The sequence below is a fragment of the Enterobacter sp. K510 genome (genome assembly GCF_055804875.1).
Genome location: NZ_JBNRLQ010000001.1, coordinates 115,343 through 171,908 on the forward strand (window position 1 = coordinate 115,343; position 56,566 = coordinate 171,908).

Below are 56,566 nucleotides of genomic sequence, written 5' to 3' on the forward strand. Positions count from 1 at the left end.
AAAGCTGGACTGTTTTTGATCGGACCAGACACAGTGGCTGCTGTTTTTCCGCAGCCGACGATTAAGCACCATCACCGGCTGGGTGTGATTTTCAACAAGCGCATCCAGTTCATCGACGCTGAGAAAACGGGGATAAATAATGATCGCGTCACAGCGCATATCGAGTAAATACTGGATCGCCTGGCGCTCTTCTTCCGCGCTGTGTTTACCGTCGGCGAGGATCAGCTGGCGGCCATGATCTTCCGTCATCCGCGCGGCATGGAACAGCAACTCGCTGAAATAGACGCCGTAATAGAGGGTGTTGGTCACCACAAGACCCAGCATCTGCGTCTTTTTCGTCGCCAGATTGCGCGCCAGCAAATTAGGCCGGTAGCCGCTCTCCTCAATCGCCTGAAACACCCGGTCTTTGGTTTCCTGGCTCACATAGCCATTCCCTGACAGCACGCGGGATACCGTGGCTTTGGACACCCCTGCCCGCTTTGCGACCTCCAGCATCGTCGTCATGATCATTGTCCCTTTAATGTCGATAAGCGGCAGTGTACTTCACCCTCACGCAGTTTGCAGCTTTGGTGCCGGGCGGCGACGGCGTCTGGCCCGGCCTACAGCCAACCAAATATTTAGCGAACCTCATCACAAATTAAAATAAAAATAATTGTTTGATTTACCAGAACTCATCATTCTTTTGTGGAACCGGTTTCCTATCTGCTGTGTCATTGTCTGACAATGAAAGCGTATCTTACTGATAAAACAGGATTAATTACCGATGGCTAAGAATTATGCGGCGCTTGCCCACTCTGTGATTGCTGCGCTGGGCGGCGTTGACAATATCGCTGCCGTGACGCACTGCATGACGCGTCTGCGCTTTGTAGTAAAAGATGAATCGCTCATCGACGCTCCCGGCCTGAAAAGCATCAGCGGCGTAATGGGCGTGGTGCGTAACGATAACCAGTGCCAGGTGATCATCGGCAACACGGTCTCGCAGGCGTTCCGCGAAGTGGTGAGCCTGCTGCCGGGAGATATGCAGCCGGTGGAAACCGCATCAAAACAAAAGCTGACCCTAAAGCGCATCGGCGCGGGCATTCTCGATGCGCTGATCGGCACCATGTCGCCGCTGATCCCGGCGATCATCGGCGGATCGATGGTCAAGCTGCTGGCGATGATTCTGGAGATGACCGGCGTGCTGGAAAAAGGCGCGCCAACGCTGACCATCCTGACGGTGATCGGCGACGGGGCCTTCTTCTTCCTGCCGCTGATGGTGGCGGCTTCGGCGGCGATCAAATTTAAAACCAACATGTCGCTGGCGATAGCCATTGCCGGCGTGCTGGTGCACCCAAGCTTTATCGAGCTGATGGCGAAAGCGGCTCAGGGCGAGCACGTCGAATTCGCTTTTATCCCGGTAACGGCGGTGAAGTACACCTACACGGTGATCCCGGCGCTGGTGATGACCTGGTGCCTGTCTTATATCGAACGCTGGGTCGATAAGATCACCCCGGCGGTGACGAAAAACTTCCTCAAGCCGATGCTGATCGTGCTGATTGCCGCCCCGCTCGCCATCGTGCTCATCGGCCCAATCGGTATCTGGATCGGCAGCGCCATCTCTGCGCTGGTATACACAATTCACGATTATCTTGGCTGGCTGTCCGTCGCCATTATGGGCGCGCTGTGGCCGCTGCTGGTGATGACCGGGATGCACCGCGTATTTACGCCGACTATTATTCAGACCATCGCCGAAACTGGTAAAGAAGGCATGGTGATGCCGTCAGAAATTGGCGCTAACCTCTCCCTTGGCGGCTCGTCGCTGGCGGTGGCGTGGAAAACCAAAAACCCGGAACTGCGTCAGACGGCGCTGGCGGCCGCCGCCTCTGCCATTCTGGCGGGCATCTCGGAACCGGCGCTGTACGGCGTGGCGGTACGACTGAAACGACCGCTTATCGCCAGCCTCATCAGCGGCTTTATCTGCGGCGCGGTGGCGGGCATTGCCGGACTCGCCAGCCATTCAATGGCAGCACCCGGACTGTTTACCAGCGTGCAGTTCTTCGATCCGGCCAATCCGATGAGCATCGTCTGGGTATTCGGCGTGATGGCGCTGGCGGTGGTGCTGTCCTTTGTGCTCACGCTGATGCTGGGCTTTGAAGATATTCCGGTGGAAAAAGAAGCGGCGAAGGCGCGTGAGTTGCAGGCGGCGAAAGCGACCGTCAGTACCGAAGCCAGAGCCTGATTTAAGGAGAAGTAAGTATGTCAGTATTTCCGGAAGGATTTTTATGGGGCGGCGCTCTGGCCGCCAACCAGTCTGAAGGGGCATATCGCGAAGGCGGCAAGGGCCTGACCACCGTTGATATGATCCCTCATGGCGCAAACCGCCTGCCGGTGAAGCTGGGCCAGGAAAAGCGCGTGGCGCTGCGTGATGATGAGTTCTACCCCAGCCACGAGGCGATTGATTTTTATCATCGCTACAAGGAAGACATCGCCCTGATGGCGGAGATGGGCTTTACGGTGTTCCGCACTTCCATTGCCTGGGCGCGTCTGTATCCGAATGGCGACGAACTGACGCCCAACCCGGAAGGCATCGCCTTCTATAAAGCAGTGTTTGAGGAGTGCAGAAAGTACAACATTGAACCACTGGTAACGCTGTGCCATTTCGACGTGCCGATGCATCTGGTGGTGGAGTACGGTTCGTGGCGCAACCGCAAGATGGTGGAGTTCTTCACCCGCTATGCGCGCACCTGTTTTGAAGAATTTGACGGGCTGGTGAAGTACTGGCTGACGTTCAATGAAATCAACATCATGCTGCACAGCCCGTTCTCCGGCGCGGGACTGGCGTTTGAAGAAGGTGAAAATCAGGACCAGGTGAAATACCAGGCGGCGCACCATGAGCTGATTGCCAGCGCGCTGGCAACTAAAATCGCCCATGAAGTGAACCCGCAGAATCAGGTGGGCTGTATGCTGGCGGGCGGTAATTTTTACCCCTACTCCTGCAAGCCGGAAGATGTGTGGATGGCGCTGGAGAAAGATCGCGAAAACCTGTTCTTTATCGACGTGCAGGCGCGCGGGGCCTATCCGTCCTATTCCGCCCGCGTGTTCCGCGAGAAAGGCGTAAACATTGAGAAAGCGCCGGGGGACGATGAGATCCTGAAAAACACCGTCGATTTCGTGTCGTTCAGCTATTACGCCTCCCGCTGCGCATCGGCTGATATGAACGCCGGGAATACCAGCGCGGCGAATATCGTGAAGTCGCTGAAAAACCCGTACATTCAGGCCAGCGAATGGGGCTGGGGCATCGATCCGCTGGGCTTACGCATCACCATGAATATGATGTATGACCGGTACCAGAAGCCGCTGTTCCTGGTGGAAAACGGCCTCGGCGCGCGGGATGAAATCGAGGCTAACGGCGAGATCAACGACGATTACCGCATCAGCTATCTGCGCGAGCATATCCGCGCGATGGGCGATGCCATCGAAGACGGCGTGCCCCTGATGGGCTACACCTCCTGGGGCTGTATCGATCTGGTGGCCGCGTCCACCGGCGAGATGAGCAAGCGCTACGGTTTTGTGTATGTGGATCGCGACGATGCCGGCAACGGCACGCTGGCCCGCACGCGCAAGAAATCCTTCTGGTGGTATAAGAAAGTGATCGCCAGTAATGGCGCGGATTTGGAATAAATTGCATTGCCCGGTGGCGGCTTCGCCTGACCGGGCCTACAAAAATCCGCATTGTCGAAATTATGTAGGCCGGTGCAAGCGCAGCGCCGCCCGGCATTTCCCACCGGGCAGAGTTTCAATCACAGCGGTGAAAAACCGCCGTTCCCCTGCCATCCGGCAAGGCGCTGATACACCGTTTCCACCGCCGCCTTTACCGGCGGCGTCATCGGATAATAAAAGCCAACAATATCCGGCTGAATGCCGACAAAAATCACCTCGCCGACATCGTCTTTTAACTGATCGACCAGATAGTTGAGCGGCATATTGTGGGTGGTCATCATAAACATGTCGGCGATGTCATCGGGATCGATAATGCGGATCTCGCCGGGGTTCAGCCCCATGTCGGTGGCATCGACAATCATCAGCCTCGCGGGTTTAAGCTCGCGGATCGCCACGATGTCATTTTCCGGCGCGCTGCCGCCGTCAATCACCGTCCACCCTTCACAGCCCCGCTCCGCGCAGATTTCCGCCAGCAGTGGACCTGCGCCGTCGTCGCCCATCATGGTGTTGCCGACGCAGAGTAAAACATCAGTCACGTAATCTCCTCACCATCAGGTAGATGGCATTCTCCTGATAAATATCGTGCAGCATACCGAGCAGCGTCCGGCTCCAGGCCTGCTGCTCCGGCGTCTGCTGCGCCCGGGCGCGATCAAAGGCGTTGGCCAGCATGCTGATGTGCGAATGGTCGATAACGATCTCGCCATACTTCGGCACGCCTTCCATTTTGCGCCGCGCCTCGCTGCCCTCCTCCAGCGTGCCGATCCACGCCAGATATGCCTGCCACGGGCAGGTCAGCGCCGCTTCCAGGCAGTCGATCACCCCCAGGTGATGACCGATCGCCAGGCTGTAATAGACCACCTGCTGCGCGGCGGGCGGCGTGGCATCATTCTCGTCGACAAATTTGCGACTCAACTGACTGAAAACGACCTTCTCGCTCATCCGATACGCGCCTCGTTCACCACGCTGTTAAGCCGCTGCACGATTTCATTCAGCCGCGGATCGTTTTCTGCTTCCAGCCAGCGCGCCACCTGCTGTTCGCCCTTGCCCAGCAGCCGCAGATAATCATCGGCAATCTGGCGGCCATAACGATAACCGGCCAGCTGGCGGGCAGCGCGATCCACCCGCACGCGCAGCGGCTGCATCATGTCGTCATGCAGAAGTTCAGCAGGCTGATTGTCCTGCTCACCCGGCAGACGGGCGTGAATTTTTTGCTCCAGCAGGCCCAGCGCCATGGCGAAGCCATACAGGGTGGCGGCAGGCGTCGGCGGGCAGCCCGGAATATAAACGTCCACCGGCACAATTTTGTCGGTGCCGCCCCACACGCAGTAGAGATCGTGGAAGATGCCGCCGCTGTTGCCGCAGGCGCCGTAAGAGATGCAGATTTTCGGATCCGGCGCTGACTGCCAGGCGCGCAGCGCAGGGGAGCGCATAGCGCGGGTCACTGCACCGGTAAACAGCAGAATGTCGGCATGACGCGGTGACGGCACTACTTTGATGCCGAAACGTTCGGCGTCGAACAGCGGCGAAAGCGTGGCGAAAATCTCGATTTCGCAGCCATTGCAACCGCCACAGTCCACCCGGTAGACATAGGCGGAACGCTTGATGTTTTTCAGCAGCGAGGTTTTCATGCGCGCGATGGATTCATCCACCGTCATCGGCACCGGAATGCCGTTATCGTCACGCGGTCCAATTAGGTTTTGCATTAGCTGGCCTTCCTCATGTGGCGGGTCAGTTCGATCCGATCTGACGGCACCAGGCATTTCTGACGTTTGCAGTCCGGGCAGGTTTCGAAGCTCTCCCGGTGCTCGTGCGCACGGGTGTCGCCGTTGTGTTGCAGCAGAGCGATGGCGTAGTCGATCTCTTTTTGCACGGCGAACGGGCGGGCGCAGACGCGGCATTCGCACAGCGCAAAGCGCGACTGTTGCAGGAAATCCTCTTTCTTCCATACCGCCAGTTCATAGGCCTGGGACAGGGTAATGGCCGCCGTCGGACAGACCTCTTCGCAGCGACCGCAAAAAATGCAGCGCCCGAGGTTAAACTGCCAGGCCTGCTCGCCACGGGCCAGATCGGTTTCCACGCTCAGGGCGTTTGACGGACAGGCGTTCACGCAGGCGGCGCAGCCGATGCACTGCTGCGGATTGTGCTCCGGCTTGCCGCGAAAATTTTTATCGACGGCAATCGGCTCCAGCGGGTACGACGACGTCGGCGCGCCGGTTTTGATGACTTTTTTGATAAAGGTAAACATGGCGACTCCTTATTTCAGCGGCGAGTTTTTACGCTCGATGCTGTAGCGCTCAAGCTCTTTGTACGGCACCACTTTGCTTTTCTTCCTGCGCACATCCACCACCGTCATACGGTCGGTGCAGGAGTAGCACGGATCGAGGCTGCCGATGATCAGCGGCGCGTCGGATACCGTGTTGCCGCGCAGCATATAGCGCAGGGTCGGCCAGTTGGCGTAGGTCGCCGCCCGGCAGCGCCAGCGGTAGAGTTTCTGGTTGTCGCCGGTCATGCTCCAGTGAATATCATCGCCGCGCGGCGCTTCGGCAAAACCGAGCGCAAAGCGGTGCGGGATATAGGTAAAGCCTTCCACCAGCAGCGGGCCGCCGGGCAGGTTATCGAGACCAAAGTCGATCATATTGAGCGCGGTCAGCACTTCGTTGATGCGCACTTTCAGGCGGGAGATCACGTCGCAGCCCTGTTCGCTGTGCACGGTCATCGGCAGCAGCCCGTAGCCGACGAACGGGTGATCGGCGCGGGTATCGCGCGCATGGCCGCTGGCGCGCACCATCGGGCCGACGTTGCTGAAGTCGCGGGCAATTTGCGGATCCAGACGGCCAATGCCGACGGTACGCTGTTCAATATTCGGCGTGCTCATCAGCACGTCCACCAGTTCCATCACGTCGCGGCGCATCTGCTGCGCCAGTTGACGGGTCTGGATCATGTCGTCTTTCAGCATGTCGCGACGAATGCCGCCGATCAGGTTCATGCCGTAGGTTTTACGCGCGCCGGTGAGGATCTCCGCCATTTTCATGGAGGTTTCGCGCACGCGGAAAAACTGCATAAAACCGGAGTCAAAGCCGACAAAGTGACAGGCCAGGCCGAGGTTCAGCAGATGGCTGTGCAGCCGCTCCACTTCCAGCAGAATGGCGCGGATCATCTGCGCGCGCTCCGGCACCTTAATGCCCATCGCATTTTCCACCGAGGTGGTGTAGGCGGTGCTGTGGGCGAAGCCGCAGATGCCGCACACGCGATCCGACAGAAAAGTCACTTCGTTATAGCCCATGCGGGTTTCCGCCAGCTTTTCCATGCCACGATGGACATAGAACAGGCGGTAATCGGCGTCGATAATATTTTCACCATCGACAAACAGGCGGAAATGGCCCGGTTCGTCGGAGGTGACGTGCAGCGGGCCGATGGGCACGACGTTATTTTTCTTGCTGCCCAGTTCGTTAATAAACTCGTAGGTTTCGCTGTCGGTGGTCGGCGCCGGACGCTGGCGGTAATCCATGCTGTCTTTACGCAGCGGATAGAGTTCGTCCGGCCAGTCATCCGGCAGCACCAGACGACGCTCATCCGGCAGCCCGACCGGGCGCAGGCCGTACATGTCGCGCACTTCGCGCTCGCCCCAGACCGCCGCCGGTACGCGCGGCGTCACCGACGGAAACTCAAGGGTACTGGCGTCCACTTCCACCCGCACCGTGATCCAGCATTTGGTGCCCTGCTCCATCGACAGCACGTAGTAGACGGCGTAATGGCCGCACAGCTGGCGTTCGTCATTGCCGAACAGCACTGACAGCCAGCCGCCCTGCTGGTAATAGAGAAACTCCACCACTTCCGGCAGATAATTTACTTTCACCGTCAGGGTGAGCTGATCGCGGGTCTGCCAGGCTTCATCCAGCACTACGCCCGGAAAGGCCTGATGCAGGGCGGCGAGGTAGTGTTGACCGATTTTTTCTTCAGACATACATAAGTTCTCTTAAATCACGCCGCCAGCAAGGAGACGAAGGCTAAAAAGGCAAAGCCGAAACCGGCCCAGGTGACGCGCGAGGTGGCGCAAAAACGCAGCCGCGCCATGCTGTTTTCAAACAGGGCGATCGCCAGCACGCCGACAAGCAGTTTCACCACGGCAATCACCAGCGCCAGCAACAGGCCGGTGACGCTGAAGTGCATCATCTGCCCCCAGGGGAAAAAGACGCCGACGAAGAGTTGCAGCACCACCAGCTGTTTGAGGCAGATGCCCCACTTCAGCACCGCAAAGCCGCTGCCGCTGTACTCGGTCAGCGGCCCTTCCTGTAACTCCTGCTCCGCTTCCGCGAGATCGAACGGCAGTTTGCCCATCTCAATAAAGGTGGCGAAGGCACAGGCGCAGAGCGCAAGGAACAGCGGCAGGCTGCGACCAGCGGGCCAGTGGTAAATCGCGGCGGTGATATAAGAGATGTGCGTCGAACCCGCCACCAGCGCGGCGACCCACAGTCCTAAGATCAGGATCGGCTCTACCAGTACGCCGAGCATCGCCTCACGGCTGGCCCCCAGCCCGGTAAAGGGACTGCCGGTATCCAGCCCGGCGATGGCAAAGAAGAAGCGTGCAATGGCGAACAGGTAGATCAGGGTGATCAGATCGCCCAGCACCGGCAGCGGCGAGGCGACGGTGATCACCGGCAACGCGGTGGCGATGGTCAGCATCACGCCGACCATCACGAACGGCATCAGGCGAAACACCCAGCCCGCCGCGTCCGGCGCAATGCTCTGCCGACCGAACAGCTTGATCAGGTCGCGGTATTCCTGGAGCACCCCCGGCCCGCGACGATTATGCAGACGGGCGCGCGCCACGCGGGTTACGCCGGACAGCAGCGGCGCGAAGGCAAACAGCGCCAGCGCCTGAAGTAACGGAAACAGCAGATTCATGTTCAGGCTCCTCGGGAAATCACAACCACCACCAGCACCGCCAGCTCGATCAGCGCCAGGCGACGGAACAGTACCGCCGCCCCTTCACGCTGCCAGCCAGGAATGCGGGCGACCGGGTTCAGCCAGTGACGCAGCTTCAGCACCGGGGCAAAAGCGGCTTTCACCGGATGGGCAAAACCGTGGGCGGTGATCACCATCGACGGCTCGTGATCGTAACCGCACACCCATGCCGCCCCGCGCTGGCGTCCCGGTAAACGGTCGCCTTTCAACAACAGCATGATGATCAGCGGCAACAGCGGACAGGCCACCAGCAGCAGCGCGATCATCGGCTGTGACACGCTGGTCTGCGCGGTGGCAAGCGGCAGCGGTACCGCCGTTGATAACAGCGGCAGCAGCCAGGGCGCGCCCACGCCGCCCGCGATACAGCACAGCGCCAGCGCCACCACGGAGAAGGTCATCAGCAAGGGCGCAGGACGGGCGTTTGCCGCCTCCGGGGTGCGGGGCGTGCCGAGAAAGGTCACGCCATAGACTTTCGCCATACACATCACCGCCAGCGCGCCGGTGATCGCCAGTCCCACGGCTAACAGCGGGCCAAGCAGACGGCCAATAAACAGCTCGCTGCTGCTCAGGCGGAAGAAGGACTGGTAGATCACCCACTCCCCGGCAAAGCCGTTGAGCGGCGGCAGCGCCGCCATCGCCATCAGCCCCACCAGCATGGCGAGCGAGATCAGCGGCATGCGTTTGCCGATACCGCCCAGTTTTTCAATGTCGCGGTGTCCGGTCTGATACCAGACGCTGCCCGCGCCGAGAAACAGCGTGCTTTTAAACAGGCTGTGGTTGATGAGGTGATAGAGGCCGCCGGTCATGCCAAGGGCGATCAGCGCGGGCTGCTGCAGGGCGATGCCGGTCAGACCGGCACCCAGACCCAGCAAAATAATGCCGATATTTTCCAGCGTGTGGTACGCCAGCAGACGCTGAATATTGTGCTCCATCAGCGCGTAAAGCCCGCCGACAAAAGCCGTCACCATGCCCAACACCAGCAGCACAACGCCCCACCACAGCGGCGGGTTGCCGCCCGCCAGCGACAGGGTGAGAATGCCGAACAGACCGATTTTCATCACCACGGTGGAGAACAGCGCCGCGGCGGGCGCGCTGGCATTCGCATGAGCCTGCGGCACCCAGCCGTGCAGCGGGATGATCCCCGCCAGCAGGCCAAATCCGGCCACGCCGGTGAGCCAGATCCCGGCGCTCAGAGGCAACTGCCGGGCGGCGATATTCATCTGCGTCAGATCCAGCGTGTGATAACGCTGCCAGATCAGCCCGCCGCTGATAATCAGCAGCAGCGTGCCCGCCCGGCCCAGCACAAACCACAGTTTTGCCGACTGGCCGCAGCCGGTGAGAAACACCGCGCACAGCGCCATGATCTCCGCCATGACCACCAGCACGCCAAAATTATCTGCAACGACAGCGCACACCGCCGCCGCCATCAGGGCGTTCATCAGCAGACCGTTCGCCTGCACCCCGGCATGACGATGCCAGTCAAGGTTAAACAGGCTGACAAACAGCCCGCACAGGCCGAGGGTGATAAGCCAGATCGCAGACAGCGGCGTGATAAGCATCCCCATACCCGCCAGCGATACCGTGCCCTGCACCGCCACGCCGTCGAGCAGTACCAGCGCGCCGGCCCCCGCCGTCATGACGCTGGCGAGCGCGCCGCCCAGCCCTGCCATCACGCCGCTCAGCGGCTTATAAAATGAAAATGCCGCTGCCAGCAACGCCGCCGCGGAAAAAAACAGCAGCGCGCTGTTAATGAGTGAAAGCGCGTTCAATGTGTACCTCCTGGCGGCAGCATCAGCGCCGACAGATCGCCGAAATCCGCGTTAATGGTCAGCTCGCGCTTGCGTTTGCTGGCGCGGGCGATGTCATGGTTATCGACCAGATGCAGCGCCTGCGTCGGGCAGGTGCGCACGCAGGCGGGACCGGCGTCATCGAAGCTGCACAGATCGCATTTCACCGCCACGGCGCGGATACCTGGTACCCAGTCCAGCAGCGTGCTGACACGGGCTGGCGCAGGCGGCGCGGCGGGCGCTTTCGGCGTATTGGCGTTGGCCGGAATATGCAGCGGGCGGCTGCCGGACATTTCGATCGCGCCAAACGGACAGGCGATGGCGCACAGCTTGCAGCTGACGCACAGGCTTTCATTGAGCTGCACCGCGCCATCGACGCGGTTAATGGCATTCACCGGGCAGACCCCGGCGCAGGGCGCGTCTTCGCAGTGATGACATAGCTGCGGCGCAGATTCTTTTTCGTTGCGCATCACTTTCAGGCGCGGCATAGACTGCAAACCGCGCTGGCGATGCGTCTCGGCACAGGCGGCTTCACAGGTGTGGCAGCCAATGCAGAGGGTGGAGTCAGCAATTACAAAACGATTCACCAGGCATTCCTCAGGTGGTCATTTTTGACGAAATCATGCCGATGTACTGTCTGTTTCGACACTCATCGACACCCGTGCGGTTACGCCTGCGCCCTTTGTAACGGGCGGTTTACCAGCTGATGCAGATCGATGGGCAGATCCTGTTCAATGGCGGCATACAGGCCGTGGTAAACGGTGGCGATTTTATCGAGATAGTGTTCGAGTACGGCTTCGCGGGAGCGGTTGCTGACGTGGCCGTCAACCCGGCCGTCCAGCCCCAGTTGCGCCTGCGCAATCAACAGTTTGTCGTCGCTGTTTTTGCTGCCGACGTAATACTCGATGGTGTGGCTGTTGAAGCCGTCGGCGAGGGTGACGTAAACCGGAAAGTGCTCGAATAAGACAAAGCACAGATCCCGGTCCGGCGCGCAGCTCATGGCGTGATGCAGCCGCGCTTTTGACAGGGTGATCCCCTGAACCAGTGAGTTGCAGTAATGACGCCATTCATCCTGGAGGCGTTGATGCCGTTCGGCAATGTAGTCCGCTTTTTCGCTAATTTCCCAGATGGTCATGTCAGGTTACCCAATTAGTTGCGATAACCGCTGTTAGCAGTTTTTATGCCAGTTTTTAATGCATTGAATTTTAAAGATAAAAAACAAAACCATTGCAAAAATGACATGTCATTTCGTCAGCGTCGACATCGTCAGTGACATGTCAAAAAGAGCTGGCATCGTTATTGCATTCGTTAGGCCATCGACTAACGGGAGGCGCTATGCACGAAATTACCCTTTGCCAGCGCGCGCTGGAACTTATCGAACAGCAGGCGGCGGCGCACGGCGCACGGCGCGTCACCGGCGTGTGGTTAAAAATTGGCGCATTTTCCTGCGTCGAAAGCAGCGCGTTGAGCTTCTGCTTTGATCTGGTATGCCGTGGCACCCTGGCGGAAGGTTGTACACTGCATCTCGATGAGCAACAGGCCGAGTGCTGGTGCGGGCATTGTCAGCAGTACGTCACCTTACTGAGCCAGCGCGTGCGCCGTTGTCCGCTGTGTCACAGTGACGGCTTACAGATTGTCGCCGACGACGGTCTGCAAATTCAGCGTCTGGAAATTGAACAGGAGTGAAATATGTGTACCACCTGTGGTTGCGGTGAAGGCAATCTCTCTATCGAAGGCGACGAGCACAATCCGCACTCGGCGTTTCGCGGGGCGCCCTTCGCGCCTGCCGCCCGGCCCGGGCTTACCATTACCGGCATGAAAACCGCCTTTAGTCCGACGCGAACCGACAGCGGCGATCTGCATTATGGTCATGGCGAGGCGGGCACCCATGCGCCCGGCATGAGCCAGCGCCGGATGCTGGAAGTGGAAATCGACGTGCTGGATAAAAACAATCAGCTTGCCGCCCGCAACCGCGCGCGCTTCGCCGCCCGCGAACTGCTGGTGCTGAATCTGGTTTCCAGCCCCGGCTCCGGTAAGACCACCCTGCTCACCGAAACCCTGCTGCGCCTGAAAGGGAAAACCGCCTGCGCGGTGATTGAAGGCGATCAGCAAACGGTAAACGACGCCGCGCGTATTCGCGCCACCGGCACCCCGGCCATTCAGGTGAATACCGGCAAAGGCTGCCATCTGGATGCGCAGATGATCGCCGACGCCGCGCCGCGTTTACCGCTTAACGACGGCGGGATTTTGTTCATCGAAAACGTCGGCAACCTGGTGTGCCCGGCGAGCTTTGACCTGGGCGAGCGGCATAAAGTGGCGGTGCTGTCGGTCACCGAAGGCGAAGACAAGCCGCTGAAATATCCGCATATGTTTGCCGCCGCCTCGCTGATGCTGCTCAATAAAATCGACCTGCTGCCCTATCTGAATTTTGACGTCGAACGCTGTTTAGAGGCGGCGCGGGCGGTGAATCCGCAGATAGAAGTGATCCTGATCTCCGCCACCAGCGGCGAAGGCATGGACAGCTGGCTTGCCTGGCTGGAGGCACAACAATGTGCATAGGCGTACCGGGGCAGATCAGCGCCATCGACGGTTTACAGGCGAAAGTGGACGTCTGCGGCATTCAGCGTGATGTGGATCTGACGCTGGTGGGCAGCACCGATGAAACAGGCCAGTCGCGCCTCGGCCAGTGGGTGCTGGTGCACGTCGGCTTTGCGATGAGCGTGATCAACGAAGCGGAAGCCCGCGACACCCTGAGCGCCCTGCAAAATATGTTCGAGGTAGAGCCGGACGTCGGCGGGCTGCTGTACGGTGATGCCCACAACAGCGGAGGCCGGTGATGCGTTTTGTTGATGAATACCGCGCCCCGGAACAGGTGATGCAGCTTATTGATCGCCTGCGGGATCGCGCCCGCCTGCTCTCTTACACCGCTTCCCGCCCGCTGCGCATTATGGAAGTGTGCGGCGGCCATACCCACGCGATTTTTAAATTCGGCCTCGATCAGCTGCTGCCGGACAATATCGAATTCATTCACGGGCCTGGCTGCCCGGTCTGCGTGTTGCCGATGGGACGCATCGACACCTGCGTGGAGATCGCCAGCCGTCCGGAGGTGATTTTCTGCACCTTCGGCGATGCCATCCGCGTGCCGGGAAAAAACGGTTCGCTGTTGCAGGCGAAAGCGCGCGGCGCGGATATCCGCATTGTCTATTCGCCGATGGACGCGCTGACGCTGGCGGCGGAAAACCCGCAGCGCAAAGTGGTGTTTTTCGGCCTCGGCTTTGAGACCACCATGCCCGCCACCGCCATTACGCTGCAACAGGCGAAGGCGCGCGGGCTCGATAATTTCTATTTTTTCTGCCAGCACATCACGCTGATCCCGACGCTGCGCAGCCTGCTGGAAGCGCCGGACAACGGCATCGACGCCTTTTTAGCGCCGGGGCACGTCAGCATGGTGATCGGTATCGACGCCTACGGCTTTATCGCCAGCGACTTTCAGCGACCGTTAGTGGTGGCGGGTTTCGAACCTCTTGATCTACTGCAAGGCGTACTGATGCTGGTTGAGCAGAAAATAGCAGCCCGCAGTCTGGTTGAAAATCAGTACCGCCGCGTGGTGCCCGATGGCGGCAACGCGCTGGCCCGTCAGGCGATGGCCGAGGTGTTCTGCGTCGAAGGCAAAAGCGAGTGGCGCGGGCTTGGCATGATCGAACACTCCGGCGTGCAGCTGACACCGGCGTACCAGTCATTTGATGCGCAGGCGCATTTTCGCCCTGCCCCGCAGCAGGCGTATGACGATCCGCGCGCCCGCTGCGGCGACGTGCTGACCGGTAAATGCAAACCGCACCAGTGCCCGCTGTTCGGCAAAACCTGCGATCCGCAGTCGGCCTTTGGCGCGCTGATGGTCTCCTCAGAGGGAGCCTGCGCCGCCTGGTATCAGTATCGCAGTCAGGAGAGTGAAGCATGAGTACCGTACAACTGGCCCACGGCAGCGGCGGCCAGGCGATGCAGCAGTTGATCGGCAGCCTGTTTATGCAGGCCTTTGACAATCCCTGGCTGGCGGAGCAGGAAGATCAGGCGCGCCTTGATCTCGCCATGCTGAGCGCCGCGGGCGACCGGCTGGCCTTTTCCACCGACAGCTATGTTATCGATCCGCTGTTTTTCCCCGGCGGCGACATCGGCAAGCTCGCCATCTGCGGCACCGCTAACGATGTGGCGGTGAGCGGCGCGCTGCCGCGCTTTTTCTCCTGTGGGTTTATCCTTGAAGAAGGACTACCCCTCGACACGCTGCGAACAGTGGTCAACAGCATGGCGGCGACGGCGAAAGCCGCCGGTATCGCGATTGTTACCGGCGATACCAAAGTCGTGCAGCGCGGCGCGGCGGATAAGCTTTTTATTAACACTGCCGGGATCGGCGCTATCCCCGCCGGGATCCGTTGGGGGGCGCAACAGCTGCAACCCGGCGATCTGCTGCTGGTGAGCGGCACGCTCGGGGATCACGGCGCGACCATCCTCAATCTACGGGAAAACCTCGGTCTGGATGGCGATCTGGTGAGCGACTGCGCTGTACTGACGCCGCTTGTCCAGTCTCTGCGCGACATTCCCGGCGTCAAAGCTCTGCGCGATGCCACGCGCGGCGGCGTCAACGCGGTGGCCCATGAGTTTGCCGCCAGCTGCGGCTATGGGATTGAACTGCGCGAGGCCGACCTGCCGATGAAACCGGCGGTGCGCGGCGTCTGTGAACTGCTGGGGCTGGAGGCGCTGAATTTTGCCAATGAAGGTAAACTGGTGATCGCCGTGGAACGCCATGCCGCCGATGCGGTACTGGAGCGACTGCGCGCCCATCCGCTCGGCCGCGACGCGGCGCTGATTGGCGAAGTAGTCGGGCGCAAGGGCGTGCGTCTCGCCGGATTATATGGCGTGAAGCGCATACTGGATCTGCCGCACGCTGAGCCGCTGCCACGCATTTGCTGATATTAGCGCCGCCGCCACCTGTATTAATTAAAACACTTTTTGCACCGGCTTTCGGTGCCTTTCTGGACTAGCGATATGTCGTATACACCGATGAGCGATCTCGGGCAGCAGGGCCTGTTTGAAATTACGCGCACGTTATTACATCAGCCTGATCTGCCGTCGCTCTGTCAGAGCCTGACGCAGCTGGTTAAGGCGTCAGACCTGGCGGACAGCGCAGCGATCGTATTGTGGAACGCCGACGATCATCATGCCCGCTATTACGCCACGCGGGCAGATGGCCGCGCGGTGAAATATGAAGATGACACGCTGCTGGCGCACGGCCCGGTGCGGCGCATTCTGTCACGCCCGGAAGCGCTGCACTGCAATTACGCGGAGTTCTGCGACACCTGGCCACAGCTGGCGGCCAGCGGCCTGTACGATCCCTGGGGGCACTACTGTCTGCTGCCTCTGGCGATTGACGGGCGGATCTTCGGCGGCTGCGAGTTTATTCGTCAGGCGGACAGGCCCTGGAGCGAGAAAGAGTACGCCCGTCTGCATACCCTCGCCCAGCTCACCGGCGTGGTGATGGAACATATTCAGCAGCACCCTGACGGCGCATCCGATCACGAACTGCTGTGCCGCGAGCGGGATAACTTCCGCATTCTGGTGGCCATTACCAATGCGGTATTGTCCCGGCTGGACATTGACGATCTGGTCAGCGAGGTGGCGAAAGAGATCCACCACTATTTCCACATCGACGCCATCAGCATCGTGCTGCGCAGCAGTCGTAAAGGCAAACTCAATATTTACTCCACCCATTATCCGAATGACCGCTCGCCGGTGCATGAGCAAAGTGAAGTGGACGAGGCGGGTACGCTCTCCGAGCGGGTATTTAACAGCAAGGATGTGCTGGTGCTGAAACTGCACGAGCGCGACAAACTGGCCCCTTATGAGCGTCGGCTGTTTGAAACCTGGGGCAATAAGATCCAGACGCTGTGCCTGCTGCCGCTGATGTCCGGCAGCACGCTGCTCGGCGTGCTTAAACTTGCGCAGTGCGATGGCGAAACCTTTACGCCGTCCACCCTGTCGCTGTTGCGGCAGATCGCTGAACGGGTGGCCATTGCCGTCGACAATGCGCAGGCCTATCAGGAAATTCACCGCCTGAAAGAACGGCTGGTGGATGAAAACCTGGCGCTCACCGAGCAGCTCAACAACGTGGACAGCGAGTTCGGGGAGATTATCGGCCGCAGCGAAGCCATGTACAGCGTGCTGCAACAGGTGGAAATGGTGGCGAAAAGCAACAGTACGGTGCTGATCCTCGGCGAAACCGGCACCGGGAAAGAGCTGATTGCCCGCGCTATTCATAATCTCAGCGGACGCAACGCGCGCCGCATGGTGAAAATGAACTGCGCCGCCATGCCTGCCGGACTACTGGAAAGCGATCTCTTTGGTCATGAGCGCGGGGCTTTTACCGGGGCCAGCGCCCAGCGCATCGGTCGCTTTGAGCTGGCGGATAAAAGCTCGCTCTTCCTGGATGAAGTGGGCGATATGCCGCTCGAACTTCAGCCTAAGCTGCTGCGGGTATTGCAGGAGCAGGAGTTCGAACGCCTCGGCAGCAATAAACTGATCCAGACGGATGTGCGGCTGATCGCCGCCACCAACCGCGATCTGAAACAGATGGTGGCCGATCGCGAATTTCGCAGCGATCTCTACTATCGCCTGAATGTCTTTCCGATCCGCATTCCGCCGCTGCGTGAACGCCCGGAAGATATTCCCCTGCTGGTCAAAGCCTTCACCTTCAAAATCGCCCACCGGCTGGGGCGCAATATCGACAGCATTCCCGCCGAAACGCTGCGTATTTTAAGCAACCAGCCGTGGCCGGGTAATGTGCGCGAGCTGGAAAACGTTGTCGAGCGCGCCGTGCTGCTGACGCGGGGCAACGTTCTGCAACTGTCGATGGCGGAAATGAGCGTGCCCCAACGCTGCGATGCGGCGGTGGAAACGCCGCAGGAGGGCGAAGATGAATATCAGCTGATCGTCAGGATCCTGCGTGAAACCAACGGCGTGGTCGCCGGGCCAAAAGGCGCGGCGCAGCGGCTGGGGTTAAAACGCACGACGCTACTCTCAAGGATGAAGCGGCTGGGGATTGATAAAGATACGCTGCACTAAACGGATGGCCCGGCGGAATAAAGGTCGGGCTATTTTTTGGGGCGGTATTTTTCCGGCAGTTCCGGCACCGGCCGCTTATCATCGATCAGATGGCGCACCGTCAGCACCGGGTGCCGCCACAGCATCCGCGGCCCCGCCCAACGCATGATCGCCTTCATCTCTTCACGCTTTACCGGCTGATAGCAGTGCACCGGGCACTGTTTGCACGCCGGCTTTTCCTCGCCAAACACGCATTTATCCAGCCGTTTTTCCGCATAGGCGTACAGCGCGTCGTAATGCTCCGCATCGGCAACGGCATCGGGTGACTGCCGCTGATAGAGCGTGATCATTTTACGGATGGTGAGTTTTTCGCGGGCAATGCGTTTGCCGGACATAGGAACGCGCTCCTGAATATAAACATGCTTTTATTTTACAACTTTCCATTCCCTGCCACCAGATCGGTGATTTTTTGTCTGTCTGGCTATTAAATGCGAATAATTATCGCTCAGACCTATAGCGTGTGCTATATAACATAGCAAAGGCTATATTCGCTGTATTATTAACCACGCCATCATGAGGGATACCATGCCGTACTCATCACGTCTGAGATTCGTGTTCGCCGCTGCCCTGGTTGCGCTGTTCGCCCTTTCGCCCGCGCAGGCAAAAGAGAAATTCAGGGTCATCACCACTTTCACCGTGATCGCAGATATGGCGCAAAACGTGGCGGGAGATGCGGCAGAGGTCAGTTCGATCACCAAACCGGGGGCGGAGATCCACGAATATCAGCCGACGCCCGGCGACATTAAACGCGCCCAGGGCGCGCAGTTGATCCTCGCCAATGGTCTGAATCTGGAGCTGTGGTTTGCGCGTTTTTATCAGCATCTGTCCGGCGTGCCGGAGGTGGTGGTATCTGATGGTGTAAAACCGATGGGCATCAGCGAAGGCCCCTATAACGGTAAACCTAACCCTCATGCATGGATGTCTGCCGAAAATGCGCTGATCTACGTGGATAACATTCGTGATGCGCTCGTGAAATACGATCCGGACAACGCGCAAATCTACCAGCAAAACGCGACAGCCTATAAAGCGAAGATCCAGGCAACGCTGGCTCCGGTGCGCGCGCAGCTGGACTCACTGCCTGCGGACAAACGCTGGCTGGTGACCAGCGAGGGGGCGTTCTCCTATCTGGCGCGGGATTATGATCTCAAAGAGCTGTACCTGTGGCCGATCAATGCCGATCAGCAGGGCACACCGCAACAAGTGCGCAAAGTGATCGACGCGATCAAGAAAAATCATATTCCGGTGGTGTTCAGCGAAAGTACGGTATCGGATAAACCGGCGAAACAGGTGGCGCGGGAAACCGGCGCGCTCTACGGCGGCGTACTCTACGTTGACTCCCTCAGCGCCGCCGGCGGCCCGGTGCCGACCTTTCTCGATCTGCTGCGCGTAACCAGTGAAACCCTGGTGAAAGGTATTCAGCAGGGCGTGGAGGCGCAAAAATGAATACCTCAGCGCAAACCCAGCCGCCAGGCCTGCATATTCAGAATGTTACCGTCACCTATCGCAACGGCCATACCGCGCTGCGTGACGCCAGTTTTAGCGTGCCGCGGGGTTCCATAGCCGCGCTGGTGGGCATCAACGGCTCGGGTAAATCCACGCTGTTCAAGGCGCTGATGGGCTTTGTACGGCTGGCGGGCGGTGAGATTTCCATCCTTCAGCGGCCTGTTAAACAGGCGCTGCGGGAAAATCTGGTGTCCTATGTCCCACAGGCCGAGGAGGTGGACTGGTCCTTTCCGGTACTGGTGGAAGATGTGGTGATGATGGGCCGTTACGGGCATATGGGGATGCTGCGCCGGGCGAAAGCGCCGGATCATCAGGCGGTGGACGCCGCCCTTGCCCGCGTGGGGATGCTGGAATTTCGTCACCGGCAGATCGGCGAGCTCTCCGGCGGGCAGAAAAAGCGGGTGTTTCTTGCCCGCGCCATCGCCCAGGACGGGCAGGTCATTCTGCTGGATGAGCCATTCACCGGTGTCGATGTGCAGACCGAAGCGAAGATCATCGAACTGCTGCGCGAGCTGCGCGACGAGGGGCGCACCATGCTGGTGTCGACGCACAATTTAGGCTCCGTCACAGAATTCTGTGATTACACGGTGATGGTCAAAGGCACGGTGCTGGCGAGCGGGCCGACGGAAACCACCTTTACCGCAGAAAACCTTGAACAGGCGTTCAGCGGCGTGCTGCGTCACGTGGTGTTAAGCGGCAGTGAGGAGCACATCATCACCGATGACGAGCGCCCCTTTATTTCCCGCCGTCCTCCTGCAAAAGGAGAGCAGCCGTGAACTGGATCCTGGAGCCGTTCGGTTACGAATACATGCTTAACGCCATGTGGGTATCGGCGCTGGTGGGCGGCGTGTGCGCGTTTTTATCCTGCTATCTGATGCTTAAAGGCTGGTCGTTGATCGGCGACGCGCTGTCTCACTCCATTGTGCCGGGCGTAGCGGGGGCTTATATGCTCGGCCTGCCCTTCTCCCTCGGCGCGTTCTTATCCGGGGGGCTGGCGGCGGGCGCGATGCTGTTTCTTAATCAGCGCTCGCGCCTGAAAGAAGATGCCATTATCGGCCTGATTTTTTCATCCTTTTTCGGCATTGGCCTGTTTATGGTGTCGCTCAATCCCACGTCCGTAAATATTCAGACCATCGTGCTGGGCAATATTCTGGCCATCGCGCCGGATGACGTCATTCAGCTCGCCATTATCGGCATTGTCTCGCTGGTCATTCTGTTTCTGAAATGGAAAGACCTGATGGTGACCTTTTTTGATGAGAACCATGCCCGCTCCATTGGCCTCAACCCGGCGCGTCTGAAGCTACTGTTCTTTACGCTGCTGTCGGTGTCCACCGTCGCCGCGCTGCAAACCGTCGGGGCCTTTCTGGTGATCTGTCTGGTGGTGACGCCGGGCGCGACCGCCTGGCTGCTCACTGACCGCTTCCCCCGCCTGCTGGCGATTGCGGTGGCGATTGGCAGTATCACCAGCTTTCTCGGCGCCTGGGTCAGCTATTACCTGGACGGCGCAACCGGCGGCATCATCGTGGTGGCGCAAACGCTGCTGTTCCTGCTGGCCTTTGTGTTTGCGCCTAAACATGGTCTGCTGGCGAACCGCCGCCGGGCGCGGCTGGCAAATCAGGAGGCGGCATAATGTTCGAACCCTTCCAGTTTGATTTTATGGTAAACGCGCTGGCGATTTCGGTGATTGTCGCCGTGCCCTGCGCCCTGCTGTCGGTATTTCTGGTGCTGAAAGGCTGGGCGCTGATGGGTGACGCCATGAGCCACGCCGTCTTTCCCGGCGTGGTGATCGCCTGGATCATCGGTATCCCCGTCGCCATAGGTGCCTTTATCGCCGGACTGTTCTGCGCCATCGCTACCGGCTATCTCGACGATAACAGCCGCATTAAGCGCGATACGCTGATGGGCATTGTCTTTTCCGGCATGTTTGGCGCAGGACTGATCCTCTATATCTCCATCCAGTCGGAAGTGCATCTCGACCATATTTTATTTGGCGACATGCTGGGCGTGGCAACAAGCGACATCCTGCAAAGCAGCCTGATAGCCGCCGGAGTGGCGCTGGTGATGCTGGTAAAATGGAAGGATTTTTTACTGCATGCCTTTGATGCGCAGCAGGCAAAAGCCTGCGGCCTGAACACCGCCCTGCTCCATTATGGCCTGCTGTGCATGATCGCCCTGACGATAGTCGCCACCTTAAAATCGGTGGGGATTATTCTGTCGATTTCGCTGCTCATCGCCCCCGGCGCGGTCGCGGTGCTGCTGACGCGCCGTTTCGCCCATGCCCTGTGGCTGGCGGTGATACTTGCCGTGGTGGTCTCCTTTGCCGGGGTTTACCTCTCTTTCTGGCTCGACAGCGCCCCCGCGCCGACCATTGTCGTGCTTTTCACTGGCGTCTTTATCGTCGCGTTCATCGTTGCAGGCTGGCGGGATCGCCGGGCAACAGCCATAAATTAAGTGTCCGCCGGAGCGCGCCAGACGCCTCCGGCGGCATAAAAACGTTATTAATGTCAATTTCTTGTTTTAAAACGATAAAAAACTCATCAACTTACTGTGACTAAACTTTACAAATTACGCCAGCAGGCAGCAAAATGGCTCCTGTCTTAAACTTAAATTGGTTGCGGTTTTTTCGGCGACCCGCTGATGGTTCCGGGTGAGGATGGAGAATGTTTTCTTTTGTCGCAAGACAGGCAATTTTTGATGAAAATCTCAATACCTTCGGGTATGAGCTGCTCTTCAGGGATAGCATGACTAACCAGTTTCCCAATGTCTCGCCTGAACAAGCGACCGCTCAGCTTATTGAAGAACAATTTCTCGGTGTCCCGACCGACCGCCAGAGCGCTGCCAGCGCGGTATTTGTGAATTTTCCCTATGAGCTGCTGATTAAAGGCCTGGCTGAGACGCTGCCCAAAGATCGGGTGATCGTCGAGATTCTGGAAACGGCGGAGCCTAATCCACGCCTGCTGGAAACCGTTAAGCAACTGCATAACAAAGGGTTCCGCATCGCGCTGGATGATTTTTCGCTCAGCGATAACTGGAATGCCTTTCTGCCCTATGTCCACATTATTAAGTTTGATGTGCGTGAAAGCACCTTACAGGAAATTCAGGCTTATATTTTGCACCACCGCGCTTTACTCAACGGGACAATATTTCTGGCAGAAAAAGTTGAAACCATCGAAGAATTCGAAACCTGCAGAAATATGGGCTTCACCCTGTTTCAGGGGCACTTTTTCAGTAAGCCGGTTATTTTCAAAAGTAAAAAAATCATTCAGAACCAGATTATTGCACTGAAACTTATTCAGGAAGTTAACGCCGAATCTCCGGATCTGATGCAGATAGAAGAATTGCTCAAGCGCGATATCGCGCTCTCATTCAAAATAATGCGCTACGCGCAGAATATTTTATACAACGCCCGCGGCATTCGCGGCAGCCGCAGTCAGTCCATCAAAGACATCGTGGTTTATCTTGGTGTCACCGAACTGCGCCGCTTTGTGCTGGTGGCCTGCCTGACTTCGTTTAATAGCCCCAAAACTAATGAAATTTATTATTTAAGCCTGATCCGTGCCCGTTTCTGCGAACTCGCCGCCAACCGGCTGCTCGGCATCCACTCTTCAAACGATGCTTTTATGGTCGGCCTGTTTTCCCTGCTGGATGTGATTCTCGGCATCCCCCAGGAAGAGTTGATAGAGCAGGTGGTGATCTCCGCCGACGTGCGCATCGCCTTACAGGAACGTAAGGGGATGCTGTTTCAGCTGGTGAATCTGGCGCAGCTGTATGAAAACCGTCAGTGGGAAGAAGCGAGTCTGGAAGCGAAAAAGGTCGGACTGACGCGCGGTATTGTCGCCGAAATGATTAACGACGCCACCAAATGGGCAGATGAAATGCCCATCGGTAAGCCTCAAAAAAGCGGCATTGAGCGCACGCGCTGGCGTTAAGTCTGGCGCTTATCTGTGCTTTTTCTTGCGATGTTCGGAATACATCACCGTATCGCTGTCATTGAGCATTTCAAATATATCAGCGTATTTTTCCGCATCGCTTTGCAGCAGGCCATAGGCATAGTTGATGTGATATTTGTTATCCGCATTAAGATTTAACTCATCGATTTTGGTTTGCAGTTTAAACAGAAACGCATCGGCGTCGTGATCGTTTTTCTGCTGTAGCAGTACCGCAAAGGCGCTACCGTCCACCCGCCCACAAATATCATCTTTATGCAGACAGCTGCCAAGACTGCGGGCAAACCCGCGCAGTACGTTATCACCCTCGGCATGCCCCCAGATGTCATTAATTGACTGTAAGTTGTCCACCACAAAATAAAGCAGGCTGAACGGCGTCTGCGTGCTGGTCATCTCTTTAAAACGTTTGTCGCCAAGGCGATAAAAACCACGACGGTTAGGCAGATCGGTCAGCTTGTCAGTCATCGCCTGGCTGATGATCAGAAATTCATCTTCCACTACTGCCCCCAGGTCGAGCAGTAAATTAATTTCATCGGAACTGAAATCGCGGGGCTTTGAGTCAATAATGCAGATGGTGCCGGCAATGGAACCGTCGGGTAAATGCACCGGGCACCCGGCATAAAAGCGCACAAAAGGCGCGCCTGTGACGTAAGGATTCTTCGCGAAGCGCTCATCCTTATGGGCATCTTTGACGATCAAAATCCCCTGCAACAAAATGGCATGGGCGCAAAAGGAAACATTTCGCGAGGTCTGTCGTAAATTCTCGTTGATCGGGGAGATCAGCCACTGCCTGTCGCGATCCAGCAGGGAGATCAGCGCAATAGGCACATTGAAGGTCGCCTTTGCCACACGGGTTAAGCGTGATAATCGCTCATCATCTTTTCTGTCCAGCAAATCCATCATATAGAGAGATTTAAGACGTTCAGTTTCATTGGCGGGCAGTGCAGGTATGTTCATCGGCGTCCCTCATGAATAGTCTTATTAATATAAGACATATATACAAATCCACTAACACTTTCGCATGAGGAAAATAAGGAAAAGCTTATTTCACAATATATTCTTTCCTGAATGAAACGCGTTGCTGTTTTTGCATTGCATTTCTGGAATCCGCCTCGCAATTCCTCACCTTGCCTTCCGGCATTTTACTGTTAATTTATACAGCGGTTTATGACGGTATGTTCAACAACCGATAAGTGGAAAAGGAGTGGTGTATGACCGGGAAGCCAGTAGTTTCAGAGGTAAAAATGTCTAAAGCGATGCGCCGTATCACGGTGGGGTATGTGCGCAGACGTCATGAAGAGCGCAAAACCAAAATCCCCAGGCGTTACAGCCTGCACCCGAGTTTGTCCTTACAGGGCGACTGGCTCGCCGAAGCGGGCTTTCCCACCGGGGCCGCGGTATCGGTTGTGGTCGAATTCGGGCAGTTGATCATCCGCCCGTGCACGGAGTAGTGTAATGCGCCTTTATCCGGTATATCACCGGGTAAATTACCTGCAAGGGAGAGGAAATCAGCATGGGTATAGCCCGCTTTACGACCTGGGTTGGGCAGGTTAACGCCACTGGGGACATCCCATGACGCCAGACAACCACGCGCCGCGAATCCGACGGGCCTTTTATTATGCGCCGTTTCGCCATTTGTTTTTTGCCCGCTTGTTTACCGTTTTAGGTAACGGCATCGCGCCCATTGCGCTGGCGTTCGCGGTGCTGGATATGGGCGGCAGCGCGACCGAGCTTGGGATCGTCGTGGCGGCGCGTTCGATTTTTAACGTCGCCTTTCTGCTGATTGGCGGCGTACTGGCAGATCGTTACTCCCGCAGTATGGTGCTGGTGTCCTCATCCATCATCGCTGCGCTGTCGCAAGGCCTGGTGGCATGGTCAGTGCTGGATGGCGCGGCGACGTTCACCCTGCTGACGGTGCTGGGCGCCATCAACGGCGCAGCGGCGGGCATTGCGCTTCCGGCCTCTTCCGCGATGGTACCGCAAACGGTGCCCGCGCCGACGCTGCGCGAAGCCAACGCTTTTATTCAACTGGGAATTTACGGCGGCACCGTTATCGGCGCTTCGCTGGGCGGGATCCTGATCAGCGCCATTGGCCCTGGCTGGGGACTGGCGGTGGACGCGCTGGGCTTTGCCGCCGCCGCGCCGCTGTATCTGTTGACCCGCGCCGTCGCGCACGCGTCTGACGGTCCGGCGTCCCATATTTTGCAGGACCTGCGCGACGGCTGGAAAGAGTTTATCGCCCGTTCATGGGTTTGGGCGATTGTCGCGCAGTTCGCTATCGTCAATGCGGCGTTCAGCGGTATCGTGATGGTGCTGGGTCCGGTAGTCGCCGACGCCACCTTTGGCCGCGCGAACTGGGGATTTATTATTGCCGCGCAAAGCCTCGGCCTGATCTCAGGATCGCTTATCGCGCTTCGCTGGCGGCCCCGCCGGGATCTGTTTATCGGCGTCATACTGGTCAACCTCTGCGCCCTGCCGGTAGCCTTGCTCAGCCTGTTACCTTCGCCCGCGCTGTTGATGGCGGCCTTTTTTATGGCAGGCGCAGGATTCGGATTATTCGGCGTGTCCTGGGCGCAGTCGCTGCAAACGCATATCCCACCTGATAAGCTGGCCCGCGTGTACGCTTATGATGCGCTCGGCTCCTTTGTGGCTATCCCGGCAGGCGAACTGGCTGCGGGGCCACTGGCGGCACACTATGGCAGCAGTAATGTGCTGCTGGCGTCAGCCGTGGCCATTGTGACGGCGACCATCGCCGTCTGCTTCACTCCTTCCATTCGTCAACTGGATAATACGCCGCCGTTGACATCTGTCGCCAGATAAGCAAAAGGGGAAAAACAGACGCCGCTAAGCGTTGGTTTTTCCCCTTCCGTTGCCAGAGTCTGCCGCTGACTGGTTATATCAGCGGACTGGCATTACTTTTTCGGATCGGCATCAGTTTTGTCGCCGGATTCCGGCGCTTCAGATGGATCGTCTTTTTGACCAGCCATAGGGTTCATCATATATTTCATCGTGCCCTCCTTTATTACATATGTTCAGGCTACTAAATACGCATCAATAACGAAGCGCAAATAAACTCAGGAATATTATTAATTCCAGTCTTTTATTTTCAAAAAAGACTCTTTAAGTCTGGACTCATATTAAACACTGTCAAGCCACAGTTGCCCGAAAAATTTCAGCAAACGTTCAGGATTTGTCTTATGTACAAAAAACGAAGCTGAACTAATAAACGTAAAAATAAAATGTAAAATATATTATGCAGACTGAACTTCTTGATCCTGGTCAGAAACTAATACCTGCGTATGAGCCACTGATTTACAAAAAAATTTGCATTAAATTAGCGCAACCCGAAGCCTGTGCTACGCTTAACTATCAGAAAGTAAAACAATGAAAACATTGAAACATAATAATGATGATGTTTCGCTGTTTCCATTGTGTCCGGTAAACAAAAATGTGGGGGGGAATTATCATTGTGATGATAGCAACTTTTCCGCCACATATATTGCCTACAACAATGTTCTATCAGGAGAAATTAATATGACTCATCTGGAAAATTATCATGACTGGTTACGTGATGCTCATGCGATGGAAAAACAAGCTGAGTCAATGTTGTCCAAAATGGCAGACCGCCTGGAGCATTACCCCGATCTGAAAGCCCGCATCGTGCAGCACATCGAAGAAACCCGTCAGCAACAAGTCCTGCTTGATCAAGTGATCGAACGCAATGGCGTTTCCACCTCTATCGTAAAAGACGCCATGAGCAAAATGGCGGCGCTGGGTCAGGCCGTTGGCGGCATGATGACGCCTGATGAAGTGGTAAAAGGCGCCATCAGCGGTTATGTGTTTGAGCACTTCGAAATTGCCTGTTACACCTCCCTGATCGCTGCGGCGAAAATGGCCGGTGACGAAGAAGGCGCACGCGTATTTGCACAAATCCTGGAGCAGGAAAAAGCGATGGCGGAATGGTGCATCACCCATATTCCTGACGTCACCGAGCAGTTCCTGATCCGTTCGGCGACACCGGACACCGAAGCTAAAAAGTAATCTTTCCACTGAGAACCGGCGCAGACCACGCCTTCGGGCGATGATGATAATACAGAGGAAATTATGTTCAGACATGTGAAGCAATTACAGTACACCGTTCGTGTAGCGGAGCCTAATCCAGGCCTCGCTAACCTTTTACTTGAGCAGTTTGGCGGCCCGCAGGGCGAACTGGCTGCTGCCTGCCGCTACTTTACCCAGGGCCTGAGTGACGACGATCCGGGACGCAAAGATATGCTGCTGGATATCGCCACCGAAGAGCTAAGCCACCTCGAAATCATCGGTACGCTGGTCGGCATGCTGAACAAGGGTGCCAAAGGTGAACTGGCGGAAGGGACTGAAAAAGAAGCAGAGCTTTATCGCTCGCTGACCGGCCGCGGCAACGACAGCCATATCACCTCTCTGCTGTACGGCGGCGGTACGCCGCTGACGAACTCCGGGGGCGTGCCCTGGACCGCAGCTTATATCGATACCATCGGCGAACCGACCGCGGATCTGCGTTCTAACATCGCTGCTGAAGCACGTGCGAAAATCATCTATGAACGCCTTATTAACCTGACGGACGATCCGGGCGTGAAAGATGCGCTGGGCTTTTTGATGACGCGCGAAGTGGCGCACCAGATGTCTTTCGAAAAAGCCCTGTATTCAATTCGCAACAACTTCCCGCCGGGTAAATTGCCGCCAATTGAGCAGTATGCCAACACCTACTTCAATATGTCTGAAGGGGAAGAAGTTCGTGGCAGCTGGAACAGCGACGAGAACTTCAACTATGTTGCCGATCCGCAGCCAGCCGTTGACGGCGGCGACGGTAAAGCCTCTGTCACGCTGCCTCCGCAGCAGGAAAGTGATTTGCTGGCGATGATTAAGCGCACGCAGTCCGACCCAGCTATCAATCCGGTCACCGGCACTGACCTGGGATCTGTTGCAGAGCCGATTGAAAATACCGCAGCGAAAAAAGACGTTTAATTTTTTTCAATGCATTCTGAGCGAGCCCGGATCTTATTCCGGGCTCGCTCAGTTAAGGAGTTTGTTATGACAATGCCTTCGGCGTCTATTGCCAATGAATTAGGTCGCTTACTGACGGAAAAAAAACTCTTTTTGACCACTGCTGAGTCCTGTACCGGCGGGCAAATTGCCTCTGCATTATGTGCGGCAAAAGACACCCCCTCTTTTTATGGCAGCGGTTTTGTCACTTTTACGGATGAAGCAAAAATCACCACCCTCGGCGTTAAGAAGAAAACCATTGAGACGCACACTGCCGTGAGTCAGCAGACAGTGATTGAGATGACGGCAGGTGCTATTGCTCATTCGGGCGCGGACGTGGCAATTGCGGTCAGCGGTTACGCCGGGCCTGATGGTGGCGAAGACGGCACGCCCGCGGGAACTATCTGGTTTGCATGGCAATTACCGGGGTCAGAAACCTATACCCAGTGTAAACAATTTGAAGGGGACAGTGAGGCAGTATTATTGCAGGCGGCGAATTACGCCATGGCCGGCACTATTCTGCTGCTGGAAGAATTAAAATCCTGATAGCACTTTTTATTTATCATTTCCTGAAAAACAAAATGGCAACCCCACACGTAAGTGCAGGATTGCCAGTACCGGTTCTTTAATTTTTAACGTCATCATTCACGTCAGCAAATGAAAGAACACCGGTTAGCGCATTGACGGATCAGGAAGAACGTCCGCCGCCATGGCTGTTTTTACCGCCTTTTTTACCCGCTTCTGAGGCTCTTTCAGGGTCATTCTTAAAGTTGCCGCCGCTTTGTTGGCCGCCTTTTTTCCCTGCTTCGGATGCGCGTTCGCGATCTTGTGAGAAATTACCGGAACCGCCACGTTGCTGAGTCATAATTAATACCTCATTGAGTTTTGGTAAATCAGGGGAAGTATTTCCCCGTCAGGCAATATTAACTATAGCGTCTGCCAGCGAAGATGCAAATATAAAAGCCATTATATTAATCGTGCCAGGAGTGCCTGGAATTATCTTAAAGCGAGACATGAAATATAACGAAGCGGCAGAGTAAAAATATATTTATTTATATTTAATAATCTTACAAAAAAAGAGGCGGGCCAGTATGCCCGCCTTCTGATTAAATACGATATATCGCAGAGCGCGACAGGATTAATGCCAGGTGGTAGCCGTTTCCTTGCGCTCTTTCAGCACGCGAGTGTTGTCTGCTTCAGTCGCGTTGCCCATCGGTTTACCGTTGTACTCCATAGTGGCATGAGAGTAATAGTTGATGCGCGGGCAGGATTTGGCGCAGCCATAGGACATGATGGTACGGAACAGGAATTCCGGATCCTGCCAGCCGAAACCATAGCTGTAGGCATAAGCGTTGGCGCTGGATTTGTTAAGCGCCGCCCCCAGCAAATGGCCAATTTCATGACCGAAGCTGTAACCGCCCACCGCGCAGGAAGCCTCCACCACCGCAAAGGCGGTTGACGCTCTGGCGTTTACATAGGCCTGGCCGCAGAAACCGTACTTCTTCGCCAGCAGAACCGCAATATTGGCATTGGTCAGGCCGCGCTGGTAGTGCACTTCTTCCAGCTTGTTGTCATTGGTGTTTTTCAGATCGCGCAGCATGTCGGATGAATTCGCTGGCTCAACATAGGACGGATCGATCATGGTCCCTGCCAGCACCAGTTTCAGATCGATACCGCTGTTTTCGTAGCCTTCGTTCGTTTCTTCCACCGCCAGCTGCGCCACCGCATCCAGATCGCCCAGGCTTTTCGCCGCCGCCGGTGTGGCAGCAACCAGCACGCTCACCCTGGTCTTTTCAGGCTGCGGCACTGCGGGCACATAGCAGGTGCCCTGCGGCTCCCACACCGGGTTAACGCCCGGCACATCATCCGCCGCCACCTTATTACGGCTGCGATAGTTGATGCCCTGGTAGCTCACCAACAGATCCGCCTGCGGATAGCTGTTCTGCGCCGCCCATTCCGCCGCACAGACCTGCACGGGTACAGGTAATGGTAGTGGCGCCGGGGCTTCACCAGTCTGAACACAGACGCCATTTGGCTCCCATACCGGCGACACACCCGGCATTTCGCCTTTGGTTTCCCAGCGGCTGCGGTAGTTACGCTCGTTGTAGCTCACCATCCAGCCTTTTTCCGGATAGGTGGTATCGGCCCCCCAGGATGACTGGCACGGCAGCGTATAACCCAGGCGGGATAAATCAGGCGCGTCGTTTTCTTCGTAGGTGACATCTGAAACCACTGTTTCCAGATGTTCCGTGTCGTAAGGTACGGCGGCTTCGTTGATTTTGATCACCGCATGCTGGCCGCTGCTCAGCGGCTGGATGCGGTACAGCTGTCCGTTGCGACGCACGGTGCCGGTGACCTTATCGCCTTTGCGTACCAGGATCACCGAATCAAAATCAGCCGCCTTCAGTGACTTCATGGCGGTATTTTTCAGCATTTTGCGGTTATAGCGGCCGCGCCAGACCTGCATCCCACGATCGGTTTTTCTGAAGCTGGCTAACCAGACCTTTTCTTCCTTCGTCTGGCCCGGCAGCAGCACCGTCAGAAAAGGCGTGGAGTCGGCAATAATGTTGCTGTTAATGCCGATAACCTCAACCGAGGCCGTTGCAGGATCCGCGGCGATGGCGCGGGTTTCGCTGGAGGATTTCAGTAATTTGCTTTTGATAAAAAGGCTATTATCCGCGGCGCTGACCTGGCTGGCCCCCAATAACAGCGAGGTGCCTAATAAATATAATAGTGGGTGTCGTTTCATTGTCGTCTTCCTTTTAACGCTCATCTTCCTGATGGGCGTATTCCATGAAATAGTGTGACTGACCGGTAATATGTTTAAAAAACAATCACCCCTGTCAGTTAGCGACACATCTTAAATAAACAGGTAATTGATATCTCTTGATGAAATCTGAAAAGGCGGGGAAATGCAGGCGGGTAATAGATTAATAACATTGACTATATTCACCGGGCAGATACCTGCCCGGTGTTAACACAGACTATAAACCTGAATGACGATATTCGTCGTTTTTCACTTTTTCCGCGGCAACTTTACCGGCAATAAAAGCATGATCGGAATTGTAATATTCCCATTCGCTGTAGCGTCCGGACAGAATGATGTCACGGGATAACAGCCATTTTCTGACCGTTTCAACATTTGCTTTACGCTGATGATCGTAAAGCACATACGCGCAGGGAATATCGACCTGGCTTGCGGTCAGCACGGGATCGTCAGCGGTAAAGATCCCCACTTCAATACATTCCCGGATGCATCTGTCGATCAGCGCCTGTCCCTGCTCCGGCAGCGGCTTGTCCGGTGAATAGGTGATCTCGCAGGTCAGCCCGAAGCCATTTTCCGGATTACAGTGTGGGCTGGCGTTGCCCTGAACAAAAATACGGTGGAAGACGGTTCTGCCCGCAAAATAGATCCAGTGTTTATCGGTTAAATTCGCCCGGCCTATTCCCAGATTGACGCAGCGCACCGACACATGACGCAGGCCATTCGCCGCCGCCCGTACCGATGACGGCACTTCATCACCCATAATATGGATAAGCTGCGGCAGCGGCATGGTGCTGATCAGCTGTTCGTACCGATACTGCCTGCCGTCCGCCAGCACCGCCAGATGCTGCTGGGCAAAGATTTGTTTCACTTCCGCCCCGGTTTCCACCGTACCTTTGATATAGGGTAAAAATGCCGTCATCAGCGCCTGGAAGCCGCCTTTCAGCGGATAGCCGAAGAAAGCGTTCGGCCCCATCGGTTTGCCCTTTTCGGTCAGCGCGCCTTCAATGATCTGTGCCAGATCCGGCAGCGGTACGCGTCCGCCCAGCCAGGAGGTTTCCATCTCGGCGAGCGGCACCGCCCACAATTTTTTGTTGTACGGAATGGCGAAGTGCCTGGCGATGCCCGCGCCCCAGGTTTTATAGATGAAGCTTTCAAAATTGTCCGGCGGCATGGCGTCCTGCACGCTGTCATTGCTGCTCAGATCCGGGATGCTGCCATCCGCGCAGCAGTCCACCACCTGACCGGCGCTGCTGTCACAGGAGGCCTCTTTATCGCTACGGATCGACACGGTTTTCGCCGCGGATGCCACGCCATAACGCGCCTCTATCGCGCCGAGAATACACTCTTTAATGATATTGGGCGGCAGGCCGTAGAGCGCGCCCTGGAAAGGATAGCGGGTATAGACGCCCTCGGTGTAGACCCAGGCCTCTCGCGCCTGCCAGTGAAGGTTACTGCCAAGCAGCATGTCGTACAGCGCTTTCACGTAGCTGTCTTCGGAAAACATAATGTGTCCGGCGTAATCGAAGGTGAATCCTTTGTCCTCGATGGATCGGCACAGGCCGCCGACGGTGGCATTGCGCTCCAGCAGGGTCGCGCCTTCGCCATAATGAAAGGCGGCGCTCAGCCCTGTCGGTCCGGCTCCCAGAATCAGACAGCGGGTGGACACTGCCGGCGCATGGTGCGGCGGCGTCAGGCGTAATACCGAAGGGTCGTTGATCTCCGCCATGTCCGTTGCGGCGCTGAGCACATTTTCCGGCGGCGTGCTGTGCAGCAGATTATCCATCAGCGTATGCATTTTTTCGGCAGTGTGATCCCATGAAGTCGCCGCCACAATGCCCTGCATCGCCTGCTGCTGATTTTGGCGGGCCGCGTCACTCATCTGCAGCGCCGCTTCACAGGCGCGAACGTACTCTGCGGGCGTACGGGCAATCGCCACCACGTGGCCATATGGTTTTTCCACGTCGGTAATGGGCGTGCTGACCACCGGCAACTGCGCCGCCATATACTCCAGCACTTTGGTGGGGCTGATAAACTGCGTCGCGGCATTGAGCGCAAAAGGCATCAGACACACATCCCATCCCGCCAGGAACTGCGGCAGCGCCTGATAGGGCTGCATGCCGAGATAATGGATATTTTGTCGCTGCGGCAGCGAAGCCGGATCGATTTTCACCACCGGCCCGACCATTACCAGTTGCCAGTCGGGATGCGCGTCCGCCAGCGCGCTGATAATGTCCAGATCCATACGCTCATCAATCACGCCGCAAAATCCCAAACGTGGATGGGGAATATCGTCCTGTAAAGGATGATGGTTAGCGCGATCCAGCGCCTGTTCAAAATGCACCGCATCGACGCTGCTGGTGAAGCAGTGCACGTTGTGATGCCGCCCGGCTTTCGCTGCATACAGGCTTGGCCCGCCGGTGAAAACAATATCCGCCCGTGAGAGCAGCGCGGATTCACGTTGCAGCAGCTGACGCGGCGCTTTTTCGAAGGCGGCCAGCTCATCCATGCAGTCGTAAACCACCAGCGCGGGCGAGAAGACTTTCAGCAGCGGCAGCGCCATCGGGGTATAAAACCAGACGATGGGCGTTTCGTCGTCTTCGGTAATTTCCGCCAGCAACGACTGCATATACTCGATCTGCCCGTCATGAAAACCGGTAACCGGTGATGGCGTATGCGGCTTCACGACGGTCACATTAGGCGCGGGCTGGCTCAGGTAAAGCGCCGGTTCATCGGCGGAAAATACCGGCTCTTCGATAAAAAATATCGAATAGTGCTCAGCCAGACGGGTCATCAAATGCTGCGGGCGCTGAAATACAAAATCCCAGCGCAGATGGCTAAAAACATAGATTCTTTTCATAGGTTTTCTCTCTTTGCAGGCCCTGTGCGCCACGCTAAATAAACACTGGAAATGATCGAGCATCTGCCGGGCGCGGTTGAGCGCCTGCGCATAGACCGGATCGAGCTGACGTTCAAAAGGGTCATGTCCTTCGGGGTCGATATTCCATAAGCCGCTGCGATGCCAGACGGCGTGGTTTTCCCAGTCCGGCCGGTCAATGACGGGATAAAGACAGATCCCCATCATCTCCACGCCCGCGATCTGCGCCTGGGCGACTTCCCGGGCAATCTCCGTGATCCAGGCACCCCGCCCGCTGCCCACATGGCTGGTTTCAGCCAGCAGGAGGGGGCGCTCGTAACGCTGATAAAGTTCTGCCAGCAGGCTGTGCAGCCTTTTGCGCCGACTGTCGCCCAGATGCCACCAGAGACGGCGGTTGGTTTCGCTTTCCCACTGGTTGTCGTGGTAGTAATTCGCGCCAATCAGATCCAGATAACGCGGCGCGCCGCCCAGTTCCGGCTCCAGACGCCCGGCGAGCATATCCCAGGCCTGAAACTGCGCGTTGTGCCAGCCTGCCGCGTTCTGCTGCGATTCGGGGCTGTCGTCCGGCGATACCAGATGAATAATGGGATCGCAGTGTAAAAATCGCGCCCGGGGATCCGCCTGCCAGATGGCATCGCAGGCGGCAAGCGTGGCGCGAACAAGTTGACGTTTGCTGCGAATACCGGTCGGATCGCGCACGCTGAGAGAAGGCGCAAATAGTCCGACCGATATCCCCCAGCTGGTAAAAGACATTTCATTGATCGGCGAATAAACTGGCGCCTCGTCATAATACGGGCGCAGGAATGTAGCCAGCGCTCCGCACAGCTGAGCGAAGCGCGAAATAAAATCTTCGGAAAAGAATTCAATATTTTCCGGCCAGCCGTAATGACAAATGGTCCAGCAAATCTGAATGCCGTTGTCCTGCGCTGCTGCCATTTTTTCAGCAACGGAAGAAAAGTCGTAGCCATTTTCCTGTTCCACCAGCCGCCAGCCGACGCTTTCCCTGACGGTGGTAATTTGAAATGGCGCGAGCGCCTGATAATCCTGCCGATGCTTTTTATCATGGGCTGTGGCGTTATTCATTGAAAGCGCATCATTATTTCGGGTGATATGATCGGCACCCTCATACCCCGCCTGCCAGAACGATCTGAACACCTGCATAGCAACGTCTCCGCAATGATACTTTTCATGCGCACACGGGACGTGAATGAAAAATAAAATTGATAAATTATTCCGGGGAACCGCTCGGTTTCTTTAGCATTAAAGAGAGTTTTATTAAGAGATTGCGCTGCTTTATAAGAATAGAGCCTAATTAGCAAACGGGCAGAAAGATAAATGTTTAAGGGTACTTATAAGATTAATCCTGGCTGTAATTAATTTTAGTTCGTCTGCTAATCAACGAAATAATTTGCACAAGAAAGTGCTAATAAAAACTTCGTTAAAATAATAAATATCTATCATGGAAATTTTAATTGTGAGATTAATCAATTCATAACGGTGTTAAAACACGCGACCAATATTTATGGCGTTTTAATAATTATTAACCTTTACCCTGAAAAATTTCTGCATCCGGCACCCGGTGACCACTGGCGCGCGCTCCCCCATGCCCCGGGCTGGTCTTTTGTTAACAATCAGGCTATAAAGAACGCCATACGGACATTCAGACATCCATACGTTTAGAAGGTGATATGCAAAGGCAACAAGAAAATGGCGAGCTTAAGCGCACCATGAAACCCCGGCATTTGATCATGCTTTCCCTGGGCGGCGTCATTGGCACAGGGTTGTTTTTTAACACGGGCTACATCATTTCCACCACAGGCGCGGCAGGGACGCTGCTGGCTTACCTGATTGGCGCGCTGGTGGTCTGGCTGGTGATGCAGTGCCTCGGGGAGCTTTCCGTGGCGATGCCCGTGACAGGCGCTTTCCATGTTTATGCGGCGCGCTATATTGGCCCGGCAACCGGCTACACCGTGGCATGGTTATACTGGCTTACCTGGACAGTGGCGCTGGGATCGAGCTTCACCGCCGCCGGATTCTGTATGCAGTACTGGTTTCCACACGTCCCTGTCTGGATATGGAGCGCCCTGTTTTGCGTGCTGATTTTTTCCCTTAACGCGGTCTCAACGCGCTTTTTTGCCGAAGGGGAATTCTGGTTCTCCCTGATTAAAGTCGCGACTATTCTCGTCTTTATTATCCTGGGCTGCGGAGCGATCTTCGGTTTTATCCCGATGAAGGATGGATCCTCCGCGCCTGGGCTGGTTAATCTCACCCGCGAGGGCTGGTTCCCCCACGGCGGTCTGCCCATTCTGATGACCATGGTGGCGGTGAATTTCGCGTTTTCCGGCACGGAGCTTATTGGCATAGCGGCAGGGGAAACGGAAAATCCGCATCAGGCGATCCCGGTGGCGATCCGGGCCACTATCGCCCGGTTGATTGTGTTTTTTATCGGTACGGTCTTTGTTCTCGCAGCGCTGATCCCCATGGAAGTCGCGGGCGTTGAGAAAAGCCCCTTTGTGCTGGTCTTTGAAAAAATCGGCATTCCGTACGCAGCGGATATTTTCAACTTTGTCATTCTGACGGCAATTCTTTCTGCGGCGAATTCCGGTCTCTATGCATCGGGCCGCATGCTGTGGTCGCTGTCCAATGAAAAAACCTTGCCGGTCTGTTTTGCCCGCGTTAATAAAAACGGCGTGCCGCTGGTGGCGCTTTCCGCTTCTATGATCGGCGGACTGCTGGCGCTGTTATCCAGCGTGATCGCCCCTGATACGGTATTTGTTGCGCTCAGCGCCATATCTGGCTTTGCCGTGGTAGCCGTCTGGCTCAGCATCTGCGCCTCTCATTTTGTATTTCGTCGCCGCCACATCCGGTCAGGTAAGCCGCTCGCCGGGTTGCAATACCGGGCGCCCTGGTATCCCCTGGTGCCGGTGCTCGGCTTCCTGCTGTGTCTGCTCGCCTGTATCGGCCTGGCGTTCGATCCCGACCAGCGTATTGCGCTCTGGTGCGGCGTACCTTTCGTTGCCCTCTGCTATGCCAGCTATTTTCTGACTCATAAAACCACATCGAAGGAGACTGACTATGCCGCAGATTAATCCCCTTACCGCTCTGCTTGAGAGTCATCCTTTTGCCGTACTTGATGGCGCGCTGGCCACCGAACTGGAAGCGCGCGGATGCAACCTTGCGGATAATCTCTGGTCCGCGAAAGTGTTAATGGAAAATCCGCAGCTTATCCGGGACGTGCATCTGGACTATTTTCGCGCGGGCGCGCAAATCGCCATTACCGCCAGTTACCAGGCCACGCCTTTGGGCTTTTCGGCACGTGGACTGACGGAGGCGCAATCGGCAGCGCTGATTGAACAGAGCGTTGCGCTGGCGAAAGAAGCGCGGGAAATTTATCTGCGTGAGGATCCAGCCGCGGGTCCGCTGCTGGTGGCGGGATCTGTCGGGCCATACGGCGCTTATCTGGCCGATGGTTCTGAATATCGCGGCGATTATGTACGCCCTGCGGAAGAATTTAAGGCCTTTCATCGCCCGCGCATTGAAGCCCTGCTCAATGCCGGGGCCGATCTGCTGGCCTGTGAAACCTTACCCTCTTTTGCCGAGATCACAGCGCTGGCCGACCTGCTGACAGAGTACCCGCAGGCGCGGGCGTGGTTCTCCTTTACCTTAAGGGATGACCAGCATCTGAGCGATGGCACACCGCTCGTTCAGGTGGTGAATACGCTTGCCACCTGTCCACAAGTTATTGCGCTGGGGATTAACTGTATCGCGCTGAATAAAACCACCGCCGCGCTGAAGCACCTGCAAAGCCTGAGCGCGCTGCCACTGGTGGTTTATCCTAATTCCGGTGAAACCTACGACGCGGTAAGCAAGGCCTGGCATACGCATGGCGACAGCTGCGGATCCCTGGCGGGACATGTGTCACAGTGGTTAGAGGCCGGGGCGAAACTGATTGGCGGATGCTGCCGCACGACGCCAGAGGATATCGCCGCGCTGCGTGAACGCCGCTGATGCATCTTTAATGATACGCGCAGGCTCTGAAACCGACTGGCAGCATAGCGGCTTTTCATCCTGCGCGATGTCCCTTTAAACGAAAGCCTTCCCCTGTTGTTTTCCTGCCCTACAGACTCCGTTATCATGCTCGCTGTGCCTTATAAATCAGGGTATTGCAATGAGCCGATACCATGTAACCAATAGCGAAGGCCAGTTTGAGAAAGGCTCTGGCGAACAAATTTTGGCGAATAAGCTCGGGATTAGTGATGCTCATGACATTGATGACGCAGAACTGGTACTCCTCGAGCAACTCTATCACGCTGTCTTTGAACAGCATTTTCCGCTGGGGTTGATCACAGTTAAGATCCTAAAAAGCTGGCACCGACGCTGGTTAGGCAATATTTATGCGTGGGCGGGGCAAGAAAGGACGGTCAATATCAGTAAAGGCGGCTTTATGTTTGCTCCTTCAGCACAGCTGCCCAAACTGCTGAAGGATTTTGATGTGAAATACCTTGCCCGTTACACACCCTGTACCGGTATGAGCGAAGAGCAGCTGATTGAAGCTATCGCAATCACACATGTGGAACTCATACTCGTCCACCCTTTCATAGAAGGAAATGGGCGATTATCACGACTTTTAGCCGATGTGATGGCGGTTCAGGGGGGCTATAAGCCGCTGGACTATCAACGCTGGGAGCAGAACAAAACCCGGTACATCTCAGCTATTCATGCGGGCATGGCGATGAATTACGAACCGATGAAATACTGGGTGAGCCAGGCGTTAAGAAAGGATTAGGCAAGACGAAGATGGGCGAATTTTTTACGCGCCGCTTCAAGCGAAGCTTCAACTTTGGCTGAAGGCTGACCGGTTTCAACCGCTGTTGAGGTCACAACAGCGCGCGCAATGTCAGCGCGTGAAGGGCTGGTATAGCCTTGCTGACCTTTTTGATTGTTTCGCATAGCGTCTCCTGTCAGTCACATGTAAGACTAATAGTATATCAAGTATTACCCATAACGTCATACCGCAGCCTGTCTGCATACCTTCTGGCGCACTTAAACGGGTAAAGCCTTCCCCTGTTGTTTTCCTGCCCTACAGACTCCGTTATCATGCTCGCTATGCCTTATAAACCGAACAGGTTGCGGTGAGACGTAAAAAAATAAAAAACTCACTCATTCATTAAAAGTTAAGAACATGGACATCATACGCCAATGAGTACATCAGAGAATTTCGACGCCCACACCCCAATGATGCAGCAGTACCTGAAGCTCAAGGCGCAGCATCCGGATATTTTGCTGTTTTACCGTATGGGCGACTTCTATGAGCTGTTTTATGACGATGCCAAACGCGCGTCACAGCTGATGGATATTTCGCTTACCAAACGCGGCGCATCGGCAGGCGAGCCAATCCCGATGGCGGGCATTCCTCATCACGCGGTGGAAAACTATTTATCGAAGCTGGTCAGCCTTGGCGAATCGGTGGCGATTTGCGAACAGATCGGCGATCCGGCCACCAGCAAGGGCCCGGTGGAGCGCAAAGTGGTGCGCATCGTCACGCCGGGCACCATCAGCGACGAAGCCCTGTTGCAGGAGCGTCAGGATAATCTGCTCGCCGCCATCTGGCAGGACAACAAAGGCTACGGTTACGCCACGCTGGACATCAGTTCCGGCCGTTTTCGCATCAGTGAACCGGCAGACCGGGAGACCATGGCGGCAGAGCTGCAGCGCACCAATCCGGCGGAGCTGCTCTACGCCGAAGACTTTGCGGAGACCTCGCTGATTGAAGGCCGCCGCGGTCTGCGCCGCCGTCCGCTATGGGAATTTGAAATCGACACCGCCCGCCAGCAGCTGAATTTACAGTTCGGCACCCGCGATCTGGTGGGTTTTGGCGTGGAAAACGCGCCGCGCGGCCTCTGTGCAGCGGGCTGCCTGTTGCAGTATGTCAAAGATACCCAGCGCACCTCGCTGCCGCATATCCGCTCCATCACCATGGATCGCCAGCAGGACAGCATCATTATGGATGCCGCCACGCGCCGCAATCTGGAGATCACCCAGAACCTGGCCGGTGGCTTTGAAAATACGCTGGCGTCGGTGCTGGACTGCACCGTCACGCCGATGGGCAGCCGTATGCTCAAGCGCTGGCTGCATATGCCGGTGCGTGATACCGCAGTGCTGACAGAACGTCAGCAGACCATTGGCGCGTTACAGGAGCTGACCGCTGAGTTGCAGCCAGTGCTGCGTCAGGTTGGCGATCTGGAGCGTATTCTGGCGCGTCTGGCGCTGCGCACTGCCCGCCCGCGCGATCTGGCGCGTATGCGTCACGCCTTCCAGCAGTTGCCGATCCTGCGCGAGCAGCTGGCGGACGTCGACTGCAAGCCGGTACAGCAGCTGCGTGAAAAAATGGGCGAGTTCAGCGAACTGCGTGAACTGCTGGAGCGGGCAATTATTGACGCGCCGCCGGTCCTGGTGCGCGATGGCGGCGTGATCGCGCCGGGCTATAACGCCGAACTGGATGAGTGGCGCGGACTGGCGGATGGCGCGACCGATTATCTGGATAAACTGGAAATTCGCGAGCGTGAAAAACTCGGGCTGGATACGCTGAAGGTGGGCTATAACGGCGTGCACGGCTACTTTATTCAGATCAGCCGCGGCCAGAGCCATCTTGCGCCCATTCATTACGTACGCCGTCAGACGTTAAAGAACGCCGAACGCTACATCATTCCTGAACTGAAGGAATATGAAGACAAGGTGCTGACCTCAAAAGGCAAAGCGCTGGCGCTGGAAAAACAGCTGTATGAAGAGCTGTTCGATCTGCTGATGCCGCATCTGGGGGATCTGCAACAGAGCGCCACCGCGCTGGCAGAACTCGACGTGCTGGTGAACCTTGCCGAGCGCGCTGACACGCTCAATTACAGCTGTCCGACCTTCAGCGATAAACCGGGGATCCGCATCGTCGAGGGGCGTCATCCGGTGGTCGAGCAGGTGCTGAACGAGCCCTTTATCGCCAACCCGCTGTCGCTGTCGCCCCAGCGCCGGATGCTGATTATTACCGGCCCGAATATGGGCGGTAAAAGCACCTATATGCGCCAGACGGCGCTTATTACCCTGCTGGCCTATATCGGCAGCTACGTGCCGGCGCAGAAAGTGGAGATTGGTCCCATCGATCGTATCTTTACCCGCGTGGGCGCGGCGGACGATCTGGCGTCAGGGCGGTCGACCTTTATGGTGGAGATGACCGAAACCGCCAATATTCTGCATAACGCCACCGAGAACAGCCTGGTGCTGATGGATGAGATCGGGCGCGGCACGTCAACCTATGACGGTCTGTCTCTCGCCTGGGCCTGTGCGGAAAATCTGGCGAACCGCATTAAAGCGCTGACCCTCTTCGCCACTCATTATTTCGAGCTGACGCAGCTGCCGGAAAAAATGGAAGGCGTGGCGAATGTGCATCTGGATGCGCTGGAGCACGGCGACACCATCGCCTTTATGCACAGCGTACAGGACGGCGCGGCCAGTAAAAGCTATGGTCTTGCGGTAGCGGCGCTGGCGGGCGTGCCGAAAGAGGTGATCAAGCGCGCGCGCCAGAAGCTGCGCGAGCTGGAGAGCATTACCCCGAACGCGGCAGCCACCCAGGTGGACGGTACGCAGATGTCGCTGCTGATGCCTGCGGAAGAAACCAGCCCGGCGGTGGAAGCGCTGGAGGCGCTGGATCCGGATACGCTGACACCGCGTCAGGCGCTGGAGTGGATCTATCGTCTGAAGAGTCTGGTCTGACCCCCTGCCCGGCGGCGCAGGCTTGCCGGGCCTACAACCTCCCCCTGTTGTGTCTGCACCTCTTCGTAGTATTCCGAGTTGCCGGGCAAGCCATGGCTGAGCTTCTATACTTGTTACTTCATTCAGCAACAAAATGGAGTAAATACATGACCATTCATAAGAAAGGGCAGGCACACTGGGAAGGCGATATTAAGCGCGGTAAAGGCACCATCTCCACCGAAAGCGGCGCGCTGAAGCAGCAGCCTTACGGTTTTAATACTCGTTTTGAAGGCGCAGCCGGGACTAACCCGGAAGAGCTGATTGGCGCGGCCCACGCAGGTTGTTTCTCAATGGCGCTGTCGTTAATGCTGGGCGAAGCGGGCTTTACGCCGGAAAGCATCGACACCACGGCGGATGTGTCGCTGGATCAGGTTGATGGCGGCTTTAAAATCACCAAAATTGCGCTGAACAGCACGGTGAAGCTGCCGGGGATCGAGAAAGATCAGTTTGATCCGATCATCCAGAAAGCGAAAGCCGGATGCCCGGTGTCTCAGCTGTTCAATGCTGAAATCACACTGGATTATACGCTGAACTAAGGCGTGTGCTCCACCCGCTTGCTCAGGAGCGGGCAAAGAAAAAGGCCAGTCAAATGACTGGCCTTTTTTGTACAGAATCGATTATTCGCGGAACAGTGCTTCGATGTTCAGCCCCTGCGCCTGCAGGATTTCACGCAGACGACGCAGACCTTCTACCTGAATCTGGCGGACACGTTCACGCGTCAGTCCAATTTCACGGCCAACATCTTCCAGCGTGGCGGCTTCATAACCCAGCAGACCGAAACGACGCGCCAGCACTTCACGCTGTTTGGCGTTCAGTTCGAACAGCCATTTGACGATGCTTTGTTTCATGTCATCGTCCTGCGTGGTGTCTTCCGGACCGTTTTCTTTTTCATCGGCCAGGATGTCCAGCAGCGCTTTTTCGGAATCGCCACCCAGCGGGGTGTCTACCGAGGTAATGCGCTCGTTGAGACGCAGCATACGGCTGACATCATCAACAGGTTTATCGAGCTGTTCTGCAATTTCTTCTGCACTCGGTTCGTGGTCCAGCTTATGGGACAATTCGCGAGCGGTACGCAGATAGACATTTAACTCTTTAACAATGTGGATTGGCAGTCGAATCGTACGGGTTTGATTCATGATCGCCCGTTCGATGGTCTGACGGATCCACCAGGTGGCATAAGTGGAGAAACGGAACCCACGTTCAGGGTCAAATTTCTCTACCGCACGGATCAGGCCGAGGTTACCCTCTTCAATCAGATCCAGCAGCGCCAGTCCACGATTGCTGTAGCGACGGGCGATTTTCACCACCAGACGCAGGTTACTTTCAATCATCCGACGGCGGGAGGAAATATCCCCACGCAGTGCGCGTCGTGCGAAATAAACTTCTTCTTCAGCAGTTAACAGCGGAGAGTAACCAATTTCTCCAAGGTATAACTGAGTCGCGTCCAGCACACGTTGCGTGGCGCCCTGCGATAACAGTTCCTCTTCTGCCAGGTCGTTATCACTGGGTTCCTCTTCATTTAAGGCTTTCTCGTCGAAAACCTCAACTCCGTTCTCATCAAATTCCGCGTCTTCATTTAAATCATGAACTTTCAGCGTATTCTGACTCATAAGGTGGCTCCTACCCGTGATCCCTGGACAAAGCATTAACTTCACTGTTTGTTTTTTTACCCTGCAACGGCGATTAAGCGCGCTGCAGGGACGAAACAAGAGTGAGCCAATGACTCTGCCAAATTATCGCTGCGGCAAATAACGCAGCGGGTTGACGGATTTCCCCTTGTAACGAATTTCAAAATGTAAGCGTGTTGAACTGGTTCCGGTGCTACCCATGGTAGCTATCTTCTGCCCCGCCCTGATTTCTTGTTGTTCCCGGACCAGCATTGTATCGTTATGGGCGTAGGCACTCAGGTAATCATCGTTATGTTTAATGATGATTAAATTACCGTAACCGCGCAGTGCGTTGCCGGCATATACCACGCGTCCGTCAGCGGTCGCGATAATAGCCTGCCCTTTACTGCCAGCGATATCAACCCCTTTATTACCACCCTCGGTGGCAGAGAAGTTGTCGATAACTTTGCCTTCAGTCGGCCAGCGCCAGGTCGATATAGGGGCGCTGGTAGATGCACTGCTGGCGGTCGGTTCGGTAGTGGTAGCAGATGGCACGGTTACAGGCGCTGTGACGGTAGTCGCAGGCTTGTTGTTTGGCAACATCTTGTTATCACTTTGTTCACCTGAGTCCTCAGAATACGTAATTGTCGGTTTCGGCGCAACCACCACGGTTGAATTTTGTGCAGGTGGAGTGACGATTCCTTGCGCAGAAGCATCAGCCTGAGTGATAGCATTTCCGCCCGTTATCGGCGTACCCGATGCATTACCAACCTGCAGAACCTGCCCGACATTCAGGCCATACGGGGCGGCAACGTTGTTTCGCTGGGCCAGATCCCTGAAATCGTTCCCGGTGATCCAGGCGATATAAAACAGCGTGTCACCTTTTTTGACCGTATAAGTGCTGCCGCCGGTATAGCTACCTTTCGGAATGTTCCCATACTTACGGTTGTACACAATACGACCGTTTTCGGTCTGAACCGGCTGTTCTGCCATTGGCTGGGTCTGGGATTGCGCAGGCATCGGCTGAATAGCAGGCGTCTGGACGGGTTGAATTTGCGGCGTTTGTTGCGCAGACGCGCCCATTTTGGGCGGCGGCGTAATTAACATTCCGGAACCTGAACTGGAAGCGCTGTTGCCGCCGACGGAGCTGACCGGCGCTGGCGCGTTATCCGAGCTTGAGCATCCTGCAAGCCAGAGCGAAACCAGTGATAATGCCGCGAGGCGACTTACGGTAAATTTTGGGCTTCCCGTGCTCATTTATCCTCCAGGAATGTGTTAACTGTCAGTGACTTAATGATGACCGTGGCGGTCATTAGCAAATGAGCTACACCCTACGCGGATATGCGCTGAAATCCCTCAGACAATTCCAGGAATCAGGCCAGTTCCCCTTTCACAAGTGGAACAAAGCGTACGGCTTCCACGGTATCGATGATAAATTCGCTTCCCCGTCGACGAACCCGTTTAAGTTGCTGGTGTTCGTCCCCCACAGGTAAAACGAGAATGCCGCCCTCATCCAGCTGCGACATCAGCGCCACAGGGATTTCCGGCGGTGCAGCCGTCACAATAATGGCGTCGAAGGGCGCACGTGCCTGCCACCCTTCCCAGCCATCGCCGTGACGGGTGGAAACATTATGTAGATCCAGCTGCTTAAGACGACGACGGGCCTGCCATTGCAGGCCTTTAATACGTTCGACGGAACAAACATGGTGCACCAGATGGGCGAGGATCGCCGTCTGATAGCCTGAACCTGTGCCAATTTCCAGCACCCTCGACTCCGGCGTCAGTTCCAGCAGCTCGGTCATGCGCGCCACCATATAAGGCTGCGAAATGGTCTGCCCCTGGCCGATAGGCAGGGCGACGTTTTCCCAGGCTTTGTGTTCAAACGCCTCATCAATGAATTTTTCACGCGGCACCTGCGCCAGCGCGTCAAGCACCGGCTCGCTACGGATCCCCTGCTGGCGTAACTGTTCCAGCAGCGCCTGTATGCGTTTTGTTACCATTGCGTATTCACCCCGGCGCGCTCAAGCCATCCGCTCACCACTTCCTGCGCGCTGTAAGCGGTGAGATCGACATGCAGCGGCGTGACCGACACATAGCCTTCATCGACAGCGGCAAAATCGGTGTCCGGCCCGGCGTCGTGTTTCTCCCCTGGCGGGCCGATCCAGTAGAGCATATTGCCGCGCGGATCTTCCTGCGGGATCACTTTATCCGCCGGATGACGGGTGCCGCAGCGCGTGACGCGAATGCCTTTGATTTCAGCAAGCGGCAGATCCGGGACATTGATATTCAGAATACGTCCGGTGCGCAGCGGCTCCCGGTTTAATGCCCGCAGGATCGAACAGGTCACCGCCGCGGCCGTGTCGTAATGCTTATAACCATTAAGCGACACCGCCAGCGCCGGAAAGCCGAGATGTCGCCCTTCCATAGCGGCGGCGACGGTACCGGAGTAAATCACATCGTCGCCCAGGTTAGCCCCGGCGTTAATACCGGAGACGACAACATCCGGGCGGGGGCGCATCAGGGCATTGACGCCCAGATACACGCAGTCGGTAGGCGTACCCATCTGCACGGCGATGTCGCCATTTTCATGGGTGAAGGTGCGTAATGAAGATTCGAGGGTCAGCGAATTGGACGCGCCACTGCGGTTACGATCGGGCGCGACGACCTGTACGTCGGCAAATTCCCGCAAGGCCTTCGCCAGCGCCTGAATGCCTGGCGCATGGATCCCGTCATCGTTACTCAGCAATATTCGCATAATCACCCGATGTGTTGATAAGTTCCCTTACCACACTGGTGGCAAAACTACCTGCCGGTAGCCAGAAACGTAACTCGACGGTCACGTCATCCCACCAGTTCCAGCTTAACTGCTGCACGTTGAGCAGCATGGCGCGCCGCGCCGCCTCAACCTTTTCACGCAACAGCAAGGATTGTAATTCGGGGGCATCGGCAATCGCCGCCTGCTCAAACGCCAGCGCTTCACGCTGCGTTCCCCAGTCACCGCTCCCCGGCAGGGCAGCCGTAATCATCAGCTCGCGTTGATTCACGCGGGCCTGTAAATCTGCGCGTTCTTCAGGGGTGGCGACAAACCAGCTTCCGCGCCCGGCTAATTGTAGCGCATCGCCGTCAACAACTTGATTAAAGTCTGTTTTTTTCAGCCGCTCGCTGACAATCTGATTAAACAACGCGCTGCGGGCCGCCGACAACATAAAACTGCGTTTATTGCGATCGCGCACCGGCGCATTGCTTTGCGCCCAGCGCAGCGCGCCGTGCAGGTTGCTGCCGCCCAGACCAAAGCGCTGCGCGCCAAAATAGTTCGGCACGCCCTGCTCTGCGATGGCTTGCAGGCGCGTTTCCACCTCCGCGCGATCGCTGATGTCGCGCAGCACCAGCCTGAACTGGTTGCCGCGCAGCGCGCCTAAGCGCAGCTTACGCTTGTGGCGGGCATATTCCAGCACCCGGCATCCTTCCGGCTGGAAGGCGGAAATGTCCGGCATAGCATTGCCCGGCACACGGGCGCACAGCCACTGTTCGGTGACCGCGTGCTTATCTTTTTGCCCGGCGAAGCTCACTTCGCGGGCGGGAATTTTCAGGAATTTCGCCAGATCGTCCGCCACCGCACGGGTATTACAGCCGGTTTTCTGAATGCGCACCAGAATGTGCTCGCCTTCACCATCAGGTTCAAAACCTAAATCTTCCACCACCACAAAATCTTCCGGGCTGACTTTCAGCGCGCCGGAGGCCTGGGGTTTGCCATGCAGAAACGTCAGGTCGTCGAACGCAATCATTTTGCCGCCCTGACTAACAGCGCCACCGCTTCACAGGCGATACCTTCGCCACGGCCGGTAAAGCCAAGCTTTTCCGTGGTGGTGGCTTTAACGTTCACATCATCCATATGACAGCCAAGATCTTCGGCGATAAACACGCGCATCTGCGGGATATGCGGCAGCATTTTTGGCGCCTGGGCGATAATGGTCACGTCGACGTTGCCGAGCGTAAAGCCTTTCGCCTGAATACGACGCCAGGCTTCGCGCAGCAGCTCGCGGCTGTCGGCGCCTTTAAACGCCGGATCGGTATCCGGGAACAGCTTGCCAATGTCGCCAAGCGCCGCCGCGCCCAGCAGCGCATCCGTCAGCGCATGCAGCGCCACGTCGCCATCGGAGTGGGCCAGCAGACCTTTTTCGAAAGGAATGCGCACGCCGCCAATAATAATCGGGCCTTCGCCGCCAAAGGCGTGTACGTCAAAACCGTGTCCAATACGCATTATGCCATCTCCTTTCCGGTCATTCGGGTGAGGTAAAATTCTGCCAGCGCCAGATCTTCCGGTCGCGTGACTTTGATGTTATCCGCGCGGCCGCTGACCAGCACCGGGTGATAGCCGCAATGCTCCAGCGCCGAGGCTTCGTCGGTGATGGTCGCGCCGTCATTTAAGGCGCGTTGCAGGCAGTCATGGAGGAGTTCACGCGGGAAGAATTGCGGCGTCAGGGCATGCCAGAGATCGTTACGATCCACAGTATGCGCCACGGCGGCGATGCCAGGCTCGCCGCGCTTCATGGTGTCGCGCACCGGGGCGGCAAGAATACCGCCGACGCGGCTGGTGTCGCTGAGCGCCAGCAGGCGGGCGAGATCGTCCTGATGCAGACAGGGACGCGCGGCGTCGTGCACCAGTACCCAGGGCGCGTCCCCTGCGGCCTTAAGCCCCGCCAGCACGGAGTCCGCCCGCTCGGCGCCGCCGTCAACAACGGTGACCTGCGGATGATCTGCCAGCGGCAGCTGCGCAAAGCGCTCGTCGCCAGGGCTGATGGCAATAATGACGCTGGCCACCCGTGGATGCGCCAGCAGCGCAGCCACCGCGTGTTCGAGGATCGTTTTATTGCCAACTGAGAGATACTGCTTAGGACATTCCGTTTGCATGCGGCGGCCAAATCCGGCGGCCGGCACCACGGCACAAACGTCCGGAATTATTGCTGCCATGTCGTAAACCCGGGCTTCGCTTATCGATTATTTTGCAGTGACCCTGGCGTGCGTTTAGACGCATCCGGCACCAGACGGTAAAAGGTTTCGCCTGGTCTGGTCATACTGAGTTCGTTACGTGCGCGCTCTTCAATCGCTTCCTGGCCGCCATTGAGATCGTCAATTTCGGCGAAAAGCTGATCGTTGCGCGCTTTAAGTTTGGCGTTTGTTATCTGCTGCGCGGCCACATCGTCGTTGACACGGCTGAAGTCATGCAGGCCGTTTTTGCCGAACCACAGTGAATACTGTAGCCAGACCAGCAGTGCCAGCAACAGCAGCGTTAATTTACCCATCGTGCCCCCTGAAAATCGGCATCATCATCCCATAACTTGCGCGCAGACTCCACACTAAGCCGATACCGCGTCATCGCGGCCAAATGTAGCACTATTTACGGGCGGGCGCACAGGTGCGCATTTCTGACACATTGCCTTAACGAGCGTTACGCTTTGAAGTATGGAACGGCTCAGCCCATCAGCCACATAAATAACGCGCCGAACATGGTGACCACGATAATTACCGTCGCCACGCTGCTGTAAAGCAGCCTGCCGTCCAGCAATGAGTGCATGGCGATGCCCACCACCACGGCGACGGGCATCAGCGCCAGAAAGAAGGGCCAGGTATACAGAAAAAAGAACAGTGTATTCGGGCCATAGAGCAGAAAGGGTATGCCGAGCGCCAACAACCACGACACAAAGCCAACGATCGCCCCCGGAAATGACCAGGTGGTTTCCTCGCGGGCAGCGGTCTCAGACCGTGACAGATAAATGTTCTGGCTATTGCGCATATTGGATCCTGTGACCTGACTGTCCGTGATAGCAAAATCGGACATGTCTCAGGATCTGATAATATCGTTCTGTCTCAGCAGGTCTAATAATTGACCCACTAAATTTGTTACCAATTGTTCGCCATCTAAATGCACATCCGGCGTTGCAGGCGCTTCATAGACCGAATCGATACCGGTAAAGTGACGCAGTTCCCCGGCACGGGCTTTTTTGTACAGCCCTTTGGGATCACGCGCTTCGCAGATGGCCAGCGGCGTGTCGACGAACACCTCAATAAAGCGCCCTTCCCCGACGCGTTCTCGCACCATTTCACGTTCGGCGCGGTGCGGAGAGATAAACGCCGTCAATACCACCAGCCCGGCATCGACCATCAGACGCGCCACTTCCCCGACGCGACGGATGTTCTCTTTGCGGTCATCATCACTGAAACCCAGATCGCTGCACAGCCCGTGGCGTACGTTATCGCCATCGAGCAGATAGGTGCTGACGCCAAGCCCGTGCAGCGCCTCTTCCAGCGCCCCGGCAACGGTGGATTTCCCCGAGCCAGACAGCCCGGTAAACCACAGCACAACCCCACGATGACCGTGGAGTTGTTCACGTTGCCCGGCGGTTACCGGATGCGGATGCCAGACGACGTTTTCATCGTGCTGCGCCATTATTTGCCCCCTGACAAATCACGCGCGCCCCAGTGCGGGAAGTGTTTACGCACCAGCGCGTTCAGTTCCAGTTCAAAAGCGCTGAATTCCGACGGCGCATGGCTTGCCTGCTCGTTCGGCTCCCGCACCATACCTGCGCCCACGGTGACATTGCTCAAACGATCGATCAGGATCATGCCGCCGGTCACCGGGTTTTCCTGATACTTATCCAGCACCAGCGGTTCGTCAAAGGTCAGATCCACCAGCCCGATGCCGTTCAGCGGCAGGTTTTCAGCCTGATTATGTTCGAGGGTGTTGATGTTCACCTGATACTGAATGCCATCGACGCGGGCGCGGGTTTTCTTACCGGCGACTTTGATGTCGTAACTCTGGCCCGGCGTCAGCGGCTGCTCCGCCATCCATACCACGTCCACCGACGCGCTCTGCACTGCTTTCAGCCCGTCCTGCGCATCCAGCAGTAAATCGCCGCGGCTGATGTCGATTTCGTCCTTCAGCACCAGGGTGACCGCTTCCCCTGCCCCGGCCTGTTGCAGATCGCCATCAAAGGTGACGATACGCGCCACCGTCGATTCGACGCCCGACGGCAGCACTTTGACGCGCTGGCCGACGTTGACGCTGCCGGACGCAATGGTGCCGGAGAAGCCACGGAAATCGAGATTCGGGCGGTTCACATACTGCACCGGAAAACGCATCGGCTGCGTCTCCACCACGCGCTGGATCTCAACGGTTTCCAGCACCTCCAGCAGCGTCGGGCCGCTGTACCACGGCATGTTGCTGCTCTGGCTCGCCACATTATCGCCTTCCAGCGCCGACAGCGGTACAAAGCGGATGTCGAGGCTGCCCGGCAGCTGTTCAGCAAAGGTCAGATAGTCTTCGCGGATCTGATTGAATTTCTCTTCGCTGAATTCCACCAGATCCATTTTATTCACCGCCACCACCAGATGACGGATCCCCAGCAGCGTGGAGATAAAGCTGTGGCGGCGGGTCTGATCCAGCACGCCTTTACGCGCATCCATCAGCAGGATCGCCAGGTCGCAGGTGGACGCGCCGGTCGCCATATTGCGGGTGTACTGCTCGTGACCCGGCGTATCGGCGATAATAAATTTACGCTTCTCGGTGGAGAAATAGCGGTAGGCCACGTCGATGGTGATGCCCTGCTCGCGCTCGGCCTGTAAACCATCCACCAGCAGCGCCAGATCCAGTTTTTCGCCCTGGGTGCCGTGACGCTTGCTGTCGTTATGCAGCGACGAGAGCTGATCTTCATAAATCTGGCGGGTATCGTGCAGCAGACGCCCAATCAGCGTACTTTTACCGTCATCGACGCTGCCGCAGGTCAGAAAACGCAGCAGGCTTTTGTACTGCTGCGCATGCAGATAGGCTTCCACGCCACCTTCGCTGGCAATTTGTTGTGCAATAGTCGTATTCATGGCGGCTCCTTAGAAATAACCCTGGCGTTTCTTCAGCTCCATAGAGCCGGCCTGGTCGCGGTCAATGACGCGTCCCTGTCGTTCGCTGGTGGTGGACACCAGCATCTCTTCGATGATCTCCGGCAGCGTTTGCGCTTCGGATTCCACCGCGCCGGTCAGCGGCCAGCAGCCGAGGGTACGGAAACGCACCATGCGCTGCTCAATTTTTTCGCCCGGTTGCAGGTCGATGCGATCGTCATCGATCATCATCAGCATACCGTCACGCTCCAGCACCGGTCGCTCAGCGGCCAGGTACAGCGGTACGATTTCAATATTTTCGAGGAAGATGTACTGCCAGATATCCAGCTCGGTCCAGTTGGAGAGTGGGAATACGCGAATGCTTTCGCCTTTGTTGATCTGGCCGTTGTAGTTGTGCCACAGCTCCGGGCGCTGGTTTTTCGGATCCCAGCGGTGGAAACGGTCGCGGAACGAGTAAATACGCTCTTTGGCGCGTGATTTCTCTTCGTCACGGCGCGCGCCGCCGAAGGACGCATCAAAACCGTATTTGTTCAGCGCCTGCTTCAGCCCTTCGGTTTTCATGATGTCGGTGTGCTTGCCGCTGCCGTGCACGAAGGGATTAATGCCCATCGCCACGCCTTCGGGGTTTTTATGCACCAGTAGCTCGCAGCCGTAAGCTTTGGCGGTGCGATCACGGAACTCATACATCTCGCGGAATTTCCAGCCAGTATCCACATGCAACAACGGGAACGGCAGCGTGCCCGGATAAAACGCTTTGCGCGCCAGATGCAGCATCACGCTGGAGTCTTTGCCGATGGAATACATCATCACCGGATTGCCAAATTCTGCCGCCACCTCGCGAATGATATGGATGCTTTCCGCCTCCAGTTGTCGCAGGTGAGTGAGTCGTTTTTGATCCATAACCGTTCCTTAAGCCAGATTTACCACGGAGTTATCAAAAGATCCCGTGCCTGTAGAGTGTTGAAACCAGGCGAGCGCATCGCGTAAGTGCACCACTTCGCCCACCACCAGCAGCGCTGGCATCGGGGCGTTAAGCGCCAGGTTCTCTAATTGTTCTAATGTGCCGGTTTTGACTGACTGATCGCGGCGCGTACCGCGCGAGATCACCGCCACCGGCGTCGCTTTATCGCGACCGTGCGAAATAAGTTGCTGGCTGATTTCCGCCGCCTTCATGGTGCCCATGTACACCGCCAGCGTCTGACGGCTCTGCGCCAGCTGCGACCAGTCGAAAGGCGTGCTGTCGGCTTTGTAATGCCCGGTCACAAAGGTCACGCTCTGGGCAAAATCACGGTGCGTGAGCGGAATGCCTGCGTAAGCCGTTGCGCCGGACGCCGCCGTCACGCCGGGCACCACCTGGAAAGGCACGCCCGCAGCGGCAGCAGCCTGAAGCTCTTCGCCGCCGCGCCCAAAAATAAAGGGATCGCCGCCTTTCAGCCGCACCACGGTTTTGCCCGCCCGCGCTTCATCAATCAGCATCTGATTGGTTTCATGCTGCGGCACCGCATGGCCGCCAGCCCGTTTGCCGACGCAGATTTTGTCGGCGTCGCGCCGCGTCAGCTCCAGCACCTCATCGCTGACCAGATGGTCATAAAACACCACGTCCGCCTGCTGAATAACCTGCAGGCCGCGCAGCGTCAGCAGCCCGGCATCGCCTGGCCCTGCGCCCACCAGGATAATTTCCCCGCCAGCACTGCCTGGCGATGCCAGCTCTTCCGCCAGCACCGCTTCGGCGGCCTGTTCGTTCCCGGCAGCCATCAGGCTGGCGAAGCGCCCGCGAAAGGCCGCTTCCCAGAAACGACGACGCGCGTCTGTGGTCTTACGAAAGGTTTTGATGCGCTCGCGCCACTGTCCGGCAACCTCCGCCATGCGGCCTAAATTCGCCGGAAGCAGCGCTTCGATTTTTTCCCGCAGCAGACGCGCCAGCACCGGAGCGTTACCGCCGGAAGAGATCGCCACCACCAGCGGGCTGCGGTCGACGATTGACGGGAAAATAAAGGAGCACAGCGGCTGGTCGTCCACCACGTTCACCAGCCGCTGGCGGGCGTCGGCGGCGTCATAGACGCGACGATTAAGCGCGCGGTCGCTGGTGGCGGCGATAACCAGAAACACAGCATCAAGCTGCGTTTCATCGAACTCGGTTGCCAGCCACACCAGCGCCTGTTCATCCGCCAGACGCTGCACCTCTGCGCCCAGTTCACGGGCGACAACCTGCACCTTCGCTCCCGCGCGTAATAAGAACGCGATTTTGCGGGCGGCGATCTCGCCACCGCCAATAACCAGTACGGGTCGGTTTTTTACCGCAGCAAAAATGGGCAGGTGATCCACAAGGTAACAGCTCGCTAACATTCAGGAATAAGGGGACTATAGGGGGCGGCTGTGAGCGAATGAAATTACGAATTGGAATGAGTAGTTCCGCAAAGGAATAACGACGCGGGAAAGCAAATATCAAAAAGTGCTTAACGCCAGAAAATTCGTGCGTTTAGGCGCAATTCAAATTGTGTAAGGCCGATCACAGTTTCATACTAAGCCGGTCAAAAATTTCCGGCATGTTTAAGGACTCACTATGTTTTCCGCATTGCGCCACCGTACCGCTGCCCTGGCGTTCGGCGTATGCTTTACTCTTCCCGTTCAGGCGGCGTTGCTGCCTCCCGGTGACATGGCAAGCCACCAGGCACGTTATATTGCAACCTATTTCCCCGGCCGTATGACCGGCACGCCGGCAGAGATGCTTTCGGCGGATTATGTGCGACAGCAGTTTGCGCAGATGGGTTACCAGAGCGATATCCGCAAGTTCACCAGCCGCTTTATCTATACCTCGAAAACCAATCAGCGTAACTGGCACAACATTACCGGCAGCACGGTGATCGCCGCGCATGAGGGCAAGCAGCCGGAGCAGATTATTATCATGGCGCACCTCGACACCTACGCGCCGCGCAGCGATGCGGATATTGATAACAATCTCGGCGGCCTGACCTTACAGGGGCTTGACGATAACGCTGCCGGTGTTGGCGTGATGCTGGAGCTGGCCGACGCGCTGAAAGATGTCCCGACGCAGTACAGCATCCGTTTTGTTGCCACCAGCGGCGAGGAGGAAGGCCAGCTCGGCGCGGAAAACTTTCTGAAGCGCATGAGCGAGGCAGAGCGGAAAAATACCCTGCTGGTGATTAATCTCGATAATCTGATCGTCGGCGATAAGCTCTATTTCAACAGCGGCAAAAATACCCCCGCCTCGGTACGCAAGCTGACCCGCGACCGCGCGCTGGCCATTGCCCGCAGTCGCGGCATCGCCGCCGCCACCAATCCTGGCCTGAATCCGCAATACCCGAAAGGCACGTCGTGCTGCCACGATGTTGAGGTGTTTGATAAAGCAAAAATTCCGGTGCTGTCGGTGGAAGCGACAAACTGGTCGCTGGGCAATAAAGACGGTAACCAGCAGCGCGCCAAAACCCGTTCATTCCCGGACGGCACCAGCTGGCACGATGTGCGTCTGGATAACCAGCAGCACATCGACAGCGCCCTGCCAGGCCGCATCGAACGCCGCAGCCGCGACGTAATGCGCATCATGCTGCCGCTGGTGAAGGAACTGGCACGGGCGAAGACCTGAAAGCATCATCTTCGCAGCAGACCCCATAAAAAAAGCCGATCGGCGGAGATCGGCTTTTTTGTTTAGCGTTGCTTAGCCTTCATGCAATCCGCACTCACGCTTTAGCCCGAAGAAGCGGGTTTCTTCTTCAGCCATACCCGGTTCCCATTTACGGGTGGTGTGGGTATCCCCAACCGACAGGTAGCCCTGATCCCACAGCGGATGGTATTTCAGGCCATGCTTTTGCAGGTACTGGAAGACGGTGCGGTTATCCCAGTCAATAATCGGCAGCACTTTAAAAACGCCGCGCTGGATGGCCAGCACCGGCAGGCTGGCACGACTGCCGGACTGGTCACGGCGCAGGCCGGCAAACCATGTCTGCGCATTCAGCGCTTTCAGCGCACGGTTCATCGGCTCGACTTTGTTGATGTCGTTGTACTTTTCGATGCCTTCGACGCCCTGCTCCCACAGTTTACCGTAGCGTGCTTCCTGCCAGGCGGCGCTCTCTTTCGCGCGATACACTTGCAGGTTCAGTTTGAGTTTGTCCGTTAACTCGTCAATAAACTGGTAGGTTTCCGGGAACAGGTAGCCGGTATCGGTGAGGATCACCGGAATATCCGGGCGGATCTGATTCACCAGATGCAGGCTGACCGCCGCCTGAATACCAAAGCTCGACGACAGCACATATTCGCCCGGCAGGTTTTCCAGCGCCCAGGCAACGCGCTCCTCTGCGCTGAGTTTTTCAAGCTGGCCGTTCGTTTCGGCGAGGGCCAGTACGCGTTCTACTTTTGGCAGATCGTTGAGCGCGTTTAGATCGAGTACGGACATAGATTCCTCACTTATGCCGGGTGGCGCTTATGCTTACCCGGCCTACAGAATGGCGGGTGTGCCGGGTGGCGCTTACGCTTACCCGGCCTACGGTTTAGCCCTGTAGGCCGGATAAGGCGTTCACGCCGCCATCCGGCGTGTTACGTTATTCCCAGAAATCCCGCGCCGGATCCAGCACCGGACGGATGATGCCAGCACGAACGGTGAAATCACCGAAGCCTTCGTTGGCATCGCGCTCTTTCGCCCAGCGCCCCACCAGTTCATCGATGGTGTCGAGAATTTCCGGTTCGGTGATGTTTTCACGGTACATCCGCGGGATGCGCGTGCCCATACGGTTGCCGCCCAGATGCAGGTTGTAGCGTCCCGGCGCTTTACCGACCAGCCCCAGCTCCGCCAGCAGCGCACGGCCACAGCCGTTCGGGCAACCGGTAACACGCAGCACGATATGCTCATGACCAAGGCCGTGTTTTTCCATTACCGCTTCCACTTTATCGATAAAGGTCGGCAGGAAACGCTCGGCCTCCGCCATCGCCAGCGGGCAGGTCGGGAAAGCGACACAGGCCATGGAATTCTCACGCTGCGGTTTCACGGCGTTCATCAGACCATGATCGCGCGCCAGCTTTTCGATCTTCGCTTTGTCGCTTTCCGGCACGCCCGCCACGATCAGGTTCTGATTCGCGGTTAAGCGGAAGTCGCCTTTGTGGATCTTCGCGATCTCCAGCAGACCGGTTTTCAGCGGACGATCCGGGTAATCCAGGATACGGCCATTCTCGATAAACAGCGTCAGGTGCCACTTATCATCGATGCCTTTCACCCAGCCGATACGATCGCCGCGACCGGTAAATTCATACGGGCGGATCGGCGCGAATTTAATGCCTGCGCGACGTTCCACTTCCGCTTTGAAGACGTCCGGGCCGACGCGCTCCAGGGTGTATTTGGTTTTGGCATTTTTACGATCGGTACGGTTGCCCCAGTCGCGCTGCGTGGTGACCACGGCTTCGGCGACCGCCAGCGTGTGCTCCAGCGGCAGGAAGCCGAATTCGGTCGCGGTACGGGCGTAGGTTTTCTTGTTGCCGTGCTCAATGGACAATCCGCCGCCTACCAGCAGGTTAAAGCCCACCAGCTTGCCGTTTTCGGC

At 56.9% G+C, this 56,566-nt stretch carries 56 protein-coding genes (2 of these 56 cut by a window edge); 24 read left to right on the forward strand and 32 right to left on the reverse strand.

What is annotated here, in order from left to right; translation table 11 throughout:
- A protein-coding gene (locus ACQUTD_RS00520) for a substrate-binding domain-containing protein (RefSeq protein ID WP_473276684.1) crosses the window boundary here: on the reverse strand, positions 1-504 show its start. 510 nt of this gene lie to the left of the window's left edge; the window shows 504 of its 1,014 coding nt (coding positions 1-504); its start codon is at positions 502-504; its stop codon lies beyond the left edge, outside the window.
- 259 nt (positions 505-763) lie between these two features.
- On the opposite strand from ACQUTD_RS00520, the gene ascF reads away from it, so the two are divergent.
- Both ascF and ACQUTD_RS00530 read left to right on the forward strand, forming a co-directional pair.
- A complete protein-coding gene (ascF, locus tag ACQUTD_RS00525) occupies positions 764-2,218 on the forward strand; it encodes a PTS cellobiose/arbutin/salicin transporter subunit IIBC (protein ID WP_318377368.1) in 1,455 nt (484 codons plus the stop codon).
- A 17-nt stretch (positions 2,219-2,235) separates the two neighbouring features.
- Positions 2,236-3,660, forward strand: a complete 1,425-nt coding sequence (locus ACQUTD_RS00530; protein WP_473276686.1) for a 6-phospho-beta-glucosidase — start codon at positions 2,236-2,238, stop codon at positions 3,658-3,660.
- A 119-nt stretch (positions 3,661-3,779) separates the two neighbouring features.
- Here ACQUTD_RS00530 and hycI read toward each other — a convergent pair whose 3' ends face one another.
- From hycI to hycA, 9 genes are all read right to left on the reverse strand, one after another.
- Positions 3,780-4,235 carry a hydrogenase maturation peptidase HycI gene (gene hycI, locus ACQUTD_RS00535; protein ID WP_072570019.1) on the reverse strand — a complete coding sequence of 152 codons (456 nt, stop codon included), beginning with the start codon at positions 4,233-4,235 and terminating at the stop codon, positions 3,780-3,782.
- A complete protein-coding gene (locus ACQUTD_RS00540) occupies positions 4,228-4,638 on the reverse strand; it encodes a formate hydrogenlyase maturation HycH family protein (protein ID WP_072570018.1) in 411 nt (136 codons plus the stop codon). Before ACQUTD_RS00540 ends, hycI begins: the two co-directional genes overlap by 8 nt.
- Positions 4,635-5,402 carry an NADH-quinone oxidoreductase subunit B family protein gene (locus ACQUTD_RS00545; RefSeq protein WP_318373553.1) on the reverse strand — a complete coding sequence of 256 codons (768 nt, stop codon included), beginning with the start codon at positions 5,400-5,402 and terminating at the stop codon, positions 4,635-4,637. Before ACQUTD_RS00545 ends, ACQUTD_RS00540 begins: the two co-directional genes overlap by 4 nt.
- The gene (locus ACQUTD_RS00550) at positions 5,402-5,944 is read right to left on the reverse strand and encodes a formate hydrogenlyase complex iron-sulfur subunit (RefSeq protein WP_318373554.1); all 543 of its coding nucleotides are present in this window, start codon (positions 5,942-5,944) and stop codon (positions 5,402-5,404) included. The genes ACQUTD_RS00545 and ACQUTD_RS00550 overlap by 1 nt, the downstream gene beginning before the upstream one ends.
- Before the next feature lie 9 nt (positions 5,945-5,953).
- Entirely contained in the window at positions 5,954-7,663 is a 1,710-nt protein-coding gene (hycE, locus tag ACQUTD_RS00555; RefSeq protein ID WP_318364260.1) for a formate hydrogenlyase subunit HycE, read from the reverse strand.
- Between the two features lie 17 nt (positions 7,664-7,680).
- On the reverse strand, positions 7,681-8,604 hold the full coding sequence (locus ACQUTD_RS00560; protein ID WP_473276687.1) for an NADH-quinone oxidoreductase subunit H: 924 nt from the start codon (positions 8,602-8,604) through the stop codon (positions 7,681-7,683).
- 2 nt (positions 8,605-8,606) lie between these two features.
- Entirely contained in the window at positions 8,607-10,433 is a 1,827-nt protein-coding gene (gene hycC / locus ACQUTD_RS00565; protein ID WP_473276689.1) for a formate hydrogenlyase subunit 3, read from the reverse strand.
- Complete coding sequence (locus ACQUTD_RS00570) at positions 10,430-11,038, reverse strand: 4Fe-4S dicluster domain-containing protein (protein ID WP_072570012.1); 609 nt, start codon at positions 11,036-11,038, stop codon at positions 10,430-10,432. Before ACQUTD_RS00570 ends, hycC begins: the two co-directional genes overlap by 4 nt.
- A gap of 80 nt (positions 11,039-11,118) precedes the next feature.
- Positions 11,119-11,586 carry a formate hydrogenlyase regulator HycA gene (gene hycA, locus ACQUTD_RS00575; protein ID WP_072570011.1) on the reverse strand — a complete coding sequence of 156 codons (468 nt, stop codon included), beginning with the start codon at positions 11,584-11,586 and terminating at the stop codon, positions 11,119-11,121.
- Between the two features lie 200 nt (positions 11,587-11,786).
- Between hycA and hypA the strand changes: the two genes are divergently transcribed.
- The 6 genes from hypA (at position 11,787) to flhA (ending at position 17,564) form a co-directional block, all read left to right on the forward strand.
- Positions 11,787-12,137: a hydrogenase maturation nickel metallochaperone HypA gene (gene hypA, locus ACQUTD_RS00580; protein ID WP_072570010.1), complete on the forward strand. Its 351-nt coding sequence runs from the start codon at positions 11,787-11,789 to the stop codon at positions 12,135-12,137.
- A 3-nt stretch (positions 12,138-12,140) separates the two neighbouring features.
- A complete protein-coding gene (hypB, locus tag ACQUTD_RS00585) occupies positions 12,141-13,010 on the forward strand; it encodes a hydrogenase nickel incorporation protein HypB (RefSeq protein ID WP_473276690.1) in 870 nt (289 codons plus the stop codon).
- Complete coding sequence (locus ACQUTD_RS00590; RefSeq protein WP_318377443.1) at positions 13,001-13,288, forward strand: HypC/HybG/HupF family hydrogenase formation chaperone; 288 nt, start codon at positions 13,001-13,003, stop codon at positions 13,286-13,288. Before hypB ends, ACQUTD_RS00590 begins: the two co-directional genes overlap by 10 nt.
- Entirely contained in the window at positions 13,288-14,409 is a 1,122-nt protein-coding gene (hypD, locus tag ACQUTD_RS00595; RefSeq protein WP_473276692.1) for a hydrogenase formation protein HypD, read from the forward strand. Before ACQUTD_RS00590 ends, hypD begins: the two co-directional genes overlap by 1 nt.
- Complete coding sequence (hypE, locus tag ACQUTD_RS00600) at positions 14,406-15,416, forward strand: hydrogenase expression/formation protein HypE (protein WP_473276693.1); 1,011 nt, start codon at positions 14,406-14,408, stop codon at positions 15,414-15,416. The genes hypD and hypE overlap by 4 nt, the downstream gene beginning before the upstream one ends.
- A gap of 75 nt (positions 15,417-15,491) precedes the next feature.
- On the forward strand, positions 15,492-17,564 hold the full coding sequence (flhA, locus tag ACQUTD_RS00605) for a formate hydrogenlyase transcriptional activator FlhA (RefSeq protein WP_473276694.1): 2,073 nt from the start codon (positions 15,492-15,494) through the stop codon (positions 17,562-17,564).
- Positions 17,565-17,593: 29 nt separating this feature from the next.
- On the opposite strand, the gene ACQUTD_RS00610 is transcribed toward flhA, so the two are convergent.
- Positions 17,594-17,938, reverse strand: coding sequence for a nitrous oxide-stimulated promoter family protein (locus ACQUTD_RS00610; protein WP_072570004.1), 345 nt, complete (start codon positions 17,936-17,938; stop codon positions 17,594-17,596).
- A 190-nt stretch (positions 17,939-18,128) separates the two neighbouring features.
- Between ACQUTD_RS00610 and ACQUTD_RS00615 the strand changes: the two genes are divergently transcribed.
- The 5 genes from ACQUTD_RS00615 (at position 18,129) to ACQUTD_RS00635 (ending at position 23,035) form a co-directional block, all read left to right on the forward strand.
- A complete protein-coding gene (locus ACQUTD_RS00615; protein WP_321987944.1) occupies positions 18,129-19,046 on the forward strand; it encodes a metal ABC transporter substrate-binding protein in 918 nt (305 codons plus the stop codon).
- Positions 19,043-19,882 carry a manganese/iron ABC transporter ATP-binding protein gene (locus ACQUTD_RS00620; RefSeq protein WP_321987945.1) on the forward strand — a complete coding sequence of 280 codons (840 nt, stop codon included), beginning with the start codon at positions 19,043-19,045 and terminating at the stop codon, positions 19,880-19,882. The genes ACQUTD_RS00615 and ACQUTD_RS00620 overlap by 4 nt, the downstream gene beginning before the upstream one ends.
- Positions 19,879-20,736: an iron/manganese ABC transporter permease subunit SitC gene (gene sitC, locus ACQUTD_RS00625; RefSeq protein WP_473276698.1), complete on the forward strand. Its 858-nt coding sequence runs from the start codon at positions 19,879-19,881 to the stop codon at positions 20,734-20,736. The genes ACQUTD_RS00620 and sitC overlap by 4 nt, the downstream gene beginning before the upstream one ends.
- Complete coding sequence (sitD, locus tag ACQUTD_RS00630; RefSeq protein ID WP_473276701.1) at positions 20,736-21,557, forward strand: iron/manganese ABC transporter permease subunit SitD; 822 nt, start codon at positions 20,736-20,738, stop codon at positions 21,555-21,557. The genes sitC and sitD overlap by 1 nt, the downstream gene beginning before the upstream one ends.
- A gap of 290 nt (positions 21,558-21,847) precedes the next feature.
- Positions 21,848-23,035, forward strand: coding sequence for an EAL domain-containing protein (locus ACQUTD_RS00635; protein WP_473276702.1), 1,188 nt, complete (start codon positions 21,848-21,850; stop codon positions 23,033-23,035).
- Positions 23,036-23,044: 9 nt separating this feature from the next.
- Here the strand turns inward: ACQUTD_RS00635 and ACQUTD_RS00640 are convergent, their stop codons facing one another.
- Positions 23,045-24,010, reverse strand: a complete 966-nt coding sequence (locus tag ACQUTD_RS00640) for a sensor domain-containing diguanylate cyclase (RefSeq protein ID WP_321987948.1) — start codon at positions 24,008-24,010, stop codon at positions 23,045-23,047.
- Positions 24,011-24,297: 287 nt separating this feature from the next.
- On the opposite strand from ACQUTD_RS00640, the gene ACQUTD_RS00645 reads away from it, so the two are divergent.
- Together ACQUTD_RS00645 and ACQUTD_RS00650 are read left to right on the forward strand one after the other, a co-directional pair.
- The gene (locus ACQUTD_RS00645) at positions 24,298-24,504 is read left to right on the forward strand and encodes a SymE family type I addiction module toxin (RefSeq protein ID WP_234007202.1); all 207 of its coding nucleotides are present in this window, start codon (positions 24,298-24,300) and stop codon (positions 24,502-24,504) included.
- A gap of 121 nt (positions 24,505-24,625) precedes the next feature.
- Positions 24,626-25,873: an MFS transporter gene (locus ACQUTD_RS00650; protein ID WP_473276703.1), complete on the forward strand. Its 1,248-nt coding sequence runs from the start codon at positions 24,626-24,628 to the stop codon at positions 25,871-25,873.
- Between the two features lie 92 nt (positions 25,874-25,965).
- Here ACQUTD_RS00650 and ACQUTD_RS00655 read toward each other — a convergent pair whose 3' ends face one another.
- The gene (locus ACQUTD_RS00655; protein ID WP_318364272.1) at positions 25,966-26,061 is read right to left on the reverse strand and encodes a hypothetical protein; all 96 of its coding nucleotides are present in this window, start codon (positions 26,059-26,061) and stop codon (positions 25,966-25,968) included.
- 526 nt (positions 26,062-26,587) lie between these two features.
- Between ACQUTD_RS00655 and ACQUTD_RS00660 the strand changes: the two genes are divergently transcribed.
- The 3 genes from ACQUTD_RS00660 to ACQUTD_RS00670 all read left to right on the forward strand — a co-directional run bounded on the left by ACQUTD_RS00660 (position 26,588) and on the right by ACQUTD_RS00670 (position 28,621).
- Complete coding sequence (locus ACQUTD_RS00660; RefSeq protein WP_072569995.1) at positions 26,588-27,094, forward strand: ferritin-like domain-containing protein; 507 nt, start codon at positions 26,588-26,590, stop codon at positions 27,092-27,094.
- 63 nt (positions 27,095-27,157) lie between these two features.
- A complete protein-coding gene (locus ACQUTD_RS00665; protein WP_072569994.1) occupies positions 27,158-28,057 on the forward strand; it encodes a manganese catalase family protein in 900 nt (299 codons plus the stop codon).
- Between the two features lie 66 nt (positions 28,058-28,123).
- The gene (locus ACQUTD_RS00670) at positions 28,124-28,621 is read left to right on the forward strand and encodes a 2-oxo-tetronate isomerase (protein ID WP_318364274.1); all 498 of its coding nucleotides are present in this window, start codon (positions 28,124-28,126) and stop codon (positions 28,619-28,621) included.
- Positions 28,622-28,763: 142 nt separating this feature from the next.
- Here the strand turns inward: ACQUTD_RS00670 and ACQUTD_RS00675 are convergent, their stop codons facing one another.
- From ACQUTD_RS00675 to ACQUTD_RS00685, 3 genes are all read right to left on the reverse strand, one after another.
- A complete protein-coding gene (locus ACQUTD_RS00675; protein WP_072569992.1) occupies positions 28,764-28,940 on the reverse strand; it encodes a con-10 family general stress protein in 177 nt (58 codons plus the stop codon).
- A gap of 273 nt (positions 28,941-29,213) precedes the next feature.
- On the reverse strand, positions 29,214-30,824 hold the full coding sequence (locus ACQUTD_RS00680) for a reprolysin-like metallopeptidase (protein WP_473276704.1): 1,611 nt from the start codon (positions 30,822-30,824) through the stop codon (positions 29,214-29,216).
- Positions 30,825-31,059: 235 nt separating this feature from the next.
- A complete protein-coding gene (locus ACQUTD_RS00685; protein WP_072569990.1) occupies positions 31,060-34,878 on the reverse strand; it encodes a glycosyltransferase in 3,819 nt (1,272 codons plus the stop codon).
- 527 nt (positions 34,879-35,405) lie between these two features.
- Here ACQUTD_RS00685 and mmuP point away from each other — a divergent pair.
- The 3 genes from mmuP (at position 35,406) to ACQUTD_RS00700 (ending at position 38,503) form a co-directional block, all read left to right on the forward strand.
- Positions 35,406-36,806, forward strand: coding sequence for an S-methylmethionine permease (mmuP, locus tag ACQUTD_RS00690; RefSeq protein ID WP_473276705.1), 1,401 nt, complete (start codon positions 35,406-35,408; stop codon positions 36,804-36,806).
- Positions 36,793-37,725, forward strand: coding sequence for a homocysteine S-methyltransferase (gene mmuM / locus ACQUTD_RS00695; RefSeq protein WP_473276706.1), 933 nt, complete (start codon positions 36,793-36,795; stop codon positions 37,723-37,725). The genes mmuP and mmuM overlap by 14 nt, the downstream gene beginning before the upstream one ends.
- A 160-nt stretch (positions 37,726-37,885) precedes the next feature.
- Positions 37,886-38,503, forward strand: a complete 618-nt coding sequence (locus tag ACQUTD_RS00700) for a Fic family protein (protein WP_473276707.1) — start codon at positions 37,886-37,888, stop codon at positions 38,501-38,503.
- Here ACQUTD_RS00700 and ACQUTD_RS00705 read toward each other — a convergent pair.
- A complete protein-coding gene (locus tag ACQUTD_RS00705; RefSeq protein WP_199775940.1) occupies positions 38,500-38,667 on the reverse strand; it encodes a hypothetical protein in 168 nt (55 codons plus the stop codon). The genes ACQUTD_RS00700 and ACQUTD_RS00705 overlap by 4 nt on opposite strands.
- 249 nt (positions 38,668-38,916) lie before the next feature.
- Here ACQUTD_RS00705 and mutS point away from each other — a divergent pair, with 249 nt between their 5' ends.
- The gene (gene mutS / locus ACQUTD_RS00710) at positions 38,917-41,478 is read left to right on the forward strand and encodes a DNA mismatch repair protein MutS (protein WP_473276708.1); all 2,562 of its coding nucleotides are present in this window, start codon (positions 38,917-38,919) and stop codon (positions 41,476-41,478) included.
- A 146-nt stretch (positions 41,479-41,624) separates the two neighbouring features.
- Entirely contained in the window at positions 41,625-42,053 is a 429-nt protein-coding gene (locus tag ACQUTD_RS00715; RefSeq protein WP_072569985.1) for an OsmC family protein, read from the forward strand.
- 81 nt (positions 42,054-42,134) lie between these two features.
- Here the strand turns inward: ACQUTD_RS00715 and rpoS are convergent, their stop codons facing one another.
- The 13 genes from rpoS to cysG form a co-directional block, all read right to left on the reverse strand.
- A complete protein-coding gene (gene rpoS, locus ACQUTD_RS00720; RefSeq protein ID WP_072569984.1) occupies positions 42,135-43,127 on the reverse strand; it encodes an RNA polymerase sigma factor RpoS in 993 nt (330 codons plus the stop codon).
- Positions 43,128-43,250: 123 nt separating this feature from the next.
- Positions 43,251-44,381, reverse strand: a complete 1,131-nt coding sequence (gene nlpD / locus ACQUTD_RS00725; protein WP_072569983.1) for a murein hydrolase activator NlpD — start codon at positions 44,379-44,381, stop codon at positions 43,251-43,253.
- A gap of 116 nt (positions 44,382-44,497) precedes the next feature.
- Positions 44,498-45,124, reverse strand: coding sequence for a protein-L-isoaspartate(D-aspartate) O-methyltransferase (locus tag ACQUTD_RS00730; protein WP_072569982.1), 627 nt, complete (start codon positions 45,122-45,124; stop codon positions 44,498-44,500).
- A complete protein-coding gene (gene surE, locus ACQUTD_RS00735) occupies positions 45,118-45,879 on the reverse strand; it encodes a 5'/3'-nucleotidase SurE (RefSeq protein WP_318376430.1) in 762 nt (253 codons plus the stop codon). Before surE ends, ACQUTD_RS00730 begins: the two co-directional genes overlap by 7 nt.
- Complete coding sequence (gene truD, locus ACQUTD_RS00740; RefSeq protein ID WP_473276709.1) at positions 45,860-46,909, reverse strand: tRNA pseudouridine(13) synthase TruD; 1,050 nt, start codon at positions 46,907-46,909, stop codon at positions 45,860-45,862. The genes surE and truD overlap by 20 nt, the downstream gene beginning before the upstream one ends.
- The gene (ispF, locus tag ACQUTD_RS00745) at positions 46,906-47,385 is read right to left on the reverse strand and encodes a 2-C-methyl-D-erythritol 2,4-cyclodiphosphate synthase (RefSeq protein ID WP_072569979.1); all 480 of its coding nucleotides are present in this window, start codon (positions 47,383-47,385) and stop codon (positions 46,906-46,908) included. The genes truD and ispF overlap by 4 nt, the downstream gene beginning before the upstream one ends.
- Positions 47,385-48,095 (reverse strand): 2-C-methyl-D-erythritol 4-phosphate cytidylyltransferase, encoded by a 711-nt coding sequence (gene ispD / locus ACQUTD_RS00750; protein WP_473276710.1) that lies wholly within the window; start codon positions 48,093-48,095, stop codon positions 47,385-47,387. The genes ispF and ispD overlap by 1 nt, the downstream gene beginning before the upstream one ends.
- Positions 48,096-48,115: 20 nt before the next feature.
- Positions 48,116-48,427, reverse strand: a complete 312-nt coding sequence (ftsB, locus tag ACQUTD_RS00755) for a cell division protein FtsB (RefSeq protein WP_072569977.1) — start codon at positions 48,425-48,427, stop codon at positions 48,116-48,118.
- Between the two features lie 170 nt (positions 48,428-48,597).
- Positions 48,598-48,918 carry a DUF3561 family protein gene (locus ACQUTD_RS00760; RefSeq protein WP_072569976.1) on the reverse strand — a complete coding sequence of 107 codons (321 nt, stop codon included), beginning with the start codon at positions 48,916-48,918 and terminating at the stop codon, positions 48,598-48,600.
- A 48-nt stretch (positions 48,919-48,966) separates the two neighbouring features.
- Positions 48,967-49,572, reverse strand: a complete 606-nt coding sequence (gene cysC, locus ACQUTD_RS00765; protein WP_473276711.1) for an adenylyl-sulfate kinase — start codon at positions 49,570-49,572, stop codon at positions 48,967-48,969.
- Entirely contained in the window at positions 49,572-50,999 is a 1,428-nt protein-coding gene (gene cysN, locus ACQUTD_RS00770; protein WP_473276712.1) for a sulfate adenylyltransferase subunit CysN, read from the reverse strand. Before cysN ends, cysC begins: the two co-directional genes overlap by 1 nt.
- Before the next feature lie 9 nt (positions 51,000-51,008).
- Entirely contained in the window at positions 51,009-51,917 is a 909-nt protein-coding gene (cysD, locus tag ACQUTD_RS00775; RefSeq protein ID WP_473276713.1) for a sulfate adenylyltransferase subunit CysD, read from the reverse strand.
- 9 nt (positions 51,918-51,926) lie between these two features.
- Positions 51,927-53,342: a siroheme synthase CysG gene (cysG, locus tag ACQUTD_RS00780; protein WP_473276714.1), complete on the reverse strand. Its 1,416-nt coding sequence runs from the start codon at positions 53,340-53,342 to the stop codon at positions 51,927-51,929.
- A gap of 238 nt (positions 53,343-53,580) precedes the next feature.
- On the opposite strand from cysG, the gene ACQUTD_RS00785 reads away from it, so the two are divergent.
- Positions 53,581-54,621, forward strand: a complete 1,041-nt coding sequence (locus ACQUTD_RS00785; protein WP_072569972.1) for an aminopeptidase — start codon at positions 53,581-53,583, stop codon at positions 54,619-54,621.
- Positions 54,622-54,693: 72 nt separating this feature from the next.
- On the opposite strand, the gene cysH is transcribed toward ACQUTD_RS00785, so the two are convergent.
- Positions 54,694-55,428 (reverse strand): phosphoadenosine phosphosulfate reductase, encoded by a 735-nt coding sequence (gene cysH / locus ACQUTD_RS00790; protein WP_318376435.1) that lies wholly within the window; start codon positions 55,426-55,428, stop codon positions 54,694-54,696.
- A gap of 145 nt (positions 55,429-55,573) precedes the next feature.
- On the reverse strand, positions 55,574-56,566 hold the 3' portion of the coding sequence (cysI, locus tag ACQUTD_RS00795; protein WP_473276715.1) for an assimilatory sulfite reductase (NADPH) hemoprotein subunit. The gene runs 720 nt beyond the window's last position; the window shows 993 of its 1,713 coding nt (coding positions 721-1,713); the start codon falls outside the window, past its right edge; the stop codon is at positions 55,574-55,576.

What these genes read in the sequence shown, in the direction of transcription:
- ascF (WP_318377368.1), top strand. Translation starts at nt 764, where the DNA reads ATGGCTAAGAATTATGCGGCGCTTGCCCACTCTGTGATTGCTGCGCTG.
- ACQUTD_RS00530 (WP_473276686.1), top strand. Translation starts at nt 2,236, where the DNA reads ATGTCAGTATTTCCGGAAGGATTTTTATGGGGCGGCGCTCTGGCCGCC.
- ACQUTD_RS00540 (WP_072570018.1), bottom strand. Translation starts at nt 4,638, where the DNA reads ATGAGCGAGAAGGTCGTTTTCAGTCAGTTGAGTCGCAAATTTGTCGAC.
- ACQUTD_RS00545 (WP_318373553.1), bottom strand. Translation starts at nt 5,402, where the DNA reads ATGCAAAACCTAATTGGACCGCGTGACGATAACGGCATTCCGGTGCCG.
- ACQUTD_RS00550 (WP_318373554.1), bottom strand. Translation starts at nt 5,944, where the DNA reads ATGTTTACCTTTATCAAAAAAGTCATCAAAACCGGCGCGCCGACGTCG.
- hycE (WP_318364260.1), bottom strand. Translation starts at nt 7,663, where the DNA reads ATGTCTGAAGAAAAAATCGGTCAACACTACCTCGCCGCCCTGCATCAG.
- ACQUTD_RS00560 (WP_473276687.1), bottom strand. Translation starts at nt 8,604, where the DNA reads ATGAATCTGCTGTTTCCGTTACTTCAGGCGCTGGCGCTGTTTGCCTTC.
- hycA (WP_072570011.1), bottom strand. Translation starts at nt 11,586, where the DNA reads ATGACCATCTGGGAAATTAGCGAAAAAGCGGACTACATTGCCGAACGG.
- hypA (WP_072570010.1), top strand. Translation starts at nt 11,787, where the DNA reads ATGCACGAAATTACCCTTTGCCAGCGCGCGCTGGAACTTATCGAACAG.
- hypB (WP_473276690.1), top strand. Translation starts at nt 12,141, where the DNA reads ATGTGTACCACCTGTGGTTGCGGTGAAGGCAATCTCTCTATCGAAGGC.
- ACQUTD_RS00590 (WP_318377443.1), top strand. Translation starts at nt 13,001, where the DNA reads ATGTGCATAGGCGTACCGGGGCAGATCAGCGCCATCGACGGTTTACAG.
- hypD (WP_473276692.1), top strand. Translation starts at nt 13,288, where the DNA reads ATGCGTTTTGTTGATGAATACCGCGCCCCGGAACAGGTGATGCAGCTT.
- hypE (WP_473276693.1), top strand. Translation starts at nt 14,406, where the DNA reads ATGAGTACCGTACAACTGGCCCACGGCAGCGGCGGCCAGGCGATGCAG.
- flhA (WP_473276694.1), top strand. Translation starts at nt 15,492, where the DNA reads ATGTCGTATACACCGATGAGCGATCTCGGGCAGCAGGGCCTGTTTGAA.
- ACQUTD_RS00610 (WP_072570004.1), bottom strand. Translation starts at nt 17,938, where the DNA reads ATGTCCGGCAAACGCATTGCCCGCGAAAAACTCACCATCCGTAAAATG.
- ACQUTD_RS00615 (WP_321987944.1), top strand. Translation starts at nt 18,129, where the DNA reads ATGCCGTACTCATCACGTCTGAGATTCGTGTTCGCCGCTGCCCTGGTT.
- ACQUTD_RS00620 (WP_321987945.1), top strand. Translation starts at nt 19,043, where the DNA reads ATGAATACCTCAGCGCAAACCCAGCCGCCAGGCCTGCATATTCAGAAT.
- sitD (WP_473276701.1), top strand. Translation starts at nt 20,736, where the DNA reads ATGTTCGAACCCTTCCAGTTTGATTTTATGGTAAACGCGCTGGCGATT.
- ACQUTD_RS00635 (WP_473276702.1), top strand. Translation starts at nt 21,848, where the DNA reads ATGACTAACCAGTTTCCCAATGTCTCGCCTGAACAAGCGACCGCTCAG.
- ACQUTD_RS00640 (WP_321987948.1), bottom strand. Translation starts at nt 24,010, where the DNA reads ATGAACATACCTGCACTGCCCGCCAATGAAACTGAACGTCTTAAATCT.
- ACQUTD_RS00645 (WP_234007202.1), top strand. Translation starts at nt 24,298, where the DNA reads ATGTCTAAAGCGATGCGCCGTATCACGGTGGGGTATGTGCGCAGACGT.
- ACQUTD_RS00650 (WP_473276703.1), top strand. Translation starts at nt 24,626, where the DNA reads ATGACGCCAGACAACCACGCGCCGCGAATCCGACGGGCCTTTTATTAT.
- ACQUTD_RS00655 (WP_318364272.1), bottom strand. Translation starts at nt 26,061, where the DNA reads ATGAAATATATGATGAACCCTATGGCTGGTCAAAAAGACGATCCATCT.
- ACQUTD_RS00660 (WP_072569995.1), top strand. Translation starts at nt 26,588, where the DNA reads ATGACTCATCTGGAAAATTATCATGACTGGTTACGTGATGCTCATGCG.
- ACQUTD_RS00665 (WP_072569994.1), top strand. Translation starts at nt 27,158, where the DNA reads ATGTTCAGACATGTGAAGCAATTACAGTACACCGTTCGTGTAGCGGAG.
- ACQUTD_RS00670 (WP_318364274.1), top strand. Translation starts at nt 28,124, where the DNA reads ATGACAATGCCTTCGGCGTCTATTGCCAATGAATTAGGTCGCTTACTG.
- ACQUTD_RS00675 (WP_072569992.1), bottom strand. Translation starts at nt 28,940, where the DNA reads ATGACTCAGCAACGTGGCGGTTCCGGTAATTTCTCACAAGATCGCGAA.
- ACQUTD_RS00680 (WP_473276704.1), bottom strand. Translation starts at nt 30,824, where the DNA reads ATGAAACGACACCCACTATTATATTTATTAGGCACCTCGCTGTTATTG.
- ACQUTD_RS00685 (WP_072569990.1), bottom strand. Translation starts at nt 34,878, where the DNA reads ATGCAGGTGTTCAGATCGTTCTGGCAGGCGGGGTATGAGGGTGCCGAT.
- mmuP (WP_473276705.1), top strand. Translation starts at nt 35,406, where the DNA reads ATGCAAAGGCAACAAGAAAATGGCGAGCTTAAGCGCACCATGAAACCC.
- mmuM (WP_473276706.1), top strand. Translation starts at nt 36,793, where the DNA reads ATGCCGCAGATTAATCCCCTTACCGCTCTGCTTGAGAGTCATCCTTTT.
- ACQUTD_RS00700 (WP_473276707.1), top strand. Translation starts at nt 37,886, where the DNA reads ATGAGCCGATACCATGTAACCAATAGCGAAGGCCAGTTTGAGAAAGGC.
- ACQUTD_RS00705 (WP_199775940.1), bottom strand. Translation starts at nt 38,667, where the DNA reads ATGCGAAACAATCAAAAAGGTCAGCAAGGCTATACCAGCCCTTCACGC.
- mutS (WP_473276708.1), top strand. Translation starts at nt 38,917, where the DNA reads ATGAGTACATCAGAGAATTTCGACGCCCACACCCCAATGATGCAGCAG.
- ACQUTD_RS00715 (WP_072569985.1), top strand. Translation starts at nt 41,625, where the DNA reads ATGACCATTCATAAGAAAGGGCAGGCACACTGGGAAGGCGATATTAAG.
- rpoS (WP_072569984.1), bottom strand. Translation starts at nt 43,127, where the DNA reads ATGAGTCAGAATACGCTGAAAGTTCATGATTTAAATGAAGACGCGGAA.
- nlpD (WP_072569983.1), bottom strand. Translation starts at nt 44,381, where the DNA reads ATGAGCACGGGAAGCCCAAAATTTACCGTAAGTCGCCTCGCGGCATTA.
- ACQUTD_RS00730 (WP_072569982.1), bottom strand. Translation starts at nt 45,124, where the DNA reads ATGGTAACAAAACGCATACAGGCGCTGCTGGAACAGTTACGCCAGCAG.
- surE (WP_318376430.1), bottom strand. Translation starts at nt 45,879, where the DNA reads ATGCGAATATTGCTGAGTAACGATGACGGGATCCATGCGCCAGGCATT.
- truD (WP_473276709.1), bottom strand. Translation starts at nt 46,909, where the DNA reads ATGATTGCGTTCGACGACCTGACGTTTCTGCATGGCAAACCCCAGGCC.
- ispF (WP_072569979.1), bottom strand. Translation starts at nt 47,385, where the DNA reads ATGCGTATTGGACACGGTTTTGACGTACACGCCTTTGGCGGCGAAGGC.
- ispD (WP_473276710.1), bottom strand. Translation starts at nt 48,095, where the DNA reads ATGGCAGCAATAATTCCGGACGTTTGTGCCGTGGTGCCGGCCGCCGGA.
- ftsB (WP_072569977.1), bottom strand. Translation starts at nt 48,427, where the DNA reads ATGGGTAAATTAACGCTGCTGTTGCTGGCACTGCTGGTCTGGCTACAG.
- ACQUTD_RS00760 (WP_072569976.1), bottom strand. Translation starts at nt 48,918, where the DNA reads ATGCGCAATAGCCAGAACATTTATCTGTCACGGTCTGAGACCGCTGCC.
- cysC (WP_473276711.1), bottom strand. Translation starts at nt 49,572, where the DNA reads ATGGCGCAGCACGATGAAAACGTCGTCTGGCATCCGCATCCGGTAACC.
- cysN (WP_473276712.1), bottom strand. Translation starts at nt 50,999, where the DNA reads ATGAATACGACTATTGCACAACAAATTGCCAGCGAAGGTGGCGTGGAA.
- cysD (WP_473276713.1), bottom strand. Translation starts at nt 51,917, where the DNA reads ATGGATCAAAAACGACTCACTCACCTGCGACAACTGGAGGCGGAAAGC.
- ACQUTD_RS00785 (WP_072569972.1), top strand. Translation starts at nt 53,581, where the DNA reads ATGTTTTCCGCATTGCGCCACCGTACCGCTGCCCTGGCGTTCGGCGTA.
- cysH (WP_318376435.1), bottom strand. Translation starts at nt 55,428, where the DNA reads ATGTCCGTACTCGATCTAAACGCGCTCAACGATCTGCCAAAAGTAGAA.